The sequence below is a fragment of the Pantoea vagans genome, from assembly GCF_004792415.1.
Classification (GTDB): Bacteria; Pseudomonadota; Gammaproteobacteria; order Enterobacterales; family Enterobacteriaceae; genus Pantoea; species Pantoea vagans.
The window spans coordinates 230687-288207 of record NZ_CP038853.1; the positions used below are offsets into that span (position 1 = coordinate 230687).

At 58.4% G+C, this 57521-nt stretch carries 51 protein-coding genes and 1 riboswitch (2 of these 52 running past the window's edge); of the genes, 31 read left to right on the forward strand and 20 right to left on the reverse strand.

Annotated elements, in window-relative coordinates:
* The 5 genes from ilvG to ilvA all read left to right on the forward strand — a co-directional run.
* Nucleotides 1-1025 carry the 3' portion of an acetolactate synthase 2 catalytic subunit gene (gene ilvG, locus EGO56_RS01110; RefSeq protein ID WP_135907475.1) on the forward strand. The gene continues 622 nt to the left of window position 1, outside the view, so only the last 1025 of its 1647 coding nucleotides appear in the window; its start codon lies beyond the left edge, outside the window; its stop codon occupies nt 1023-1025.
* A complete protein-coding gene (gene ilvM, locus EGO56_RS01115) occupies nt 1022-1279 on the forward strand; it encodes an acetolactate synthase 2 small subunit (RefSeq protein ID WP_135907476.1) in 258 nt (85 codons plus the stop codon). Before ilvG ends, ilvM begins: the two co-directional genes overlap by 4 nt.
* Nucleotides 1280-1297: 18 nt before the next feature.
* Nucleotides 1298-2227: a branched-chain amino acid transaminase gene (locus EGO56_RS01120; protein WP_135907477.1), complete on the forward strand. Its 930-nt coding sequence runs from the start codon at nt 1298-1300 to the stop codon at nt 2225-2227.
* Nucleotides 2228-2289: 62 nt separating this feature from the next.
* On the forward strand, nt 2290-4140 hold the full coding sequence (gene ilvD / locus EGO56_RS01125; protein ID WP_095706524.1) for a dihydroxy-acid dehydratase: 1851 nt from the start codon (nt 2290-2292) through the stop codon (nt 4138-4140).
* Nucleotides 4141-4142: 2 nt separating this feature from the next.
* Entirely contained in the window at nt 4143-5690 is a 1548-nt protein-coding gene (gene ilvA / locus EGO56_RS01130) for a threonine ammonia-lyase, biosynthetic (RefSeq protein ID WP_135907478.1), read from the forward strand.
* Here ilvA and ilvY read toward each other — a convergent pair whose 3' ends face one another.
* Nucleotides 5691-6572 (reverse strand): HTH-type transcriptional activator IlvY, encoded by an 882-nt coding sequence (ilvY, locus tag EGO56_RS01135; RefSeq protein ID WP_033734419.1) that lies wholly within the window; start codon nt 6570-6572, stop codon nt 5691-5693. It abuts the gene before it with no gap.
* Between the two features lie 162 nt (nt 6573-6734).
* On the opposite strand from ilvY, the gene ilvC reads away from it, so the two are divergent.
* A complete protein-coding gene (gene ilvC, locus EGO56_RS01140) occupies nt 6735-8210 on the forward strand; it encodes a ketol-acid reductoisomerase (protein WP_033784686.1) in 1476 nt (491 codons plus the stop codon).
* A gap of 569 nt (nt 8211-8779) precedes the next feature.
* On the opposite strand, the gene EGO56_RS01145 is transcribed toward ilvC, so the two are convergent.
* The 3 genes from EGO56_RS01145 to EGO56_RS01155 all read right to left on the reverse strand — a co-directional run bounded on the left by EGO56_RS01145 (nt 8780) and on the right by EGO56_RS01155 (nt 12348).
* Entirely contained in the window at nt 8780-10111 is a 1332-nt protein-coding gene (locus EGO56_RS01145; RefSeq protein WP_033784267.1) for an MFS transporter, read from the reverse strand.
* Nucleotides 10112-10383: 272 nt separating this feature from the next.
* On the reverse strand, nt 10384-11403 hold the full coding sequence (gene yhjD, locus EGO56_RS01150; protein WP_135907479.1) for an inner membrane protein YhjD: 1020 nt from the start codon (nt 11401-11403) through the stop codon (nt 10384-10386).
* 45 nt (nt 11404-11448) lie between these two features.
* Complete coding sequence (locus EGO56_RS01155) at nt 11449-12348, reverse strand: LysR family transcriptional regulator (RefSeq protein ID WP_013359435.1); 900 nt, start codon at nt 12346-12348, stop codon at nt 11449-11451.
* A gap of 115 nt (nt 12349-12463) precedes the next feature.
* On the opposite strand from EGO56_RS01155, the gene EGO56_RS01160 reads away from it, so the two are divergent.
* Entirely contained in the window at nt 12464-13222 is a 759-nt protein-coding gene (locus tag EGO56_RS01160; RefSeq protein ID WP_135907480.1) for an SDR family NAD(P)-dependent oxidoreductase, read from the forward strand.
* Between the two features lie 39 nt (nt 13223-13261).
* On the opposite strand, the gene EGO56_RS01165 is transcribed toward EGO56_RS01160, so the two are convergent.
* Nucleotides 13262-14107 (reverse strand): PhzF family phenazine biosynthesis protein, encoded by an 846-nt coding sequence (locus EGO56_RS01165; RefSeq protein WP_135907481.1) that lies wholly within the window; start codon nt 14105-14107, stop codon nt 13262-13264.
* A 106-nt stretch (nt 14108-14213) separates the two neighbouring features.
* Here EGO56_RS01165 and EGO56_RS01170 point away from each other — a divergent pair, with 106 nt between their 5' ends.
* Nucleotides 14214-14837 carry a glutathione S-transferase family protein gene (locus EGO56_RS01170; RefSeq protein WP_135907482.1) on the forward strand — a complete coding sequence of 208 codons (624 nt, stop codon included), beginning with the start codon at nt 14214-14216 and terminating at the stop codon, nt 14835-14837.
* On the opposite strand, the gene EGO56_RS01175 is transcribed toward EGO56_RS01170, so the two are convergent.
* Nucleotides 14804-16291, reverse strand: a complete 1488-nt coding sequence (locus tag EGO56_RS01175) for an aminotransferase-like domain-containing protein (RefSeq protein WP_013359431.1) — start codon at nt 16289-16291, stop codon at nt 14804-14806. The two genes, EGO56_RS01170 and EGO56_RS01175, sit on opposite strands and share 34 nt — an antisense overlap.
* Before the next feature lie 134 nt (nt 16292-16425).
* Here EGO56_RS01175 and EGO56_RS01180 point away from each other — a divergent pair, with 134 nt between their 5' ends.
* Nucleotides 16426-17013 (forward strand): LysE family translocator, encoded by a 588-nt coding sequence (locus EGO56_RS01180; protein WP_135907483.1) that lies wholly within the window; start codon nt 16426-16428, stop codon nt 17011-17013.
* On the opposite strand, the gene EGO56_RS01185 is transcribed toward EGO56_RS01180, so the two are convergent.
* The 3 genes from EGO56_RS01185 to EGO56_RS01195 form a co-directional block, all read right to left on the reverse strand.
* Entirely contained in the window at nt 17010-19394 is a 2385-nt protein-coding gene (locus tag EGO56_RS01185; protein WP_135907484.1) for a phosphoketolase family protein, read from the reverse strand. The genes EGO56_RS01180 and EGO56_RS01185 overlap by 4 nt on opposite strands.
* Nucleotides 19395-19520: 126 nt before the next feature.
* Entirely contained in the window at nt 19521-21137 is a 1617-nt protein-coding gene (gene mqo, locus EGO56_RS01190) for a malate dehydrogenase (quinone) (protein WP_135907485.1), read from the reverse strand.
* A gap of 511 nt (nt 21138-21648) precedes the next feature.
* Nucleotides 21649-22104, reverse strand: coding sequence for a carboxymuconolactone decarboxylase family protein (locus tag EGO56_RS01195; protein ID WP_135907486.1), 456 nt, complete (start codon nt 22102-22104; stop codon nt 21649-21651).
* A gap of 57 nt (nt 22105-22161) precedes the next feature.
* On the opposite strand from EGO56_RS01195, the gene pdxR reads away from it, so the two are divergent.
* Nucleotides 22162-23598, forward strand: a complete 1437-nt coding sequence (gene pdxR, locus EGO56_RS01200) for a MocR-like pyridoxine biosynthesis transcription factor PdxR (RefSeq protein ID WP_135907487.1) — start codon at nt 22162-22164, stop codon at nt 23596-23598.
* Here the strand turns inward: pdxR and EGO56_RS01205 are convergent.
* Complete coding sequence (locus tag EGO56_RS01205; RefSeq protein WP_013359425.1) at nt 23588-23830, reverse strand: DUF1158 domain-containing protein; 243 nt, start codon at nt 23828-23830, stop codon at nt 23588-23590. The two genes, pdxR and EGO56_RS01205, sit on opposite strands and share 11 nt — an antisense overlap.
* A 316-nt stretch (nt 23831-24146) precedes the next feature.
* On the opposite strand from EGO56_RS01205, the gene mntP reads away from it, so the two are divergent.
* From mntP to EGO56_RS01220, 3 genes are all read left to right on the forward strand, one after another.
* Complete coding sequence (gene mntP, locus EGO56_RS01210) at nt 24147-24722, forward strand: manganese efflux pump MntP (protein WP_013359423.1); 576 nt, start codon at nt 24147-24149, stop codon at nt 24720-24722.
* Between the two features lie 117 nt (nt 24723-24839).
* A complete protein-coding gene (azuC, locus tag EGO56_RS22675; protein ID WP_123809971.1) occupies nt 24840-24917 on the forward strand; it encodes a stress response protein AzuC in 78 nt (25 codons plus the stop codon).
* Nucleotides 24918-25282: 365 nt separating this feature from the next.
* Nucleotides 25283-25867 carry a helix-turn-helix domain-containing protein gene (locus EGO56_RS01220; protein ID WP_135907488.1) on the forward strand — a complete coding sequence of 195 codons (585 nt, stop codon included), beginning with the start codon at nt 25283-25285 and terminating at the stop codon, nt 25865-25867.
* Between the two features lie 19 nt (nt 25868-25886).
* Here EGO56_RS01220 and EGO56_RS01225 read toward each other — a convergent pair whose 3' ends face one another.
* Nucleotides 25887-26330 carry an acetyltransferase gene (locus tag EGO56_RS01225; RefSeq protein ID WP_135907489.1) on the reverse strand — a complete coding sequence of 148 codons (444 nt, stop codon included), beginning with the start codon at nt 26328-26330 and terminating at the stop codon, nt 25887-25889.
* A 376-nt stretch (nt 26331-26706) separates the two neighbouring features.
* Here EGO56_RS01225 and EGO56_RS01230 point away from each other — a divergent pair, with 376 nt between their 5' ends.
* Both EGO56_RS01230 and EGO56_RS01235 read left to right on the forward strand, forming a co-directional pair.
* Nucleotides 26707-27618, forward strand: a complete 912-nt coding sequence (locus EGO56_RS01230) for an alpha/beta fold hydrolase (protein ID WP_135907490.1) — start codon at nt 26707-26709, stop codon at nt 27616-27618.
* Complete coding sequence (locus EGO56_RS01235; RefSeq protein WP_135907491.1) at nt 27611-29002, forward strand: hypothetical protein; 1392 nt, start codon at nt 27611-27613, stop codon at nt 29000-29002. Before EGO56_RS01230 ends, EGO56_RS01235 begins: the two co-directional genes overlap by 8 nt.
* Before the next feature lie 16 nt (nt 29003-29018).
* Here the strand turns inward: EGO56_RS01235 and EGO56_RS01240 are convergent, their stop codons facing one another.
* Nucleotides 29019-30371, reverse strand: a complete 1353-nt coding sequence (locus tag EGO56_RS01240) for an MFS transporter (protein ID WP_135907492.1) — start codon at nt 30369-30371, stop codon at nt 29019-29021.
* Nucleotides 30372-30541: 170 nt separating this feature from the next.
* Nucleotides 30542-31444 (reverse strand): GntR family transcriptional regulator, encoded by a 903-nt coding sequence (locus EGO56_RS01245; protein WP_013359418.1) that lies wholly within the window; start codon nt 31442-31444, stop codon nt 30542-30544.
* Nucleotides 31445-31581: 137 nt separating this feature from the next.
* On the opposite strand from EGO56_RS01245, the gene EGO56_RS01250 reads away from it, so the two are divergent.
* Nucleotides 31582-32610 carry a zinc-binding alcohol dehydrogenase family protein gene (locus tag EGO56_RS01250; RefSeq protein WP_135907493.1) on the forward strand — a complete coding sequence of 343 codons (1029 nt, stop codon included), beginning with the start codon at nt 31582-31584 and terminating at the stop codon, nt 32608-32610.
* Between the two features lie 6 nt (nt 32611-32616).
* On the opposite strand, the gene EGO56_RS01255 is transcribed toward EGO56_RS01250, so the two are convergent.
* Nucleotides 32617-33537 carry a nucleoside hydrolase gene (locus tag EGO56_RS01255; RefSeq protein WP_135907494.1) on the reverse strand — a complete coding sequence of 307 codons (921 nt, stop codon included), beginning with the start codon at nt 33535-33537 and terminating at the stop codon, nt 32617-32619.
* Nucleotides 33538-33654: 117 nt separating this feature from the next.
* Nucleotides 33655-33730, forward strand: a riboswitch (Fluoride riboswitch).
* An 88-nt stretch (nt 33731-33818) separates the two neighbouring features.
* On the opposite strand from EGO56_RS01255, the gene crcB reads away from it, so the two are divergent.
* Nucleotides 33819-34196, forward strand: a complete 378-nt coding sequence (crcB, locus tag EGO56_RS01260; protein WP_135907495.1) for a fluoride efflux transporter CrcB — start codon at nt 33819-33821, stop codon at nt 34194-34196.
* A 120-nt stretch (nt 34197-34316) separates the two neighbouring features.
* Nucleotides 34317-35132, forward strand: coding sequence for a sugar phosphate isomerase/epimerase family protein (locus tag EGO56_RS01265; protein ID WP_135907496.1), 816 nt, complete (start codon nt 34317-34319; stop codon nt 35130-35132).
* Here EGO56_RS01265 and EGO56_RS01270 read toward each other — a convergent pair.
* The 3 genes from EGO56_RS01270 to EGO56_RS01280 all read right to left on the reverse strand — a co-directional run bounded on the left by EGO56_RS01270 (nt 35129) and on the right by EGO56_RS01280 (nt 37685).
* Nucleotides 35129-35734 (reverse strand): alpha/beta hydrolase, encoded by a 606-nt coding sequence (locus tag EGO56_RS01270; protein ID WP_135910511.1) that lies wholly within the window; start codon nt 35732-35734, stop codon nt 35129-35131. The two genes, EGO56_RS01265 and EGO56_RS01270, sit on opposite strands and share 4 nt — an antisense overlap.
* Nucleotides 35735-35745: 11 nt before the next feature.
* The gene (locus tag EGO56_RS01275; protein ID WP_135907497.1) at nt 35746-36687 is read right to left on the reverse strand and encodes a glutathione S-transferase family protein; all 942 of its coding nucleotides are present in this window, start codon (nt 36685-36687) and stop codon (nt 35746-35748) included.
* A 98-nt stretch (nt 36688-36785) separates the two neighbouring features.
* On the reverse strand, nt 36786-37685 hold the full coding sequence (locus EGO56_RS01280; protein WP_135907498.1) for a LysR family transcriptional regulator: 900 nt from the start codon (nt 37683-37685) through the stop codon (nt 36786-36788).
* A gap of 141 nt (nt 37686-37826) precedes the next feature.
* Here EGO56_RS01280 and EGO56_RS01285 point away from each other — a divergent pair, with 141 nt between their 5' ends.
* The gene (locus tag EGO56_RS01285; protein WP_135907499.1) at nt 37827-38951 is read left to right on the forward strand and encodes a GNAT family N-acetyltransferase; all 1125 of its coding nucleotides are present in this window, start codon (nt 37827-37829) and stop codon (nt 38949-38951) included.
* On the opposite strand, the gene EGO56_RS01290 is transcribed toward EGO56_RS01285, so the two are convergent.
* The gene (locus EGO56_RS01290; protein WP_135907500.1) at nt 38948-40780 is read right to left on the reverse strand and encodes an ABC transporter ATP-binding protein; all 1833 of its coding nucleotides are present in this window, start codon (nt 40778-40780) and stop codon (nt 38948-38950) included. The two genes, EGO56_RS01285 and EGO56_RS01290, sit on opposite strands and share 4 nt — an antisense overlap.
* 72 nt (nt 40781-40852) lie before the next feature.
* Between EGO56_RS01290 and EGO56_RS01295 the strand changes: the two genes are divergently transcribed.
* Entirely contained in the window at nt 40853-41353 is a 501-nt protein-coding gene (locus tag EGO56_RS01295; RefSeq protein WP_135907501.1) for a GNAT family N-acetyltransferase, read from the forward strand.
* A 35-nt stretch (nt 41354-41388) separates the two neighbouring features.
* On the opposite strand, the gene EGO56_RS01300 is transcribed toward EGO56_RS01295, so the two are convergent.
* On the reverse strand, nt 41389-42306 hold the full coding sequence (locus tag EGO56_RS01300) for a sugar ABC transporter substrate-binding protein (RefSeq protein WP_135907502.1): 918 nt from the start codon (nt 42304-42306) through the stop codon (nt 41389-41391).
* A gap of 420 nt (nt 42307-42726) precedes the next feature.
* Between EGO56_RS01300 and EGO56_RS01305 the strand changes: the two genes are divergently transcribed.
* From EGO56_RS01305 to EGO56_RS01345, 9 genes are all read left to right on the forward strand, one after another.
* Entirely contained in the window at nt 42727-44118 is a 1392-nt protein-coding gene (locus tag EGO56_RS01305) for an MFS transporter (RefSeq protein ID WP_135907503.1), read from the forward strand.
* A complete protein-coding gene (locus tag EGO56_RS01310; protein ID WP_135907504.1) occupies nt 44099-45055 on the forward strand; it encodes a 2-hydroxyacid dehydrogenase in 957 nt (318 codons plus the stop codon). Before EGO56_RS01305 ends, EGO56_RS01310 begins: the two co-directional genes overlap by 20 nt.
* A 157-nt stretch (nt 45056-45212) precedes the next feature.
* Complete coding sequence (locus EGO56_RS01315; protein ID WP_135907505.1) at nt 45213-46379, forward strand: HD-GYP domain-containing protein; 1167 nt, start codon at nt 45213-45215, stop codon at nt 46377-46379.
* Nucleotides 46380-46487: 108 nt separating this feature from the next.
* Nucleotides 46488-46577, forward strand: a complete 90-nt coding sequence (gene kdpF / locus EGO56_RS01320) for a K(+)-transporting ATPase subunit F (RefSeq protein WP_010253443.1) — start codon at nt 46488-46490, stop codon at nt 46575-46577.
* Nucleotides 46577-48265, forward strand: a complete 1689-nt coding sequence (kdpA, locus tag EGO56_RS01325) for a potassium-transporting ATPase subunit KdpA (RefSeq protein WP_135907506.1) — start codon at nt 46577-46579, stop codon at nt 48263-48265. Before kdpF ends, kdpA begins: the two co-directional genes overlap by 1 nt.
* Nucleotides 48262-50310, forward strand: coding sequence for a potassium-transporting ATPase subunit KdpB (gene kdpB, locus EGO56_RS01330; RefSeq protein WP_135907507.1), 2049 nt, complete (start codon nt 48262-48264; stop codon nt 50308-50310). The genes kdpA and kdpB overlap by 4 nt, the downstream gene beginning before the upstream one ends.
* A gap of 10 nt (nt 50311-50320) precedes the next feature.
* A complete protein-coding gene (gene kdpC, locus EGO56_RS01335) occupies nt 50321-50887 on the forward strand; it encodes a potassium-transporting ATPase subunit KdpC (protein ID WP_135907508.1) in 567 nt (188 codons plus the stop codon).
* Nucleotides 50888-51050: 163 nt separating this feature from the next.
* Nucleotides 51051-53726 carry a two-component system sensor histidine kinase KdpD gene (gene kdpD / locus EGO56_RS01340; RefSeq protein ID WP_135907509.1) on the forward strand — a complete coding sequence of 892 codons (2676 nt, stop codon included), beginning with the start codon at nt 51051-51053 and terminating at the stop codon, nt 53724-53726.
* A 54-nt stretch (nt 53727-53780) separates the two neighbouring features.
* A complete protein-coding gene (locus EGO56_RS01345; RefSeq protein ID WP_003852093.1) occupies nt 53781-54278 on the forward strand; it encodes a TIGR00645 family protein in 498 nt (165 codons plus the stop codon).
* Between the two features lie 37 nt (nt 54279-54315).
* Here the strand turns inward: EGO56_RS01345 and EGO56_RS01350 are convergent, their stop codons facing one another.
* On the reverse strand, nt 54316-55284 hold the full coding sequence (locus EGO56_RS01350) for a LysR family transcriptional regulator (protein WP_135907510.1): 969 nt from the start codon (nt 55282-55284) through the stop codon (nt 54316-54318).
* Nucleotides 55285-55377: 93 nt separating this feature from the next.
* Here EGO56_RS01350 and EGO56_RS01355 point away from each other — a divergent pair, with 93 nt between their 5' ends.
* Both EGO56_RS01355 and EGO56_RS01360 read left to right on the forward strand, forming a co-directional pair.
* Entirely contained in the window at nt 55378-56580 is a 1203-nt protein-coding gene (locus EGO56_RS01355) for an MFS transporter (protein WP_135907511.1), read from the forward strand.
* A 61-nt stretch (nt 56581-56641) separates the two neighbouring features.
* Nucleotides 56642-57521, forward strand: the 5' portion of a protein-coding gene (locus tag EGO56_RS01360) for a cation:proton antiporter (protein ID WP_135907512.1). The gene runs 467 nt beyond the window's last position; the window shows 880 of its 1347 coding nt (coding positions 1-880); it begins with the start codon at nt 56642-56644; the stop codon falls past the right edge of the window.

Sequence of the window (57521 nt, forward strand, 5' to 3'; positions counted from 1 at the left end):
GTCTGGCGCAGGCGGTTCCGGCACTGCGTGCGCTGGCAGAAGAGACCGGCATTCCGGCGGTTGCTACCCTGAAGGGACTGGGCAGTGTGGACCCACACAGTGACGTCTATCTCGGTATGCTGGGAATGCACGGTACCAAAGCCGCTAACCTGGCCGTACAGGCGTGTGACCTGCTGATCGCAGTCGGTGCCCGTTTCGACGACCGCGTCACCGGCAAGCTGGATACCTTCGCACCGCACGCCAGCGTCATTCATCTCGATATCGACCCCGCTGAATTAAACAAATTACGTCGCGCGCATGTCTCTCTGCAGGGCGACCTTAACGAACTGCTGCCCGCCCTGAGTCAGCCTTTGCACATCAACGCCTGGCGCGATGAGGTGCAGGCACTGAAAGCCAGCCATACATGGCGCTACGACCATCCGGGCGACGCGATCTATGCGCCGCTGCTGCTGAAGCAGCTTTCCGATCGCAAACCGGCCAATGCCGTCGTCACCACTGATGTTGGTCAGCACCAGATGTGGACAGCGCAACATATGGATTTCAGCGCGCCGGAGAACTTCATCACCTCCAGCGGCTTAGGCACCATGGGCTTTGGTTTACCTGCTGCCATCGGTGCGCAGGTTGCACGTCCGGACGATACAGTGATCTGTGTCTCGGGCGATGGCTCCATCATGATGAACATCCAGGAGCTGGGCACCATCAAGCGCGGCAGGCTGCCGGTCAAAATCGTACTGATGGATAACCAGCGTCTGGGCATGGTGCGCCAGTGGCAGCAGCTCTTTTTCGATGGTCGCTACAGTGAAACTAACCTGTCCGACAATCCCGACTTCCTCACGCTGGCCAGCGCGTTCAACATTCCCGGCCAGCGCATTACCCGTAAAGATCAGGTCGACGACGCCCTTGATGCTCTGCTGAACAGCGAAGGTCCTTACTTCCTGCATGTTGCAATAGATGAGCATGAAAACGTCTGGCCACTGGTACCGCCGGGTGCCAGCAATGCAAACATGATGGAGAAAACCGTATGAACCAGCATCAATTGTCTATCGAAGCCCGTTTCCGCCCTGAAATTTTAGAGCGCATTTTACGCGTCGTGCGTCACCGCGGTTTTCAGGTCTGTTCTATGAACATGGCCTCAGTCGGCAACGCAGAAAACATTAATATTGAAATGACCGTTGCCAGCCAGCGCTCCGTCGATTTACTGTCTTCGCAGTTAAGTAAATTAATTGACGTTGCATGCGTTCAGATTCAACAACAGACAACACAACAAATCCGCGCGTAGCCGCGAGAGGGAATAACAATGAGCACGAAGAAAGCAGACTTTATTTGGTTCAATGGCGAGATGGTTAAGTGGGAAGATGCGAAGGTCAGCGTCATGTCCCACGCGTTGCACTACGGTACGTCGGTATTTGAAGGCGTGCGCTGCTACGACTCTCACAAAGGACCGGTTGTGTTCCGTCATCGTGAACACATGCAACGTCTGCACGACTCCGCCAAAATCTACCGCTTCCCGATTAAAAGCAGCGTTGATGAGCTGATGGAAGCGTGCCGCGAAGTCATCCGCGTGAACAAACTGAAAAGTGCTTATATCCGTCCGCTGGCCTTTGTCGGCGACGTGGGCCTGGGCGTGAACCCGCCAGATGGCTTCACTACCGACGTGATCATTGCCGCCTTCCCGTGGGGCGCTTACCTGGGCGCTGAAGCGCTGGAAAACGGCATCGATGCCATGGTCTCTTCATGGAACCGCGTAGCACCAAATACCCTGCCAACCGCCGCTAAAGCGGGTGGTAACTACCTCTCCTCGCTGCTGGTGGGCAGCGAAGCCCGTCGTCATGGCTATCAGGAAGGCATTGCGCTGGATACTAATGGCCTGATCTCAGAAGGCGCTGGCGAAAACCTGTTTGAAGTTAAAGATGGCGTGCTCTATACCCCGCCATTTACCTCTTCGGCACTGCCGGGCATTACCCGCGATGCGATTATCACGCTGGCGCGTGATATGGGCATTGAAGTGCGTGAGCAGACTCTGTCGCGTGAATCTCTCTATCTGGCTGACGAAGTCTTTATGTCTGGCACCGCGGCAGAAATCACACCGGTGCGCAGCGTTGACCGCATTCAGGTGGGCGAAGGCAAATGTGGTCCGGTCACCAAACGTGTCCAGCAGGCCTTCTTTGGTCTGTTCACTGGCGAAACAGAAGACAAATGGGGCTGGTTAGATCCGGTTAACCCATAATCAGATACAGCGCGGGCGTCATCTGACGTCCGCGAGCTAATTCTTACTGGAGTAAATAGAGCATGCCTAAGTACCGTTCCGCCACTACCACCCACGGCCGCAATATGGCGGGTGCCCGTGCCTTATGGCGCGCGACAGGAATGACCGACGACGATTTCGGCAAGCCGATTATCGCTGTGGTTAACTCATTCACCCAATTTGTCCCTGGCCACGTTCACCTCCGCGATCTGGGTAAACTCGTCGCTGAGCAGATCGAAGCAGCGGGCGGTGTGGCTAAAGAGTTCAACACCATCGCGGTGGATGACGGTATTGCCATGGGTCATGGCGGCATGCTGTATTCACTGCCTTCGCGTGAGCTGATTGCTGACTCGGTCGAGTACATGGTCAACGCGCACTGCGCCGACGCCATGGTCTGCATCTCCAACTGCGATAAAATCACCCCAGGCATGCTGATGGCGTCTCTGCGCCTCAATATTCCGGTGATCTTCGTTTCTGGCGGACCGATGGAAGCGGGTAAAACCAAGCTTTCTGACCAGATCATCAAGCTGGACCTGGTGGATGCGATGATTCAGGGTGCCAATCCGAATGTCAGCGATGCCGACAGCGATCAGATCGAACGCTCTGCCTGTCCGACCTGCGGCTCCTGTTCCGGTATGTTCACCGCCAACTCGATGAACTGCCTGACCGAAGCACTCGGCCTGTCGCAGCCTGGTAATGGTTCACTGCTGGCCACGCACGCCGATCGCAAAGAGCTGTTCATCAATGCCGGTAAGCGCATCGTCAGCCTGACCAAGCGCTACTATGAGCAGGATGACGTCAACATGCTGCCGCGTAACATCGCGAACAAGGCCGCTTTCGAGAACGCCATGATGCTGGATATCGCCATGGGCGGCTCCACCAACACTGTGCTGCACCTGCTGGCGGCGGCACAGGAAGGCGACATCGACTTCAACATCTCCGACATCGATCGCCTGTCACGTAAAGTGCCTCAGCTTTGTAAAGTCGCGCCAAGTACCCCGAAATACCACATGGAAGATGTGCATCGCGCAGGTGGCGTTTTCGCGATTCTGGGCGAGCTGGATCGCGCAGGTCTGTTCGACAGCAGCGCGCGCAACATCCTGCAGCAGACGATGCGTGAAACGCTGGATCAGTACGACATCATGCTGACCAAAGATCAGGCGGTAAAAGATATGTTCCGCGCGGGCCCGGCGGGCATCCGTACTACCCAGGCATTCTCGCAGAACTGCCGCTGGGACACGCTGGATGATGACCGTGCCGAAGGCTGTATCCGCACCCGCGAAAACGCTTACTCACAGGATGGCGGTCTGGCCGTGCTGTACGGCAATATTGCCGAAGATGGCTGTATCGTCAAAACCGCGGGCGTCGACAAAGAGATCCTGACCTTCACCGGTCCGGCCAAAGTCTATGAAAGCCAGGATGACGCGGTAGAAGCGATTCTGGGCGGCAAAGTAGTCGCAGGCGACGTGGTCGTCATCCGCTATGAAGGACCAAAAGGCGGGCCGGGCATGCAGGAAATGCTCTATCCGACCACCTATCTGAAATCGATGGGTCTGGGCAAAAGCTGCGCACTGATTACCGACGGTCGTTTCTCCGGCGGTACATCAGGCCTCTCTATCGGCCATGCTTCGCCTGAAGCGGCCAACGGCGGCACTATTGCGCTGGTCAAAGATGGCGACACCATTGAAATCGATATCCCTAACCGCGGCATCAAACTCGCTGTGCCGGATAACGAACTGCACGCCCGCCGTGAAGAGCAGCAGGCACGTGGCGATGCGGCGTATACGCCGGTCAATCGTCAGCGTGAAGTCTCCTTTGCGCTGCGTGCTTACGCATTACTCGCGACCAGTGCTGACAAAGGTGCCGTCCGCGATAAGAGCAAGCTGGGAGGCTAACCATGGCCGAGTCTCAACCGCTACCCGACGCGCCATGCGGCGCGGAGTATCTGCGCGCAGTGCTGCGTTCACCGGTGTATGAAGTGGCACAGGTGACGCCGCTGCAGGTTATGGAAAAAATTTCATCGCGTCTCGGCAACACCATTCTGGTGAAGCGGGAGGATCGCCAGCCGGTACACAGTTTCAAGCTACGCGGTGCCTACGCGATGATTGCCGGTCTGAACGAAGAGCAGAAAGCGCGCGGCGTGGTGACGGCATCAGCCGGTAACCATGCGCAGGGCGTGGCGCTCTCCGCGACGAAGCTCGGCATCAAGTCACTGATTGTGATGCCGCTGGCGACCGCAGACATCAAGGTTGATGCGGTGCGCGCATTTGGCGGTGAGGCTTTTCTGTTTGGGGCCAACTTTGACGAGGCGAAAGCTAAAGCGATAGAGCTCGCTGAACAGCGTGGCTACACCTTCGTGCCGCCGTTTGACCATCCGGCTGTGATTGCCGGACAGGGCACGCTGGCGATGGAGCTGCTGCAGCAGGATGCGCACCTCGACCGGGTCTTTGTCCCGGTAGGTGGCGGCGGTCTGGCCGCGGGCGTTGCGGTGCTGATCAAGCAGCTGATGCCGCAGATCAAAGTCATCGCGGTGGAGTCAGAAGATTCAGCCTGCCTGAAAGCGGCGCTGGACGCCGGTCATCCGGTCGATCTGCCACGCGTCGGGCTGTTTGCCGAAGGCGTCGCGGTCAAACGAATTGGCAGCGAAACCTTCCGGCTCTGTCAGGCCTACATTGATGACATCATCACCGTCGACAGCGATGCGATTTGCGCTGCGATGAAAGACCTGTTCGAAGATGTTCGTGCCGTGGCGGAGCCGTCTGGCGCGCTGGCGCTGGCGGGCATGAAGAAGTATATCCAGCAGCACGACATCAAAGGCGAGCGGCTGGCGCATGTCTTGTCCGGTGCCAACGTCAACTTCCACGGCCTGCGTTACGTCTCCGAGCGTTGCGAGCTGGGCGAACAGCGTGAAGCGCTGCTGGCCGTCACCATCCCGGAACAGCAGGGCAGCTTCCTGCGTTTCTGTCAGACGCTGGGCGGACGTTCAATCACCGAGTTCAACTATCGCTACGCGGACGCGGATAAAGCCTGCATTTTTGTTGGTGTACGTCTGACGCGTGGCGTGGAAGAGCGCAGCGAAATCATCAGCGAGCTCACCCGCGGCGGTTATCAGGTGGTCGATCTGTCAGATGATGAGATGGCAAAACTGCATGTGCGTTACATGGTGGGCGGACGTCCATCCAAGCCGCTGCGTGAACGGCTCTTCAGCTTTGAATTCCCGGAGGCGCCGGGCGCGTTGCTGAAGTTCCTGCAGACGCTGGGCACCCACTGGAATATCTCGCTGTTTCACTATCGCAGCCATGGCACCGATTACGGTCGTGTGCTGGCGGCTTTTGAACTCGGCTGCGATGAGCCACGTTTCGAGGAGCATCTCACCGACCTGGGTTACGACTTTCACGACGAAAGCCAGAACCCGGCGTTCCGCTTCTTCCTGTCAGGCCACTGATTACAGCTGGCTCCAGAAAGCACTAATCAGCGGCTCTCCGAGCCGCTTTTTCTGCACGCAGATGCCGAGTTCGAACGGCGCAACCGAGTCAATATTCTCCAGCAACAGCACGCGGTTCCGCACCGGATCCGGACTGTTCTCAAGCACCACATCCGGCAACAGTGCAATACCGCAACCCAGCGCCACCATCGAGACAATCGCTTCATGGCCCGATACCGTGGCGTAAATCACCGGATTCGGGATGCGCTGGCGGCGAAACCAGAGATCGATACGCCGCCGTGCCGGTCCCTGCACCGGCAGGATAAACGGAATTTTTGACCAGTCGGGCTGCGGCTGGGTGGCCTGGGTGCGAACAGCACAGGGCAGTGCGGGCGCAATCAGCACCAGCGGGATCAGCCCCAGTGGCATAAAATCAATGCTGGCGGGCAGGGTTTCAGGCCGTCCGGCAATCGCCAGATCGGCATCGCCGGAGTGGACTTTTTCCACCGCATCCGCAGCATCACCGGTATCCAGTTTGATTTCGACCTGCGGATGTTCCGCGCGAAAGCGATCGAGAATCGGCGGCAGATGACTGTAGGCCGCCGTCACAGAACAGAACAGTCGCAGTTCGCCGCTGAGTGACGGGCCGTTAAGATCCATCACATGGCGCAGTTGCTGATACTGCAACAGCGTCTGCTGGGCAAACTGGCGCAGGCGTTCTCCCGCTTCCGTCAGCGTCACGGTGCGGTTATCACGCAGAAAGAGCGCATGGCCGACATCGTCTTCAAGCCGCTGGATCTGGCGTGACAGTGTGGAAGGGCTGACGTGCATCGCACGCGCCGTGCGCCCGAAGTGGCAGCTTTCTGCCAGATGAAGAAACAGTTTCAGATCCCGTAAATCCATGCGCGCGTCGCCTCTGTTTAGTGTTGCATTTATTGCAATGTGACGTTGTTAATATATCAATTTAAGCAACAGAATTCCTGTCATATGATGGGGTCATTCGCGGCGTTGCATGACACGCCGTTCCTGAACAAAAAAAGCAAACACAACCTTACCGGAGTACCCATGGCTAACTATTTCAACACATTGAACCTGCGCAACCAGCTGGCGCAATTAGGCAAATGTCGTTTCATGGCGCGTGATGAATTCGCAGATGGTGCCAGTTTCCTGAAAGGCAAAAAAGTCGTTATCGTTGGCTGTGGCGCGCAGGGCCTGAACCAGGGTCTGAACATGCGTGATTCAGGTCTGGATGTCGCCTATGCACTGCGTGCCGAAGCGATTGCTGAGAAACGCCCTTCATGGCGCAAAGCGACCGATAACGGTTTCAAAGTGGGTACTTACGAAGATCTGATCCCGCAGGCGGACCTGGTGGTTAACCTGACGCCAGACAAGCAGCACTCTGCTGTCGTTCAGGCTGTTCAGCCGCTGATGAAAGATGGCGCTGCGCTGGGTTACTCGCACGGTTTCAACATCGTTGAAGTGGGCGAAAGCATCCGTAAAGACATCACCGTAGTCATGGTGGCACCGAAGTGCCCGGGTACTGAAGTCCGTGAAGAGTACAAGCGCGGCTTTGGTGTTCCGACGCTGATCGCGGTTCACCCGGAAAACGATCCAAAAGGCGAAGGCATGGCGATTGCTAAAGCCTGGGCAGCAGCGACCGGCGGCGATCGTGCTGGCGTGCTGGAATCCTCCTTCGTTGCAGAAGTGAAATCTGACCTGATGGGTGAGCAGACCATCCTGTGCGGCATGCTGCAGGCGGGTTCACTGCTCTGCTTCGACAAGCTGGTGGCTGAAGGTACGGACCCGGCTTACGCAGAAAAACTGATTCAGTTCGGCTGGGAAACCATCACCGAGTCACTGAAATTTGGTGGCATCACCCTGATGATGGACCGCCTCTCTAACCCGGCTAAACTGCGTGCTTATGCGCTGTCAGAGCAGCTGAAAACCATCATGGCGCCGCTGTTCCAGAAGCACATGGATGACATCATTTCCGGCGAATTCTCTTCTGGCATGATGGCTGACTGGGCTAACGATGATAAAAACCTGCTGACCTGGCGTGAAGAGACCGGCCAGACCGCATTCGAAACTGCCTCACAGTATGAAGGCAAAATCGAAGAGCAGGAGTACTACGATAAAGGTGTTGTGATGGTTGCGATGGTTAAAGCGGGCGTTGAGCTGGCGTTTGAAACCATGGTCGATGCCGGCATCATTGAAGAGTCCGCTTACTACGAATCCCTGCATGAGCTGCCGCTGATCGCGAACACCATCGCACGTAAGCGTCTGTATGAAATGAACGTAGTTATCTCTGATACCGCCGAATATGGTAACTACCTGTTCTCCTTCGCTGCGGTGCCGCTGCTGAAAGAGTTCATGACCACGCTGCAGCCAGGCGATCTGGGTAAAGCGGTTGAAGGCACGCAGGTCGACAACGCGCAGCTGCGTGACGTCAACGAAGCCGTTCGCCAGCATCCGATTGAAACTGTTGGCCGCAAACTGCGTGGCTATATGACCGATATGAAGCGTATCGCTGTCGCGGGCTAATAACCGGCAACACAGTTTTCAGCAAAACAAACCCCGGCTTGCCGGGGTTTTTTGTTTGTGAACACAGCCTGCATTGCTATAAGACCGTGCCTGCACAGGCAACACGGTCAGATCGGAAAGGCGCTTAAGCCAATCCCTGGCCGCTCGGCCCGCACGATTACGCACCTCATCCCTGAGGTGCGCCCGTAAACGGGCCAACGCTTTGCGTTGTTCAAAAACGCTCCCGGCGTTTTTGTCCCTGGCGCGGGACGCTTTCCTCTTCTGCCCGTGTTGCCTGTGTCCTTAAGCTTCTTCATTGCTGCCAATATCACTACGCCTTTAAACGCGATTCAGCTTTTTCGAACAGACAACTAATCCACTTCAAGCGATGGGAGCATACGCCTGTAGCAAAGCATCGCGGGCCAGGGATGGCGTCTTTTGCGTCTTTGCGAAAGGCATATGCTCCCTGAGCCTGTCACCTGACCATAAGGCGATGCTTTTTTAGCCCTTCAGAGCAGTTGTACTCTGTGAGCCCGCTCCATAAAAAAACCCGGCAGATGCCGGGTTTCACTGACCTTCATCCAACAGGATTAAACGTCATACAACGTCTGGTGACGCGTCTCTTTACAGGCCAGCAGCGCTATCAGCGTCAGCACTGCCATCGACGCCAGATACAGCCCCACTGCCTGCAGACCATAATTGGCATTCAGCCAGGTCGCGATGTACGGCGCAACAGAGGCTCCCAGAATCGAGGAAAGGTTATAGGAGAACGAGGCACCGGTATAACGCACTTCGGTCGGGAACAGCTCCGGCAGCAGCGCGCCCATCGGGCCAAACGTCAGCCCCATAATGCTCAGACCCAGCAGCAGAAACGCCATCACCAGCGCCTGTGAACCGGAACCCAGCATTGCCGGGAACAGGAACGAAAACGCGATAATCATCAGCGTAATGGTAATCATCGTCTTGCGACGACCAAAACGGTCGGCCAGCAAACCGGCAATCGGCACCATCACACCAAAACCAATCACCGCCAGCATCAGCATCCACAACATACTGTTACGCGGAATGCCCAGACCCGCTGGTGCTGGCGTGGTGCCGTAGCTCATCGAATAGACGGTCATGATATAGAACAGCGTATAGGTCGCCAGCATGATAAAGGTGCCGAGAATGGTGGCGGTCAGATGCTTGCCCAGCAGCGCCGCAATCGGCACCCGAACCTGCTTCTTCTCTTTCTGCACTTTGGCAAACACCGGACTCTCATGCAGCGACACGCGCACATACAGGCCAATCAGCACCAGTACAGCGGAGAGAATAAACGGCACACGCCAGCCCCACTGCATAAACTGCTCATCGGTCAGCAGCCAGGAGAGCAGCAGGAAAGTCCCGTTCGCGAAGAAAAAGCCAATCGGTGCACCCAACTGAGGGAATGAACCATAAAGCGCACGCTTCTTCGCCGGGGCGTTTTCCGTCGCCAGCAGCGCCGCGCCGCCCCATTCACCACCCAGTCCCAGCCCCTGACCAAAACGCGCCAGCGCCAGCAGCAGCGGCGCCAGCACACCGATAGTTTCATAGCTCGGCAACAGGCCGATCACCACGGTAGAGATCCCCATGGTTAGCAGCGAGGCAACCAGCGTGGCTTTACGCCCGACGCGATCGCCAAAGTGACCAAACACCGCAGAGCCAATCGGGCGCGCGATAAAGGCGATAGCAAAAGTGGCCAGCGACTGTAGCGTCGCGACCGTGGCATCACCCTGCGGGAAGAAAATGTGCGGGAAAACGATGACAGCAGCAGTGGCATAAATATAGAAGTCGAAGAACTCGATGGCCGTGCCGACCAGCGAGGCAATCACCACCTTACTGCGTGAGTTAACTGGTGTGGGATCCTGCTGTTTGTCGAGTGTGTCTGTGAGGGAGGCTTGCATAACTGTTTCTTATTTGTAAATACAGACAAAGAATCTTACGCATCTGCCAGAGCGCATTCAATGATGAAAACCCGCGCCGCGTCTGGCTTCAGAGGGCAAAAAGAGGATAATTTCTGTGGTGTGACGAATGCCGGGCGATACCGGGGTAAACCGGACGATATCTGGCGGGATACTCTAAGAAAGGGCTAAATAAAAGTGACCCCTCAGCTATTCATCCTGTTATCTGGTGAAAAAATAGCCGAGGGGTGACATTTTCCGCTGTTGTTAACGGATTACGATGCTTTGCGGCGGGATGCGCTGCCCGCTTCCGGCATCTGAGGGTCGTCTTTATATTTGGCCGTGGCGATCCACGCTGCACAGAACAGTGTCAGACGGGCGAAGAAATAGAAGAACGCCATCAGACCGAGTACAGAACCAAAGGCTGCACCGGAAGGTGAGGTCGCCAGCTTCGGCAGCGTCAGCGTCATCACAAACTTAATCACCTCAAAGCCGATTGCCGCCAGCAGGGTGCCGCGGAACAGTGCTTTTTTGCGCGGCTTATGACGCGGCAGGATCCAGAAAATCCAGAGGAACAACAGATAGTTCGCCAGAACGGAAATCGACGTGGCGATAATGGTCAGGGCAGGTCGTAACCACTCAATGCCATCCAGCCCCAGCGCACTCACAATGGTCGCCTGGGCAGAACCGGCCACCGAGGTCAGCGACAGCGTAATCACCAGCGCCAGCATCAGACCCGTCAGCGACAGGAAGTCGCGAATATAACGCTTCCAGATCTTCTCTTTGTCATCCGGTTTACGTTCCCACACGTCGCGCGACTGGGCGCGGATCGCTTCACGCAGATTACCCATCCAGTTAAGACCGGAGTAGAGCGCCAGCAGTAAACCGGTGATACCCACGGTGGCACGCTGCTGAATGGCGGTATTCACCGTATTCTTCAGCGTGGTCGCCAGCGTCGGGTCACTGATGCTGCTGACGATTTTGTTGATGATATCGGTCAGCAGATCCTGATTCGATGCCAGCACAAAACCCACGGCGGCAAACGACACCATCAGAATGGGGATCAGCGATAAAAATGAAAAATAAGTAATAGCTGCGCCAAACTGGCTGCCGAGTCGGTCATTAAAGCGGTCGAGAGCGCGAATAAAATGCGCCACCGCCGGAATAGACTGGAACCAGGTGGCGAAGCGCGACACGCGAACAATCGACTCATCCACGGTGTGATTGCCGGTTTTAATATCGATAAGCGGCTTTGCTGGCTGCATATCCTGCGGGTTTTCCTGCTTGTCTGTCATAGACCTTCACTGTCCTGTTTATCATTAAAATCAAAGTATAGCCGCTCAGGTGACGTACTCCTGTAACACCTGACTCAGCCACTCCATAAATACCCTTACGCGGCGTGCCACATTGCGCCGGTGCGGATAGAGCAGATGGATCGGCATCGGCCTGGCGGGAAAGCGATGGAGCACTTCCACCAGCTCGCCCCTTTCCAGTAATGTCTGAATCCCGGCAGCGGGCACCTGAATAATCCCCAGCCCTGCCAGACAGGCGGCGCGGTAGGTTTCTGTGCTGTTTACCGTCACCACGCCACCGGTATGAACGTAATGGCACTGCCTGCCATCAAAATATTCAAAACCGGGTGAGGCCTGTCCGAGCTGCTGGCTGTAATGCACCATCGCATGCTGCGACAGCTCTTCCAGCCGGATTGGCATGCCGAACCGCGAAAGGTAGCCAGGGCTGGCGCAGTTGATCAAGGTATGAGTACCAATTTTTCGCGCAATCAGCCCCGAATCCTTCAGCTCACCGACCCGGATGACGCAGTCAAATCCTTCCCGGATTACATCTACCTGTCGGTCGCTGCTGCTCAGCTCAATTTCCACGCCCGGGTAGTGCTGCAAAAATTCCGGCAGCCTTGGCAGGATAAAGCCGGTGGCCATCGCCACTGACATGTCGACCCGGAGTTTACCGCTGAGCGAAGCGGGCTCGTGCTGAAACAGGCTGTCCATATCGTCAATCATCGACAACAGATCCAGGCAGCGGTCGTAATAGACCAGGCCATCCTGGGTTAGTTGCACCCGGCGCGTGGTGCGATGCAGCAAACGTGTTGCCATTTGATTCTCCAGCGCCTGAATCTGTCGCGATACGCTGCCTTTGGGTATGCCTAAACTCTCTGCCGCGCGGGTAAAACTGCCCATTTCGGCCACCCGCACAAACACCTGCATTGCGTGAATTTTGTCCATGTTGTTCACCGATTGTTGTTTTTATTGAAACAGTGATGCGCGTTTAACCCTGTTTATAGATCAATAATTCGCGAATATCCTTAAACCGTGTTCAATTTTTCAACAGGTGTGTGAGATGAATCAGAAAGTGGCGTTAATTACCGGTGCAAACCGCGGTTTAGGCCGCAATGGAGCCTTAAAACTGGCTGCCAGAGGCACAGATATTATTCTGACTTACCGCAGCCATGCCGATGAGGCACAGTCGGTTGTAAAGGAAATTGAAGCGCTGGGACAGCGCGCCGTGGCGCTGGCGCTGGATGTCGGCGAAACCGGGCAGTTTGATCGCTTTGTCGGTGAGGTGAAAGAAGTACTGCAACAGCAGTGGCAGCGTGAGCGATTTGACTATTTAGTGAACAACGCCGGTCACGGACACTACAAGCCGTTTACCGACACCACCGAGGCGGAATTTGATGCACTGGTGAATGTGCATTTCAAAGGGCCTTACTTCCTGACCCAGAAGCTGCTGCCGCTGATTAACGACGGGGGTCGCATCCTGAATATCTCCAGCGGTCTGACCCGGCTGGTCTATCCTGGCTCCGCAACCTATGCGTCGATGAAAGGGGCGATGGAGGTCCTGACGCGTTATCAGGCGAAAGAGCTGGGTGAACGCCGCATTCGCGTCAACATTCTGGCTCCTGGCGCGATAGAGACAGACTTTGGCGGAGGACGTGTGCGTGATACCCGCGAGATTAACGACCAGATTGCCGGGCTGACGGCGCTGGGTCGGGTCGGACTGCCGGATGATATCGGCGACGCCAGCAGCGCGATCCTCAGTGACGAAACCGGCTGGATCACCGCGCAGCGCATTGAAGCGTCCGGCGGGCAGGGAATTTAACCCCGGGCGGCGTCGCGGAAAATACGACGCCGCCGCCTTTCACAGCGTAATAGTGCCGTCGATGACGGTCACGGTATTGCCACCAATCCAGATGGTCTCACCGGCAAAGGTCACGTTCACCCGCCCCGCGCGCTGCAGGGCAGTGCCCTGGCGAACACGATAGGGGGTGGTTTGTCCTGCCGCGGCAAAGTAACGCGCCAGACAGGCGTTGGCGCTGCCGGTAACCGGATCTTCGGTCAGGCTGCCATTCTCCACCAGCAGACCGCGCACTTCATACTGTTCAGGCTCGCCAGTGGGCAGGCGACCAAAGGGCATGATGCCCGAGACACCCGCATGCTGAATCAGACGCTGCAATTCACTGACATCGGGCTGCAGCTCCAGTACCGCTTCGGCGCTGATCATCGGTATGAGCAGCCAGCGAATTCCCATGTCCACTACCGTCGGACTTTGCGTCAGATCGAACGCATCGCTGTTTAAGGCGTTACTCATCCGCGCATCCTGCCAGGGCATCAGCGTGGCAGCCGGCGCGGCAAATGCCAGGCCCGCGTCACCTATCTTCACCGTCACGTTACCGACGCCGCACTCCTGCACGATTTCACCCGGCGTGCGGGTTGACCAGCCCGCCTCCAGCAGCGCATGGGCGGTGCCCAGCGTCGGATGACCGGCAAACGGCAGTTCCCCTTCAACGGTAAAAATCCGCACCCGATAGTCCGCCTCTTCATGCTGAGGCGGCAGGACAAAGGTGGTTTCCGACAGGTTTGTCCAGCGGGCAATCGCCGCCAGCTGGCTGTCGCTTAACCCCTGAGCATCCATGATCACCGCCAGCGGATTGCCGTTAAAGGCTGATGAGGTAAACACATCGACTTGCTTAAACGCGACCTTCATTGTGACTCCTTGCTCTGGGTTCAGTGTGGCCTTTTCTCTGCCGGATGATTGCTTATAACAGCTAACAGCGTTATCAATAAGTTAAAGATTTTATCGGAGACTGTGAATGCTGACGATCCTGGGACGCGCCTCCTCAATCAACGTGCGCAAAGTATTATGGCTGTGTGACGAGCTGGACCTTGATTACCAGCGCGAAGAGTGGGGCGACGGCTTCCGTTCAACGCACCTGCCCGAATTCATGGCACTCAACCCGAATGCGATGGTGCCCGTATTAAAAGATGATGACTTTGTGATGTGGGAATCTAACGCCATTCTGCGCTATCTGGCGAACACCTATGGCGGTGAATGGCTTTATCCTCTGCATCCGCAGACGCGTGCGCCTGTCGATCAGTGGATGGACTGGCAATCCACCGAACTCAACACCTCATGGCGCTACGCCTTTATGTCGCTGGTGCGAAACTCACCGGCCCATCAGGACCCGCGACTGCTGGCTGCGGCCAGCAAAGGCTGGGCGCACACCATGAGCATTCTCAATCAGCAGCTGGAAAAAACCGGCCGCTACGTCGCCGGACGCAATTTTACTCTGGCAGACATTCCGATTGGCCTGGCGGTAAACCGCTGGTTTGAAACCCCGCTCGATCATCCCGACTATCCGGCGGTGCGCACCTATTACGAGCGCCTGACTGAACGTCGCGGCTATACCGTCTGGGGCCGCAACGGTACACCCTGAGCTTCGCCGCACGGCACGCCCGCCAGTTCACAGGCGATTTCGCCCGCGCGCTGAATCGCCCGGGTGTAGCGGGCATCAAACGGATAGCAGCAGGAGAGACGCAGCGCATGGTTGTAGCGCTCACTCAGCGAATAGAGCGCGCCAGGCGTGACGCAAATCTGCTCCTGCAGCAGCCGATCAAACATCTCGGTGGTATTCACGCCGCCCGGTAACTCGACCCAGAAAACAAATCCACCGCGCGGCAGCGTCGCGCGGGTTCCCACCGGGAAGTAGCGTGCGATCAGACCGCGCGCCTCATCCAGATTGGCCGCGTAGCGACGACGCAGCGTGCGCAGATGGTGATCGTAACCGCCGGACGCAAGAAACTCCGCCAGCGTTTCGGAGAGCAGGGCGGATTCGGCCATCGACGATACTGCTTTCAGTCGGGCAATCGCGTCATGAAAACGGCCTGCGGCGGTCCAGCCAAGTCGGAAATCGGGTGCCACGGTTTTGGTAAAGCTGGTGCAGTAAATCACCCAGCCATCGCGATCAAAGGCTTTCACGGCGGGCGAGAGCGGCCAGTCGAACTGCAACTCGTCATACAGTCCGTCTTCTATCAGCGGAACGTGGTAAGTATTCACTAACTTCGCCAGCCGCTTCTTATTCTCCAGCGACATGCCGCAGCCCAGCGGATTCTGCACGCTGGGCATTGCAATCAGTGCCTTAATACGCTGCTCCTGCAGCAGCATCTCCAGCGCATCCAGCGACAGGCCATGTTGCGGATCGGTAGGGATTTCCAGCGCCTTCAGGCCCAGCGACGCCAGCAGCGGGAAGAGGAAGAAGTAAGTCGGTGACTCCAGCCCGACGCAGTCGCCGGGCTGCGTCACCGCCCGTAGCGCCAGCTGAAGCGCTTCCATGCAGCCGTGGGTCAGGGTGATCTCGTCGGCGGTGAGCGTTTGCCCGGCGTGCAGCGCCCGTCGCGCAATCTCCTCCCGTAAGCGCTCACTACCAGGCGGAAGTGCATAGCGCCCGATAATGTTGGGATGACGGCGCAGCAGCGAGGCGGTAATCCGGGCGATGCGCGCCGCCGGGAACAGCTCGCTGTCCTGCGGGCAGGCCAGCGAGATATTGGTGTAGTCGGGATGGTTCTGCGCTGCAAACACCTTATCGATCAGGTCGAGCTTGCCGCTGCTGGGGTCGCGTACCCGGGCTTTGTGCTGACCGTGACGGGTGACGGCGGGCAATACGCCGCGCACGTAGTACCCCGACTGCGGACGCGCCTCAATCAGCCCGCGATCTTCCAGCAGCTGCCAGGCATTCAGCACCGTATTGACGCTGACCTGGTGTGACTGAGCGACGCGGCGGATCGCCGGCAGGCGTTTACCGGGTTTCAGCGTGCCCTGATGGATGGCCTCAGCGAAGCTGTCTGCGAGCTGCTGATAGAGTGGCTGATCGGAAGTGGGAGCAAGGGACACAGAAGCCTCCGGCGTAGATGGGTACAATTGCTGTTAACGGGAACTGTAACCATAACAATAGTAATTTTGTGTCACTGTTACCATCTCTTTCTCCGCCGTAGCATAGAACTCTGTCCACTTTCAGGAGAGCCACTATGCTCGATCCCTCTTTCTTCAGTTATGTCACCGTGATGTCCATTACGCCAGGCCCGAACAATCTGTTGCTGGCGACCTCCGGCGTCAATTTTGGCATGCGGCGAACCCTGCCGATGGTGTTTGGCATTTTAGTGGGCTGTGCGCTACAGACGGTGATTGCCGGGATGGCGCTGGAGGTGTTGCTGCACTGGATGGCGGCGATTCGCCTGCCGCTGACGCTGGCAGGCTGTACCTATCTGATGTGGTTATCCTGGAAAATCTTTCGCGCCGAAGCACCGGAAGCGCGAACCCGTCCACAGCCGATGACGCTGGTGGGCGGTGCCTGCTTCCAGGCCATCAACCCCAAAGCCTGGCTGATGGCCACCAACGTCGCGCTGCTCTACACCGGCAGCAGCGGCGTGCTGACGGTGATGATCGGCTTTATGCTGCTCAATCTGCCCTGCATCCTCATCTGGGCTGCGCTGGGCGATCGCCTGCGCAGCCATCTGCAGATTGCCTGGAAGCGTCAGCTTTTTAACAGCCTGATGGCGCTGTCATTGGTGGCGACCACCGTCTGGATGCTGACCGACGCACTGCTGGCCGCTTAATCAGGGGCACCGGGTGCGGTGGCCGACGGCCATTTCCAGTTCTGCACCTCCGGCAAATCTTCGCCATGTTCACGGACATAGCGGTGATGTTCCGCCAGACGCTGCTGTAAATCCTCCAGCAGCTCGGGATGGGCGTCGGCCAGACCCGGCACCCGCAGAATCACCTCCTGCGCCAGATGATAGCGGTCAAGCTCGTTCAGCACCGTCATATCAAATGGTGTGGTGGTGGTTCCCTCTTCATTGAAGCCGCGCACATGGAAGTTGCGATGATTGGTACGCGCATAGGTCAGACGATGTATCAGCGCCGGATAGCCGTGGAAGGCAAAAATCACCGGCTTATCCTGGGTAAACAGCGCGTCGAATTCCGCATCAGACTTGCCATGCGGATGCTTATCCTGCGGCTGCAGTGCCAGTAAATCGACCACGTTCACCACCCGGATGCGCAGTTCGGGCAGCATCTCGCGCAGCAGATCCACCGCCGCCATTGTCTCCATGGTCGGCACATCACCGGCACAGGCCATCACCACATCCGGCTGTTCATTCTCCGGCGTCGTGCCTGCCCAGCGCCACTCGCCCATTCCCGCTTCGCAATGCGTCACGGCGCTGGCCATATCCAGCCACTGCGGCGCTGGCTGTTTGCCCGCGACAATCACATTGATCCGATTCCAGGTGCGCAGGCAGTGATCGCCAACCCACAGCAGCGTATTGGCATCGGGCGGCAGATAGATGCGCACGATATCCGCTTTCTTGTTGGCAACGTGATCCATAAAGCCCGGATCCTGATGGCTGTAGCCGTTGTGGTCCTGTCGCCAGACGTGGGAAGAGAGCAGGTAGTTAAGCGATGAAATCGGCTTACGCCAGCCCAGCTTACGCGATACTTTCAGCCACTTGGCGTGCTGGTTAAACATCGAATCGACGATGTGGATAAAGGCTTCATAGCAGTTGAACAGCCCGTGACGGCCGGTCAGCAGATAACCTTCCAGCCAGCCCTGACACTGATGCTCACTGAGGATTTCCATCACCCGGCCATCCCGCGCCAACTGCTCATCGTACGGCTCGGTTCGTTCCAGCCAGGTGCGGCTGGTCACGTCGAACACTGGCGTCAGGCGGTTAGAGGCGGTTTCATCCGGGCCAAACAGACGGAAATTATCGCGGTTGCGCTGGAACAGCACGCTGAGATAGCGGCCCAGATGCTCCGTGGCCTGCGCCATCTCTGTGCCTGGCTCGCTGACATCGCAGGCAAATTCCGCCAGCGCAGGCGTATCCAGCTCGCGGCGCAGCAGGCCGCCATTGGCATAGGGTGATGCGCCCATGCGTTTATCGCCTTCCGGTGCCAGCGCCTGCAGTTCCGGTTTTAAGCGACCCTGTTCATCAAACAGGTCATCGGGCTGGTAGCTGCGCATCCACGTCTCAAGGATCTGGCGATGACCGTCATCTTCACGACAGGCGGCGACCGGTACCTGATGCGCCCGCCAGAAATCTTCCACCTTCTTACCGTCGACCGTTTTGGGGCCGGTCCAGCCTTTGGGGCTGCGCAGAATGATCATCGGCCAGCGCGGCACATCGGCGCTGACGTTGTCGCTGCGGGCTTCACGCTGATAAGTGGCGATTTTAGTGAAGGCGCTATCCAGCGCCTCCGCCATCAGCGGATGCATTTTTTCCGGCTCATGTCCGCTGACAAATATTGGCTCATAGCCGTAGCCGCTGAACAGCTGGTGGAGATCGTCGTCGCTGCTGCGACCCAGCAGCGTAGGGTTGGCAATCTTGTAACCGTTAAGATGCAGAATCGGCAGCACCGCGCCGTCACGTTCAGGATTGAGGAATTTGATACCGTGCCAGCTGGAGGCCAGCGGGCCGGTCTCGGCTTCACCGTCGCCAATCACGCACGGCACCACCAGATCGGGGTTATCGAAAGCGGCACCAAAGGCATGGGAGAGCGAATAGCCCAGCTCACCGCCTTCATTAATCGAGCCGGGGGTTTCCGGTGCTGCGTGGCTGGGAATGCCGCCCGGAAACGAGAACTGCTTAAACAGGCGCTGCATGCCCGCTGCATCCTGGGAGATGTGCGGATAAATTTCGCTGTAGCTGCCCTCCAGCCAGGTATTTGCCACCATGCCGGGGCCGCCGTGTCCGGGCCCACAGATGTAGATCATATTCAGGTTCTGTTTGCGGATAACACGGTTGAGATGGGCATAGATAAAATTCAGCCCTGGCGTAGTGCCCCAGTGGCCCAGCAGACGCGGTTTGATGTGCTCCGGTTTGAGCGGTTCGCGTAACAGTGGGTTATCCATCAGGTAAATCTGTCCGACGGAGAGGTAATTTGCTGCCCGCCAGTAGCGGTCGATCAGCGTGAATTCCGGTGATGCAGGGGAGTAAGACATGCCGGTTCCTCTTGAGCGTTCAGCTAAAAGATGCCTTAACCCTAATAGAGAATACCCGGTACGACCAGGCAACCGGTCAATAAAAAAGGCCCCGCAGTGCGGAGCCTCTTTATCAATGGCGCTGAATTACTTGCCGACGACGAATGCGGTTTCCCGTCCCTCATCGTTGGCCGCCATCGGGGTGACCGGCGAGTAATCGAGATGCAGAATGCGGCTGGTTTCGGCTAACACTTTCTCTGTCAGCGCCACGTCGCCGTTCAGCTTACGACCCCAGGAAGGGATCACCGCACGGATTTTGTTCTGCCATTCCGGCGAAGCCATCTGCTCAGGACAGACCTTGTGCAGCAGCTCCAGCATGATCGGTGCTGCCGTAGAGGCGCCCGGCGAGGCACCCAGCAGCGCTGAAATCGTACCATCCTGTGAGGCAACCACTTCGGTGCCCAGACGCAATACCGCGCCTTCTTTCTCATCTTTCTTGATGATCTGCACACGCTGACCGGCAGTGACTAAACGCCAGTCCTCCTGCTTCGCCTGCGGCACATAGGCGCGCAGGGCGTCCATCCGGTCGCGATCGCTTTGCAGCACCTGATCCATCAGGTATTTCACCAGGTCAAAACTTTTCAGCCCCACTTTCACCATCGGCAGCATATTGCTGCTGTTCAGCGAGGTGAACATATCCATCAGAGAACCCTGCTTCAGGAACTTGGTTGAGAAGGTGGCGAACGGCCCAAACAGCAATACCTGCTTGCCATCCAGCACGCGGGTGTCGACGTGCGGCACAGACATCGGTGGCGCACCGACGCTGGCTTTACCGTAGACCTTCGCCATGTGCTGCGCGACGACCTGCGGATTTTCGGTGACCAGAAACGAACCGCCCACCGGGAAACCGGCGTAGCCGTTGGCTTCCGGGATACCGGCTTTCTGCAACAGCGGTAACGCTGCGCCGCCCGCACCGATAAAGATTTTACCTGCCGTCAGTGTACGACGCGTGCCGCTGTTCAGACACTGCAGGGTGACCTGCCAGCGACCATCGGCGAGCTGCTTCAGCTCACGCACTTCCTGGCGCAGACGCAGCTGGAAATTCGCTTTCTTCTCTAATGCGGCGATCAGCTGACGGGTGATTTCACCGAAGTTCACATCGGTGCCCATCTCTGTCCAGGTCGCGGCCACTTTCTGGCTGCGGTCACGGCCGTTCATCACCAGCGGGATCCAGCGGGAAATCTGCTGCGGATCTTCAGAGTAGGCCATGCCACGGAACAGGGTGCTCTTCTGCAATGCACTGAAGCGCTTGCGCAGGAATTTGACATTGTCGTCGCCCCAGACGAAGCTCATGTGTGGCGTGCTGTGAATAAAGCTTTCAGGGTTGCGCAGGTTGCCTTTCTGGACCTGATAAGCCCAGAACTGGCGAGAAATCTGGAACGATTCGTTAATCGTTACCGCTTTGGAGATGTCGATGCTGCCATCCGCCTGCTGGGGCGTATAGTTCAGCTCCGCCAGCGCCGCATGACCGGTGCCCGCGTTATTCCAGCCGTTGGACGACTCTTCGGCCACGCTGTCGAGCCGCTCCACCATTTCGATGGACCAGTCCGGCTCTAAGTCCTGTAGCCATGCACCGAGGGTAGCGCTCATCACACCTGCGCCAATCAGCAGCACGTCAACGTCTTTGCGCTCCTGCGCGGTAGTAGTGGTGTCCTTTGCCATGGCACTCATCGCGAGCGCAAGGTTTACAGCTGAATTGCACATGAGGCGACATCTCCTCTTCTGTTGACCTGAAGCCCAACAGTTTCGCAGGCGAAATAGTCACGCTTCTTTCGAGCGCGTTGCGCTATTTCTCAAAGGTTAAGTCTCAGGTATAGGGTTAAAGCGGTGATAACGCGTTAACTGCACGTTATGCTTTGTCATCCGAATATAACATTCTCGCATCTGAATTAAACATTTGTTTATTTTTTAAATGCAGAAATGATTCAGCATAAGAATTAATCATCACGGGCAGTGGCGGATTAGCGGTTTTTTAGAGTGAAGTCAGTAGGTTAACTGAAAAGAGTTGTTGCGTAAAAGCCCTATGCTGGTGCAACGCAGAAATGGGTGCAAACGGTGCGGAATTATTTAATTAGCTGAAATTTAGCGATTTATTATGCAATAAGGAATAACAGGAATCAGGTGAAGAGAGCCTGAATAGCTGCTTGTGTAAAAATAATGTTACATTTTTGTGAGTCTGAAAATGCGTGCACGCCGGTGCACGCATCGGATTCACTTATGACTGATTCGCACTGGCAGGCAGCTTTTTCAGACTTATCGCCATGCGGTTATAGGTGTTCATCAGGCCAATTGCGATGTTCAGATCGACAATCTCTTTCTCGCTAAACTGCGCTTTTAATGTGTCATAGCAGGCCTCCGGCGCGCCCTGCTGAGCAATCAGCGTCAGGCATTCAGCCCAGTGCAGGGCCGCCTTCTCTTTATCGCTGAACAGCGTGCCGGATTCTTGCCAGACCTGGGTCAGTACGATCTTATCCCAGCCCATACCTGATTTATTCAGCGCTTTAGTGTGCAAATCAATGCAGTAAGCGCAGCCGTTAATCTGCGATATGCGCAGGAACAGCAGTTCCAGTAAAGTGAGCGGCAGATCGGTTTGCGCCAGATAACTGTACACGCCGCCCAGCGCTTTCATGCCTGCTGGTGCCGCACTGTGAAAATCGATACGTTCGCTCATCTTATTGCCTCCTGGGGTTGATGAGGCGATTCTCGGCCTTTCAATGGAGCAGATAAAGTGCCAAAAAATGAGAGTCTGACTGGTCCATCGCCGCTTTCGACGCTGACGCTCCAGCGCGGCACGTCACGTGGCCTCAGCGAACAGCTACGCCAGCTGATTGAGCAGGCGATTGGGGAAGGGCGCTTGCCGCCCGGTGCGCGTCTGCCTTCCTGCCGCGATCTGGCGGCGCAGCTCGGCGTAGCGCGCGGCACCGTTCGCGCCAGCTATGACATGCTGGTCGATGGTCAGTTTCTGCAGGCCAGAGGCGCGGCGGGCACCTTCGTCAGCGCACTAGCGCCGTTAAAACCGGCTATCGCCAGTGCTGAACGCCAGCTGCTGGCGGGCACAGAAGATAAGGAAGCGCCACCGCTGACCTTTCAGATGGGGATTCCGGCCAGTGATGCGTTCCCGGTTAAAGTCTGGCTGCGCATTCTGCAGCGTCAGGCGCGTATGCAGGTCAGCAAACCGGCCTGTTATCCCGATCCTCGCGGCAGCTTAGCGTTGCGCCAGGCGCTGGTGGCCTATCTGGCGGTGGCACGCGGCCTGCGCTGTCAGGCGGACCAGATCATTATTACCAGCGGCTATGCGGGTGCGATGGGTCTGATTGGCCTGGCGATGGATTTTCAGGGCAAAACGGCCTGGCTGGAAGATCCCGGATTCTGGGTGGCGCGTCGTGCGGTTGACGCGCTGCGCGTTACGCCGGTTGCCGTGCCGGTGGATGCTGAAGGGTTACAGGTAGAGGCGGGGATGGCCCGCGCGCCGGATGCTGCTTTCGCGCTGGTCACGCCGGGACAGCAGGCGCCGCTTGGCATGACGATGAGCCTCGCGCGCCGCCATGCATTGCTGAGCTGGGCCAGCCGCGAACAGCACTGGATTATCGAAGATGACTATCTCGGCGAGCTTCAGCCCGGCAATCGCGCGGCACCGGCACTGGCTGCGCTCGACAGCGAAGGGCGGGTATTGCACATCGGCACCTTCAGTAAGACGCTGACGCCGCAACTGAGGCTCGGTTTTATCGTGGTTCCGCCGGCGCTGACGACCCGGTTCGGCGAAGTGTGTGCATTGCTTGCGCCAGCCTCTTCGGGATTGCTGCACAATGCGGTAGCGGAATTTCTGCGTGAAGGTCACTTTATGCGGCATCTGCGGCGCATGAAGCGCGTCTATCAGGAGCGGCTGGAGCAGATGATCGCGGCGCTCCATCCTTACTTTCCCGACCTGCAACGCGCCGGGCTGGCGGTGATTGTCCGCTTACCCGCCGGTACGCCGGATGAGGCGATTGCGCAGCAGGCTGCAGAGTGGGGCATGGCTCCGTCGCCGCTGTCGATCTGGTATCAGCAGCCCGATCAGCGTGGTGCGGGCCTGATACTGGGTGCGGCACATCTGCCGCGTGAGGGTTATGCGCGTAGCGCCGAACGGCTAAAAGCGCTGGTCGATGCGCAGGCGGTCAGCTCCTGAACCAGCGACGCCAGACAAAGCGGATAACAAAAAACTCCAGTGCGCCGAGCACTAAAAACCAGACGCAAAACACCACGGTGTAGAGCTGATTCAGATCCTGTAAATGGAACATCTGTAACAGATGCTGCGCCACCGTCACGCTAAAAGCGGGCGCGGGCAGCAGCAGCGCCGAGAGAAAGCCCAGCAGCAAAATGCCACCCGGCACGATCAACGTCTCAAAAGGGTTATTCATAACCGGTTTCCCATATTTATCAGCCTGGCATTTTCCGGTAATCGGCGACAGGGTTCAATGGTGGCGTGCGGCAAAGCGCCATCCTGCAGCCTGAACCGGTCAGGTCAGCCCGAAGAAAATGCTTTGCCACCATCGACTTAGCGCCATTCATAGCGAATGATAAGAGTTATAGCCTTTGCTATACTTAAATCCCTGATTTTACTGTCTTTTTATCTTTGGGTTTGCGTGGTAGACTGCGCCCACTTTTTCATAACTGAACACTTTGTGTGGTGAATTCAGCGTGAATTGCCGCTTTTTCGCCCCAGGTGAATAAATCATGACCTTTATTGCCACTTTAATTCTTGCACTGGGTATGTCGATGGACGCGTTTGCTGCTGCGCTGGGCAAAGGTGCCACGCTGCATCGTCCTGGTTTTAAAGAAGCGCTGCGTACCGGTCTGATCTTTGGCTCTATTGAAGCGCTGACTCCACTGATTGGCTGGGCGCTTGGCCTGGCCGCCAGCCGTTACATTATGGCGTGGGATCACTGGGTTGCCTTCAGCCTGCTGGCGTTTCTGGGTGGCCGTATGATGATGGAAGGTTTCCGTCAGACAGCCGTCGCAGAACCCTGCGAAGCGCCGCAAAGCCACGGCTTTATGGTGCTGGCAACCACCGCCGTCGCGACCAGCCTGGATGCGCTGGCGGTCGGTGTCGGTCTGGCTTTCCTGCAGGTGAATATCATCACCACCGCGCTGACCATTGGTGCCGCCACCACAGTGATGGCGACGACCGGCGTATTAGTCGGGCGCTTTATCGGTCCGGTACTCGGTAAATGGGCAGAAGTGCTGGGCGGCGTCGTGTTAATCGCCGTTGGCTCCACCATTCTGTTGCAGCATCTTGGCTACATGGGCTAGGGCTTTTGCCTGAAAAAGCTCCATTTTTGTGATCTGGTTCAAATTTATTTGCTGTTAAAACGCACAGAGGCTATACTTTTTCAGTATATCTTCAACTAAATTTGAAACAGGTAAACTATGAAACGCATCATTAAACACGTGTTCCGCGCTTACGTTGAGACGTTCAAACACGTACCGCCGGGTGCCATGTACTAAGCACCCCGCAGGAAACCCTCGATAATCGCGGTCAGGGATCGACCTGTGATTATCACCTCCTGCTTTTGCCCTCTGATTTAAAGCCGCGTTTTTGCACTTCCTGTGCGTCCGATCTGCTGTGCCACTCTTGTTTGAATTTCCTGATATAACCGCTTTTTGGTTATGAAAAGACGGCTGTTTTGCATCCGTCGGTTGAACTCACAGCTATAAGGAGACGTGAGCGGTGCAAATGTTGCTCTAAGATGACGTTGGTTCTGAATGCAATAATCCGGTAACAGAAGCCTGATTTTTCAAACTTACATAATCATTTATTCCGGCTTAATTTAGGTAATGGCATAATCACGCTGGCTAAATAGAGGGTAAAAATGGATAAAACATCTAAAAATCAGGTACTGGATAGCGACATCGCACATTTATTACTTAAACACAGAAAGGCCCGAAGCTGGACTGTAACCGAGCTTGCCCTTCGCTCAGGCGTTAGCCAGGCCATGATTAGCAAGGTCGAAAGAGGCGCCTCCAGCCCCAGCGCAACTATTCTGAGTCGTTTAGCCAGCGCCATGAATATTACGCTATCAAAACTTTTTGCAGAGCTTGAGCAACATCAGAACTCACTGGTTCGTTCTGCACAACAGCAGCAGCACTGGACAGATGAACAATCAGGCATTACCCGCTGGTCTCTGTCCCCTGCAGGCGCAAGCCCGGAACTTATTAAAGTGGAAATCCCTGCTATGGGGCAACTGACGATACCCGCCTCAGCTAATGAGCATCTTTCCGGACAAACACTCTGGATGCTGAGTGGCAGCCTTAATTTCAGCGTCAATCATCAGACCCATAATCTACAAGCGGGTGACTGTCTTGCTCTGACCTCTGCAAGCGAGTACCAAATGACAAACCCTGATAGCGAGCAGAGTTGTTCTTATCTCGTTGCTTTTAGCCAAAAAAACGCATGATGTAGCCCTTACCAGACGGTTAAACCCCGTTCCCTCTAATCAGGTGCAATAGTGGATACGGCCTTCCCTGACTATCACGCTCAGAACGCCCGGAAACCCGAAAGCCCATATGTTGATAAAACCCGACAGCCTGCTGGTTTTGCTCATTTACATCGACGCTTAAATCAGGATGGAGAGCCAGTGCATGTGATATCAACTGTTTACCGACGCCACGTCCGCGAGCAGAAGCATCCACAAAAAGTGCCTCCAGATGGCCATCATGCAAAAACATAAATCCGATTGGTTGGTCTTCCTGATTAGTTGCAACCCACACAGGGGTTTCTGAAAAAAAGCCGATAACTTCTTTTTCAATCTCTTGTCGGTCATGCATTGTCAGAAAATCGTGCGTAGCATCGACAGAATTTTTCCAGATTTTTATAATTTCCGGCGCTTCAGAAGGATGTGACATTCTGATGTTTAACATTTTTCCTGCCATACGGTGATAGTTGGTTTTTACATCCCTGTAAATCTACTATAGTGAAATTAAATTCACAATAATACTTTAAGAGTTATGTCATGCCATATACTCAGGAGAAACAGCATTTCTCTTATAAATTAATCCTCTTCATCGTTTACGCTAACGAACCCGGCCTGTTTCAATCCAGATGTCTGCTTCTCGCTCATAGCAAATGCTCGTTATTTAAGGTCCTTGTTACTTAAACCGACCTGCCCCTTACCAACCGTAGCTCCACCTCCAATCTCCCCAACCCACCATTAACCCGCCCCCAACCCACCATTAACCCGCCCCCAACCCGATCCCGTCCTACACTGAATTATTCCTCCCAAATCAGGAGCAGCGGATGATCCAGAAGCATCGACGAAAACAGGCAGCGATTGTGGCAGGCGTGGGATTAGGTGTGGCAGCTACGCTTTGGGGCATGAAACGCTGGCAGGCGCTGAAGCAGACACCGCCGGTGTCGCCGCGCAGTCATCACGCCGGGCTGGCGGGTTACTTTCAGCAGGTGGGCGACTGGCGCATGTTTACCCGCGTCACGCCTAATGAAGATCGGGGACTGCCGGTAGTGCTGGTTCACGGTCTGGTGATGTCGGGCCGGGCGATGGAGCCGCTGGCACTGGCGCTGGGTCGCGACTATCACGTACTGGTACCGGATCTGCCGGGGTTTGGTGCCAGTGCGCTGCCGGCTTCTGCGCCGATTATGTCCGTGGATGAGCACGCTGACGCACTCTGGCTCTGGCTGCAGCACAACGGGTTTCAGCGTGCCATCTGGGTCGGCAACTCGTTTGGCTGTCAGATTCTGGCGGCACTGGCGGTGAAATATCCGCACGCCGTGGCGGGGCTGGTGTTGCAGGGGCCGACGGTCGATCGTCATGCCCGCAGCCTGCCGCGTCAGCTGTGGCGCAGCTGGCGTAATGGCCGCCTGGAAACGCGTCGTCCGCCTGGGCCGCTGGCCCGCATCGATTACGCTAAAGCGGGGCTCTGGCGCGCCTTTGGCACGATGCGCGCCATGCTGCGTGACCGTATCGAACATCGTCTGACTTACATTACGGCACCGACGCTGCTGCTGCGCGGTTCGCGCGATCCGATCTGTCGGGCGCGCTGGCTGGATGAGCTGGCTGCCCTGATGCCGCACAGTGAACGCCTGACGCTGCGCGACGGTACTCACACGCTGCACTACGTCTATCCGTGGAGTTTCTGCAACGCCATTCGCCCGTTCCTGGCGCGCATTCAGCAGGAGAATCAGCATGAGTAAACCGCCCAAAGGCATCGCCCGTTTTGACTCTGCTGCCGCCATGCTGCTGGCGCTGGCCAATGCGCTCCACGATCGCCCCTTTGCCAGTCCGAGCCAGTCACCGACGCTCGACCGGCTGCTACCCTCACTGAACCGTCTGCCGACCGGGCTGCGCGAGTGGGGCTATGCGCTGGGCGGCATGGCAGAGGGTATCAGCCTGCGTCAGGCAGGCGAGCTGGATGTGGAAGGCATCGCAGAATGGATGGTCAGTGAGTACCCGCAGCAGGATTATCCGGCGGCGTTTATTGGCTCGTCGAACGGCGCGCTGGTGCATCTGGCGTCGGCGATGGGCGTGCCCTGGCTGCCGCAGACCTTTCTCTGTCCGGTGCGGGCGACCAATAGCGATCCTGATGATGCGATGGCGAGCTTTGAGCAGGGCAAAGAGATTGCGGCTGCACTGCTGGCCGCCTGGCCGAGGCTGGCGGTGCACCATATGCATGACCCGAATCAGGATCGGCTGATGCTCGACCAGATGCGCTATTTCCGGCTGAAACTGCGCGAACTGCCGCTGGCTTTCAATGAATTCCTGATGGGGAGCCTGCCCGCGGGTTCAACGCTGTTTATCAACCACTGCACCCGCCAGTGGCCGGTGACACGCACCAGCGATCGCTCATTCTTTCAGTTTGGCGCGCTCGGTGGCGCAACCGAAAAAGAGTATTTACAGGGTGGCCCGCGGGTAGCGGAATATCTGGCGCGTTACGGCATTGACCGCGAGCGCTGGACGCCGCCTGACATCACCGATCACGTGCCGGAAGCGGAGTGGGGCCTGGATGGCTATCTGATTTCCCCGTTGAAAAAACTGGCGGCGGCGCAGAACTGGAAGCTGATGGAGATTCGTTACGAAGACCCGGAAGCAATGAGTTATGTGGTGGCGGAGATTTATCGCGACTGGTATCTGGCGGCGGGTATTTTACCGACCCGGCTGACGGTGGACAGTTTCCTGCTGATGGATCCCTGGTGTACCCAGCAGCAGCAGGCGATTCCGTTCTGGCTGGTGTTCTGCACCGAACCGTCCGCAGCGGCGCTGCAACGCTTCCTGGAAAAACAGCCGCCGTTCCGCAACATCGACATGATGCTCTTTTCTCACGGCACCGACAGCATCGGGCTGGCGGAAATTGATCGCTGGCGGGCGTTGCTCTCCCATGCGCGTGACGAGGGGGCATTGATTGGGGTGGATGAAGAACGGTTCCCGCGTGATTTCGCGACGTTTGCCCGCTTCGACTCGGCGCTGCGTGAACGGGCACCGCTGTTGCCACCACCCCCTCCGCTCAGTACAGAGAAGGTGATGGCGGGCATTAAACGCTACGGTGCGAAATATGGCGTCACCCTGACGGCGCTGACGTAGCCGCCGTCAGCCGTGTTTATTCGCCGTCGGTGATCGGCTGGCGCACCAGCAGCAGGTAGGCGAGTGCGCCAACCAGCGTCACACAGGCACAAATCATCAGCGCCAGGCTAAACGATTTGGTGGTGTCGAGCACCCAGCCAGTGATGACGGGCGCGAACGAGGCGAAGATAAAGCTGGCGAAGTTCTGGATGCTGCCGACCGAGGCGGTCATGCGGGCGGTGACGTTGGCGTGGATCAGTCCCCAGCATGAGGTTCCGGCAAAGTGGATGCAGAACAGCGCCATCCCTATCAGCGTCACGGCGCTGGTAGTATCGGTCGCGCGGGTCACCACCGCGGTAAACCCGGCGGACAGCAGCATTCCGCTGACGATGCAGACTTTGCGGGTTTTCACCGCGTTAAAGCCGCGACGCACCAGCGAGTCAACCACATAGCCATTCAGCAGCATGCCCGCCGCACCAAACAGGAACGGAATCGCCGCCAGCAGGCCGGTACTTTTCAGGTCGAGATGATAGGTCGACTGCAGGTAGCCCGGCAGCCAGGCGATGTAGAGCCACGCAGTGTAGTTGATGCCGCTGAAGCCAATCATCATGCCCCACATGGTGCGCTGCTTAAACAGGCCGCGCCACTCTCTGAAGCTGATCGGCTCTTTACGCGATGCCACGCTGCCCGCCTGCAGATAGTGGATCTCTTCGGCGCTCAGGGTGTTGTTATCGCGGTCGCGGTAAATCATATACCAGCCGATCGCGAGGAACATGCCGAGGATACCGATGGTAACAAACATGCCGCGCCAGCCCATCACCATCATCATCGCCGCCAGAATCGGCGGGGCTACGGACAGCCCAATCATCGACGCCGCATTGAACATCCCCATCGGCATGCCACGATCTTTAATGTTGAACCAGTCGTTGATGACTTTCACGCCGCACGGGTTCATCGGCGCTTCGCCAATGCCGAGACCGATGCGCACCAGCACGAACTGGGTAAAGTTATGCACCAGACCAGAGGCCGCCTGGAACAGCGACCAGATGAACATGCCGATCCCGAGCATAATGCGCGGGCCTTTACGATCCAGCAGCGCACCGCACGGCAGCTGCGCCAGGCCATACGCCAGCGAAAAAGCAGAGAGCAGGAGGCCGATTTCGGTGGCGCTCAGCCCCATCTCGTCGCGGATGGTCATATTCGCCACCGACAGCGAGCTGCGATCCAGATAGTTGATGATGGCGGCGAACAGCAGCAGCAACATTGCCGTGATCTGCACTTTGCGGATGCGCGGTGAACGCACCACGTCGCTGCGCATCGGCACGAAATCCTGGCCTGGTGGCGTGTCGCCGGTCACGCTGTCGCGGCCGGTTACTGAAGTCTTTTCCATTGCACTCTCCCGAAACTGGGTACTTATCGTTATGGTGAGAAGGGGTCTGCGCGCAGCGGCAAAAGGCCGCCGTGACGTTGCAGTCGAGACTAAGAGCAAAGGGTAAAGGATGTTGCAAAGATGTTTCTGAATCGTGCGGGAGCTAATGCTTTGTGGTTTTTAATCGGTTTTTAATTGTACTGACCGATTGAGCGCACCATTGAGGTTTTGGCGGTCGCCAGATGGTTATGCAGGGCGCAGAGTGCGTCGATATCCTGACGGCCAATCAGCGCGGTGAGAATCGCCATATGCTCCTCCAGCGCTACAATATTGCGCTGCTTGAGATCGCTTTCATCCCACTGATAATGCGAATGAAAAATCACCGAGATAATCTCCAGCGACTGATTGAAAAACGGGTTGTTAGCGGCGGATAAAATCAGCGAATGCATCTGGCGGTCCAGCGCGGCAAAGTGGCGATAGTTGCTGGCAATGGTGTCGCGCATCGATCGGTGACGATCCAGCAGATCCCGCGCCTGGACCCAGCGTTCATCGCTGGCGGGCAGATTGAGGAAGCGGCTCAGGGCGTGGGTTTCCAGCATCTCGCGCAGCTCAAACAGCTTCTCGGCGTAATCCTGCGTGAACTTCTTCATCCGCCACTGACCACGTTTCACCGGCTCCAGCAGGTCATAGCGCATAAAGCGCAGCAGAAACTCGCGTACCACTACCGGACTGACCTTCACCTGCTGCGCCAGTTGCAGCTCGCTGAAGGTGTCGCCCGGCACCAGCTGCCGCTGATTAATCATATTAAAAAACATCTGCTCAAAGTGGCTGGCCTGCTGCTCAATCGGCGGCGTTAAGGCGCTAAAGCCGTCTTCTTCACGCGGATCGCGCACGATAACGTAAGTCTGATCGACTTTATCCAGCACGCCGCACTGATGCAGATAATGGAGGGTATGGCGCACCGTGGTGCGGCTGATATTGAACATCTCGGCCAGCGCGGCCTGTGGCGGCAACGGTGAACAGATGTGGCGCTGAGCAATGCTTTCCAGCATCTGGTTGATCACGTTCTGACGCAAATTCTGGCTGCGGCTCATCTCACTCTCCGGTTTTTTATGCATTAAAAACCATTCAAAGCCCAAAAAAATCGCCGTGCTTCACACTTCCCGCAAACGAACGCCGCGCGACGAGCAGGATTCGCCATAACTGCCAGCAGGACAACCGGAGAATCACCATGACAACAATGAAAGCACTGGTCATCGCTGAACCACGTAAGATGGTCTGGGCCACCCGCGACATTCCTGTGCCTGCCGCGGGCGAGGCACTGATAAAAATCCTGACTGCCGGGATCTGCGGCACTGATATCCACGCCTGGTCCGGCAATCAGCCGTTCTTCAGCTATCCACGGGTACTGGGCCATGAAATCTGTGCAGAAGTGGTGGCGCTGGGCAGTGGCGCGGAAGGCTTTCAGCCAGGTCAGCGGGTAGCGCTCATGCCCTACATCTCCTGCCTGCGCTGCGACGCTTGCCAGAGCGGAAAAACCAACTGCTGTGAGCGGATCTCGGTGATTGGCGTGCATCAGGATGGCGGTTTCTGCGACTACCTGAGCGTACCGGTCAGCACCCTGCTGACGGTGGATGAGGTCGCACCGGAAGCGGCTGCGCTGATTGAGCCGTTTGCCATCAGCGCCCATGCGGTGCGGCGTGCCGGAATTGGTGCGGATGAGCAGATGCTGGTGGTCGGAGCCGGACCGATTGGGCTGGGTGTCGCTGCCATTGCCGCCGCCAGCGGCGCACAGGTGGTGGTCGCGGATACCAGCGAATTTCGTCGCCAGCATGTCGCTGACCAGCTCGGTCTGGCGGCACTGAATCCGGCTGATGAGGCGTTCGATAGTGCGCTGCGCGAGCAGTTTGGTGGTCGTCTGGCGCTGAAAGTGATCGACGCCACTGGCAATCCGGCGGCGATGAACAATGCGGTCAACCTGATGCGGCACGGCGGCACCATCGTCTATGTCGGTCTGCACAAAGGCGATCTGGTCATCCCGGACAGTGAATTCCATAAAAAAGAGGCCACACTGATGGGCAGCCGCAACGCCACCCGCGAAGACTTTGACCGGGTGCGTGCGTTAATGGCCAGCGGCCAGCTGCGCGCCGACATGATGCTCAATCACCATCTGGCTTTCTCCACGCTGGATGAAACCTTTGAGGCGCAGGTTATTAACAATCGCGAGCTGATCAAAGGCGTCATTCACTTCGACAGGTAACGTGATTCAGGGCGCGGTGAGGGTCTCAAAGAAGTGCGCCCGCACCGCGTCGGCATCCACGCCGAGCGCGATGCGCTGGGCGGGCAGACCGGCAAACGGATCGGATCGTGATGCCAGCGCACTGAGTTTACGCACCGTCTGACCGCAGGCGATGCCCTCGGTAATCACCCGCAGCGGACTTTCGGTGAGCGTAAACGCCTGCGGCAGCGTCAGCCACGCCACCGCCAGAGTGTCGTGCAGCGCCATACCGTCGAATCCCTCTTTCTCCAGACTGTAAGCCAGGTAAGGGCGACAGATAGCGCTCAGCACCGGCTGGTTCAGACGCTGAACTTCTTCGCCGCTGATCAGCACCTTGTGCGTGACATCCAGCGGGATCACCACCACGTTCAGCGCCGAGGCGAGCACCTGATCGGCGGCGTGCGGATCTTTCCAGATATTAAATTCACTGAAAGGCGTCACATTGCCGCTGTGGCCGTCGGTGCCAAACGCGCCGCCCATGATCACCAGCTCTTTCACCAGCGGAATAATATCCGGCGCCTGATTAATGGCCGTGGCGATATTGGTCAGCGGACCAATCGCCACCAGGGTGATCTGATGCGGCTGCGCCCGCACGCTGTCGATAATAAACTGCACCGCGCCCGGCGCCTCATCGCTAAAAGCATTATCAAACGCATCGCCCAGCCCATCCTCGCCGTGCAGCCTAGCGGGCGCAGAGGGAGCCAGCGCCAGCGGCCGTGAACAGCCGCGCCAGACCGCCGCGTTAATCGCCATTTTGTCGCAAAACAGCCGGGCATTTTTCACCGCCTGGCCCACCGCCACGTTGCCAAAAACCGTGGTAATCCCCAGCAGATGCTGCGTCCGCGCCGCATAAGCCAGCGCAAAGGCGTCATCCACGCCGATATCAGTATCAAAAATCAGGGTACGCATAGGCTCTCCGCAACAGGCTGTAAACCTTCAGCATTACCCCGTCAGCGGGCAGGGCGTCAAGCGATTCAGCCGCTCTGCGCGCACTATTGCCAGCCTGGAATGGGCGTCGTATTATCACCGGCTCAAGGTGATGGCGTGCCACCTTTCCCAACCGCCGGTGGGCTTAACACCGGCTGATGACGCCTGACACTCAATCCTTTCGCGGGAGCTGAGGTGTCAGGCGCAGTTTATCTCTGCCTCTCCTCCTCAGCCCGGCATTACTCTGTAATCAGGAGCAAGACATGTTTAAACCCTTACTGGCTGTGGTGATCGGCGGTTCTGCCGGCTGCGTACTGCGCTGGCTGTTCGCAATGCGTTTTAATGCACTCTTTCCCAACCTGCCGCCCGGCACGCTGCTGGTGAATCTGATCGGCGGTCTGGTGATCGGCGGGGCGATGGCCTGGTTTGTCCGCCATCCCGACATCGACCCGATCTGGAAACTGCTAATCGTCACCGGACTCTGCGGCGGGCTGACGACTTTCTCCTCTTTCACGGCAGAATTAATGGGGTTGCTACAATCAGGGAAGTATTTCTGGGCGATGGCCAGCGCGCTGGTGCATGTGATTGGCTCGCTACTGATGGCGTTTGCCGGTTTCGCACTGGTCACGCTGCTGAGCTGATCCGGTACGCGCCATACCGCTCAAGCGATACTGATTTCGGGCGTGTCGCCGTGCATCGGATAATGCGCGGCGCTGACGCTGACCCTCACCGATTATTCCGGACGATTAAGGAGCCGAGCAATGCGAACCCATCCCACCTTCCTTAACCTGGTGTTGTTAAACGGTGAACCCGGCCAGAAGCTCCAGGCGGCGCGTGACGCCGGTTTTGATCAGGTCGAGATCTGGCGCGAGGATGTTGAAGCCTGTGAAGGCGGTGCAGCGGCACTGGCTGAGATCAGCGCACGACAGGGACCTGGCTTTACCAATCTGCAGGTGCTGCGTGATTTCACCGGCGCCCCCAGTGCGTTGCGATCTCAGAAGCGCGAAGAGCTGCGTCAGTTCATACAGATTGCCCAGGCGCTGGGCTGTGACACCATTCAGGCACCGGCCAGCACCCGTGAGGATTGCTGTGCCGACCAGATTGATGATGACCTGCGCTGGATGGCTTCTGAAGCCGCGCGCTACAACATGCGCATTATGTATGAGCCGATGGCCTGGTGCAGCGTGGACAACACGCTGCCGCTGGCGTGGCAGCGATTGCAGCGGCTCGATCAGCCCAATATCGGGCTGGTGGTCGATCTGTTCCACATCTGCGCGCTGGGTGGTGACGCTTCTCATCTGGACGGCATTCCCGCCGATCGCATCTATGAAGTACAGCTGTGTGATATGGCCGCCGTTCCTGCGCAGGATAAGCAGAGCCTGATGGCGATGGCGAAGCACCAGCGTCTGCTGCCCGGCGATGGGATTATCGACGTTGAGCGCTTTGTCGATAAGCTCAAAAGCGCGGGCTATCAGGGACCGGTGGGAATCGAAGTCTTTAATGATGCGCTGAAACGCCTGCCGCCCGAGGTGGCTGCCCGCCATGCCTGGCAGGCGTTAACGCGCTGCTGGGGTTAATCCTGTAAGCACTGCCCGATAAACGCGGCGGCGTGCATGGCACCCTGAGCGGAAATGGTGTGGCCGGTGGCGGGTTCAAAGCGCGCGTCGACCGGCACCGCCGCGGCTCGCAGCCGGGCCGCCGCAGATTCGCTCTCCTGCCACGGGATGACGTCATCGGCCTGACCGTGAATCAGCAGCGCGGGTACATGAGCCTGCGGGGTTAATTCACCGTCAACCGCCAGGCGACCGGAAAAGGCGACCACGCCCGCCAGCGGATAACGGCCAGACGCCAGCGCATCCAGCGCCATGATCGACCCCTGGGAGAAGCCCACCAGCACCACATCCTGCCAGCGGTCGGCAAAGCCATGCTGCGCGACAATTTCATTGAGTGTCGCATCAAAAGCGGCCCGTGCCGCCCGAACCCGACCTGGCCGGTTTTCTGGCGTTACGTCTGTCAGGCTGAACCACTGCCAGCCAAAACCGGCGGGAAAACGTTCAGGTGCATTGGGCGAGGCAAAAACCACATCCGGCAACAGCGTCGCCCAGTGACGGCCAATCGGTGCCAGATCGTCGCCGTTACTGCCCACGCCATGCAGAAAAATCACCAGTGCTTTTGCCATCATTGCTCCTTTTATAAACCGTATTCACTCAGATCAGGACCCGCCGGAACGATGCCGTTCGGGTTCAGCGCCTTGATCGAGTAGTAACCCTGTTTGATATGGTCAATGTTGACCGTTTCACGTACGCCAGAGACCGACAACATGCTCTTAAGATAGCGGTTCAGCAGCGTATAGTCGCGGATCCGGCGCAGGTTGCATTTGAACAGGCCATGATAGGCGACGTCAAAGCGAATCAGGGTCACAAACAGCCGGATGTCGGTTTCCGTCAGCCGTTCACCCAGCAGGAAGGTACGACCATCGCTGAGCAGCGCCTCCAGTTCATCGAGCTGGCTGAAAACGTCGTTAAACGCCTGCTGATAGCTGACGGAGGTAGTGGCAAAGCCCGCGCGATAAACACCGTTATTCAGACGCGGATAGAGGCTCTCATTCAGCGCATCAATCTCCGCACGCAGCGCGGCAGGATAAAGGTCGATGCGGTTATCGGCCAGATCGCCAAAGCCGCTGTTAAACATCCGCACAATGTCCGCAGACTCGTTGCTGACGATGGTGGCAGTTTTCCTGTCCCACAGCACCGGCACAGTGGCCCGCCCGCTGTAGTCGGGCGCGACGCGGGTGTAAATTTCATGCAGGTATTGCGCGTTATTCAGCGGATCCGGCTGCGCGCCGGGAAAGTTGCCGAAGCGCCAGCCCTGAGCGCCAAGCTGCGGCTCGACCACCGTCACGCCGATCAGCGATTCCAGCCCCTTGAGCTTGCGGGCGATCAGCGCACGTGACGCCCACGGACAGATCAGCGCCACATAAAGGTGGTAGCGATCGGGTTCGGCGGCGAATGCCGTGGAGCCATCGCTGCTGATAAAGTCCCTGAAGCCGGACGTCTGACGGACGAAGCCGCCCTGTTTATCGGTAGCCTGCACCGGATGCCAGTCACTACTCCATTTGCCTTCTACTAACATCGCGCGACTCCTCTCTGTTTTGAGAAGCAGCTTAACTGATGACTAAACGGCTGATAATCCGGTTATAAAGACAATCATTTCTTCCATTATGGACGGAATCAAGCGGGCGGAAAGCGGGTAAAGTGAGTGACCAGGAAGTCGATGAGCAGGCGCGCGCGATGCGCCAGATGACGGGCGGGCGGATAAACCGCAAACAGGCCCAGCGGCGGCGTGTCGAAGTTATCCAGCAGGCGGACAATATCACCCTGTTGCAGCGCGGGAGCAGCGATGAAACCGGGCAGACGCGCAATACCTAATCCGGCGACGGCCGCCTGCAGACAGGCTTCGGTGTTGGCAAAGCGCAGACGGCCACGGACCGGCACGGTGACGATCTCACCATCATCACCGGCAAACGGCCAGTGCCAGGGATCGCGGAAATTGGTGTCGATAATGCACTGGTGCTGCGCCATTTCCCGCCAGTGCTGTGGCGTACCAAACTGCTCAAGATAGATCGGTGACGCAGCAATGCGGACATGCACTTCGCCCAGCTTGCGCGCCACCAGACTGCTGTCGCTGAGGTTGCCGATGCGGATCGCCATATCAAATCCCTCGTCGACGATGTTCACGGCCCGGTCGGAAAAGCTGACATCCAGTTCAATCAGCGGATAGCGCCGGGCAAACGCCACCAGCACCTGAGAAAGCACCGCCGTGCCAAAGGAGCCGGGCGCGCTGATTTTCAGCCTGCCGGTGGGGGTGGTGGCGCTTTCACGCACGCTGGCATCCAGCGTCTCAAACGCATCGAGCAGGTTTTTTACCCGCTCATAATAACTACGGCCAACGTCGGTGGGCGAGAGGGCGCGCGTGCTACGCTTAAACAGCTGGACGCCGAGCTGCTGCTCCAGCTTTGAAACCAGTTTAGAAGCCTGACTGCTGCTGGTACCGAGACGCAACGCTGCCGCTGAAAAGCTGCCGGTTTCCAGCACCGTGACAAACATCCGGTCACAATCGAGTCGATCCATGGCGAAGTCCTGAAAGGGTAAAGTCGCAGTATAGAAGCTGCGGCCAGGCGTTGCAGCCTTCACTTTGCGTGCCTTAACCCTTTCGCTGCCGCGGAAAACCTGCTTGACTGACGCTCTGCCCGACGTTCTCTGGAGTAATTCATGTCGCTGATTCACCTGACGTCACTGGCGGCGATCCCGGCCGCCGAGTGGGATGCGCTGTTGCCTGATGACCAGCCGTTTTTGCGCCACGCTTTTCTGCTCACCTTAGAAGAGAGCGGCAGCGTGCGGCCTGAATCGGGCTGGCAGCCAAATCATCTGCTGTGGCGGGAAAAGGGCGTGACGCGCGCCGCGCTGCCGGGCTACCAGAAATATCATTCACAGGGCGAGTATGTCTTTGATCACGCCTGGGCGGATGCCAGCCAGCGCGCCGGGATCCGCTACTACCCGAAATGGCTGGGGGCGATTCCCTTCAGCCCGGTCAGCGGCGCGCGCCTGCTGGGTGACGCGTCTGCTTCTGCACAGCTGCTGTCGGCCCTGCCGGAGAGCCTGTTGCAGCACGGCTTAAGCGGCGCACACATCAACTTTACCGATGCGCAGGCGAACCGGCTGCTGACCGATCAGCCCGACTGGCTCTCCCGGCTCGGCTGTCAGTATCACTGGCACAACCGTGGCTACCGTGATTTTCAGGATTTCCTGGACACGCTGATGTCGCGCAAGCGCAAACAGCTGCGTAAAGAGCGTGAGCAGGTGGCGCAGAGCGGCTTTGAGTTTGACCGCTATCTGGGTTGTCAGCTGCGTGAAGATCAGTGGGATTTTGTCTACACCTGTTACGCCAATACCTACGCGGTGCGCGGCCAGCGGCCCTACCTGACGCGCAACTTCTTCAGCCTGCTGGCAGAGCGGATGCCGCAGAATATTGTGGTGGTGATCGCCCGCTTGCAGCAGCAACCGGCGGCGATGGCCTTTTATCTGCGCGACAGCAATACGCTCTATGGCCGCTACTGGGGCTGTCTGGCGGAGTTTGACCGGCTGCACTTCGAAACCTGTTTTTATCAGGGGATGGATTTAGCGATTGATGAAGGGCTGACGCGATTTGATGCGGGGGCGCAGGGCGAGCACAAGCTGGTGCGCGGCTTTGAGCCGCAGATTACCCACTCCTGGCACTATCTGCTGCATCCTGGCCTGCGCGAGGCCGTGGCAGATTTTCTGGTGCAGGAGCGGGAAGGCGTACGCGGCTGGGTGGAAGAAGCGCGCGACGCCTTACCCTATCGACGCGGCGATTAATCGACGCCGACAAATCCGCCGGTCTGATGCTGCCACAGTCGGGCATAAAGACCGTTCTGCGCCAGCAGCTCCTGATGGCTGCCCATCTCGGCAATGCCGCCTTTATCCAGCACCACCAGCCGATCCATCTTCGCAATGGTCGACAGGCGGTGCGCAATGGCGATAACGGTTTTGCCCTGCATTAAGGACTCCAGGCTCTCCTGAATGGCGGCTTCCACTTCAGAGTCGAGCGCTGAGGTCGCCTCATCCATGATCAGAACCGGCGCATCCTTCAGCAGCACGCGGGCAATCGCCACACGCTGACGCTGACCGCCCGACAGCTTCACGCCGCGCTCGCCCACGTGCGCGTCCAGCCCGGTGCGGCCCAGCGAGTCGGAGAGCAGCGGAATAAACTCATCGGCGCGGGCGCGGTGAATGGCCAGTTGCAGCTCCTCTTCAGTGGCGTCGGGACGGCCATAAAGCAGGTTTTCACGAATCGAGCGGTGCAGCAGCGAGGTATCCTGGGTAATCATGCCAATCTGGCTGCGCAGGCTCTCCTGGGTCACAGTGGCGATATCCTGATCGTCAATCACAATCCGCCCACCGTTCAGGTCATAGAGGCGCAGCAGCAGGTTCACCAGCGTCGATTTACCGGCACCCGAAGGCCCAATCAGACCAATCTTCTCACCAGGTCGGATGTCGAGGTTAAAACCGTTAATCACCTGACGGCCGCCGCCATAATCGAAGCGCACATCCTCAAAGCGGATATTGCCGCGCGTCACCTTCAGCTGCTTCGCCTGCGGCGCATCCTGCACGCTCAGCGGCTGCGCAATGGTGTTCAGGCCATCCTGCACCATGCCGATGTTTTCGAAGATGCCGTTGACCACCCACATGATCCAGCCGGACATATTCACCAGACGAATCACCAGCCCGGTCGCCAGCGCAATCGCCCCGACGCTGATCAGCGACTGGCTCCACAGCCACAATGCCAGGCCGGATGTTGAAACAATCAGCAGGCCGTTCAGTGCCGACAGCGTCAGATCCATGCTGGTGACCATGCGGCTGGCGTGCTGGGTTTTGTCTGTCTGCTCCTGAATCGCCTCACGCGCGTACTGACGTTCCAGGTCGCTGTGGGCGAACAGCTTGATGGTGGCGATGTTGGTGTAGCCGTCAACAATGGTGCCCATCAGCTTTGAGCGCGCTTCCGAGGAGACCACCGAACGGGCTTTGACCCGCGGTACAAAGAAACGCAGCGAGGCGCTGTAGGCCACCATCCAGATAATCAGCGGGATCATCAGCCGCCAGTCGGCACCGGCAAACAGTACCAGCGAGGTCACGGCGTAGATCAGCACGTGCCAGATGGCGTCCACCAGCTGCACCGCCGAGTCACGCAGTGAACTGCCGGTCTGCATAATGCGCTGGGCAATACGCCCGGCGAAATCGCTCTGGAAGAAGTTAAGGCTCTGACGCAGCACGTAGTTGTGATGCTGCCAGCGGATCATGCTGGTCATGCTCGGGCTGATGCTCTGATGCACCAGCATATCGTGCAGGGCGATAAAAACCGGCCGCAGAATCAGCGCCACCGCGCCCATCCACAGCAGTATCGGCCAGTTATCCCGGAACAGGGTGGCGGGCGTAGAGTGATTGACCATATCGATAATGCGGCTCAGATAGCTGAACAGCGACACTTCAATCAGGGCTGATGCCAGCCCGACCACCAGCAGCGCGGCAAAACTGGGCCAGACCTGGCGCAGGTAGTAGAGGTAAAACGACCAGACCGTTGAGGGGGGCGAATCGGTGGGTGCGTCCTGAAATATATTGATAAAACGCTCAAAACGACGATACAACATAGCGATACTCTTTCCGTCCGGTAAAGAGCTACAGCTTAGTGCATGAACCCCATTCGGCTAACAGGAGAAAATATGGAAATCACAATTCGGGCACGGGAACCGCAGGACGCTGCCGCTTATCAGCGGCTTTACAGTCACCCCGACGTCTATCCCTGGACGCTGCAACTGCCGTTTCCCAGCGTCGCCACTTGGGAGAAAAAAATCGCCAGAATGGATGCCGAGGGCTTTATCGCCTTTGTCGCCGAGATCGACGGCGTGCTGGCCGGCGAACTGACGCTGTTTGTGGATAACAAGCCGCGCACCCGCCACTGCATCAGCTTTGGGCTGGGAGTGCATCCCGATTTTGGTGGTCGCGGCGTCGGTGAGCGCCTGATCCGCACCGCGCTCGACTACTCCCGCAACTGGCTGGGCATTACCCGTATGGAGCTGGAGGTGTTTCACGACAACGATCGTGCGCTGCGGCTCTATGAACGACTGGGCTTTGAGTGGGAAGGGGTCAAACGCCAGGCCGCCCTGCGTGACGGTCAGCTGCGCGATGTGGTGATGATGGCGAAGCTGCTGAACGGGGAGTGATAACCGGCGCGGCAATGCTGCCGCGCCGTGTTGCGTTACGGATTTTTAGGGCTGTAGTGCTGCATGTTCTGCTGTGTGACCAGCTCAAACGGGATCCACTGGTGGGCGTCGACCTTCTGGCCTTTGATCATCTGCTGCGCCACCTCAACCGATTTTTTACCCTGACCCACGGCATCCTGAAACACCGTCACCGCCAGTCTGCCGCTCGCCAGCGCTTTCAGGCCATCCGGTGTGGCATCAATGCCGCCGACCAGAATGGTTTTCTTTGGCTTCGCCTGGGCAATCGCCATGGTTGCGCCAATCGCCATCTCATCATTGTTGGCAGCGACAATATCAATCGCTTCTCCGTTCGACAGCCAGTTGAGCATTAAATCCATGCCCTCATTACGCGCATAGTTGGCAGTCTGCTTCAGCACCACTTTCATGCCGGGATACTTTGCCACTACCTGCTCCACATCCCGGGTGCGCTGCAGTGCGCCCGCATCGCTGAGATTACCGATCATGATGGCGACATTGCCACGGTAACCGGCCTGCTTCGCCAGCGCCTCCATCTGCAACGTGCCCGATTCGCGTTCGTCAGAGCCGACAAACACCACGCCCGGTGGCAGGGTTTTATCGCCCGGCGTGCGGTTAACGTAGACCAGCGGAATGTGCGCCTGCTGCGCCAGTTTCGTCAGGGCTGGGGTGCTGGCGGAGTCGACCGGATCGACAATAATCGCATCCACCCCGGCGCTGATAAAGCTCTGCACCTGGTCGGTCTGACGGCCGACGTCGCCGCGTGCATCTTCGAACTGCGCATCCAGCTGACGCGCTTTCGCCTCTTTCTCAATCGACTGGCGAATAATAGTCAGGAAGTTCTGGTCGAAATAAGCCATCGAAACGCCAATCTTCTCTGCCAGCGCCGACGTGGAAAGAGAGAGCAGACAGAGTAAGGCCCATGCGCGTGTTTTCATTGCGGACTCCCGAGGTTAACCGGATGGAATGGATTTTTCATTTATTATAAAAATGGATAAATAGGATCATCTGCAGCTTAGAAATTGCCGTCAGGTTTGACAAGCCGCCCGTTTCACTCTTGCTGGCGTCGCCACACTTTGCTGCAAATTCGTCGCGTCATAGCTGCCCGGGCCGGTTAAAACCCCGATCGGGTGCACACTCTGCGGCAGAGAGCAGCAGCTTTTTGCGCTTTTGTGCAGCGCCGCACGGGCGGTTGTGGCGGTTGCCAGAAAATCGCTGAATCGGACCCGTCGATCTCTACATCCGCACAATGACCGATGGTTAGCCTCCTATCTATATTTCCAGAAGCGGGAAATCTCAGCGTTATTCCTGAAAAAAATCTCGTGGCGCAACCTGCCGCTTTTTAAGGAATTCAGCTCATGCCTAAAGATGCAACGCCTCAACGGACCACCCATGTCCGCATCGGGATCCTCTGCCTGATCCTGTTTTTGTCAGTCGTGGCTTACGCCGACCGTTCGATCCTCTCGATCTCCGGATCGGCGATCAAAGAGGAGTTCGGCCTGTCAGCGATCCAGCTCGGATTGATCCTCTCGGCTTTCAGCTGGGCCTACGTTATCGGACAGATCCCCGGTGGACTGTTTCTTGACCGCTTTGGGGCCAAAAAAGTGTATGGCATCACGCTGGCGCTCTGGTCTGTTTCAACACTGGCGATGGGCTTCGTTGGCGAGTTCTCCAGCGGTATGACCGGTGCGCTGATGCTGATGTTTGGTCTGCGCTTTATGCTGGGACTCATTGAGGCGCCCAGCTTTCCCGCCAATGCGCGCGTGGTGATTATGTGGTTCCCTGGCGCTGAGCGGGGACGGGCATCATCGCTGTTCAGTTCGGCGCAATATTTTGCTGTCGCCATCTTCTCGCCGCTGTCAGGCTGGCTGGTGTCGCGCTTTGGCTGGGAATGGCCATTCTTTGTGCTGGGCGGTATCGGCCTGCTGGCGGTGTTTGTCTGGACGGCCTGGATGCGCGAGCCGCGTAATCACCCCGGCGTGTCGGAAAGTGAACTGCGCCACATCATTGACGGCGGCGCGCTGGTGGATATCGATGCAGCGCAGACCCTTAAGGCCCGGCCACCGGTCAGCAAAGCGATGTTCAGAAAGCTGTTTACCAATCGCATGCTCTGGTGCGCCTATCTTGGTCAGTACTGCATCATCGCACTCAGCTACTTCTTTATTACCTGGTTCCCGATCTATCTGGTGCAGGCGCGCGGTATGAACATCATGGAAGCGGGATTCGCCACCATCGCCCCGGCGGTGTTTGGATTTCTCGGCGGGATCAGCGGCGGTTACCTGTCAGATAAGTTAATCGCCCGGGGCTGGAGCGTCTCCTGGGCGCGTAAAACCCCCTACATCGTCGGCATGCTGATGGCGTCGAGCCTGGTGCTGGCGGCGATCATTCCCGGTAATGGCGGCATCATCGCCATTATGTCCTTCGCCTTTTTCGGCAAAGGCATCGCGGCGGGCGCAGGCACCTGGACGGTAATCAGCGACACCGCGCCCAAAGAGGCGGTGGGTCTGGCGGGGTCCATTTTTAACGGCATCGGCAATATTGCCGGTTTCACCACGCCGCTGCTGTTCGGCATCATCGTCGGGCTGACCGGCAGCTATAGCATCGGGCTGGCGTTTGTGGCGGCACACTGCGTGGTCGCGGCGCTGCTGTTCCTGCTGGTGATGGGACCGATTGAACGCGTCGGCGAAGAGAGCGCTCACCCGGCAGTCTATAACAATCAGGAGAAAGAAGATGGCATTAAAGCAATGTAATGTGCTGATCAAAGGGAAATTTCTGCCACCAGAGCTGATTGAGAATATCGAAAATGCGTTCACCGCCTTCCGGCTGTGGGAGGCGGACGATGAGGCGGCTTTTCTGACTGAACAGGGTGCTGCCATCGACATACTGGTCACCAGCGGCAATGCGGTGATGGGCGCACCCGCCGCACTGATCGCGGCATTGCCCAACCTCAAAGCGATCTGCAGCAACGGCGTCGGGTATGACAGCATTGATACGGAAGCCGCCCGGTCACGCGGCATTGTCGTCACCAACACGCCCGAGGTGCTGAATGATTGCGTCGCCGACCTGGGTATGGCGCTGCTGCTGGATGTGGCGCGCCGCATCAGTGAGGCTGATCGCTTCACACGTGCCGGGCACTGGACGCAGGGTCGCTTTCCACTGAGCAGCAAAATTGGCGGCAAAGTGTGCGGCATCGTCGGGCTGGGCAATATCGGCCAGGCGGTGGCCAGGCGCGCACAGGCGTTTGATATGCAGATTCACTACTACAACCCGCGTTCACGTCCCGACGTGCCCTTTACCCGGCATGAGAGCCTGATAGCGCTGGCGCAGCAGGCCGATTTTCTGGTGCTCACGCTGCCGGGCGGGGCCGCAACGCGGCATATCATTAACGCAGACGTACTGCAGGCGCTGGGCCCGCAGGGCTATCTGATCAACATCGCGCGCGGCAGCGTGGTGGATCAGCAGGCGCTGGTGGCGGCGCTGGAAACCGGGCAGATCGCCGGTGCCGGACTGGATGTGTTTGAACAGGAGCCGCAGGTGCCTGATGAATTGCGTCAGCGCGACAATGTGGTGATTACGCCACATATCGCCAGCAGCACCCGCGAAACCATGGCGGCGATGGCCGACCTGGTGTTTGAGAACATGCTGGCGTTTGCTCGTGGAGAGCCGGTGCTGACCCGCGTAGTCTAACGGCAACAACGACTTAACCATGATGGACAGAGAGTGAGGCAGGAGGCCTCTCCTCTGACCACTCGCCCGCACGCCGCCTCCGCACAAAACAGCCTGAAGAATATTTGTCCAGCTGCCGATATCACCTTACCACCCGCTGATCGTAAGGAGTGATAGCGTGATAAAGCTGATTACCATTGATGAACTGCGCCCAGGGATGTTTATCCACAAGCTGGAGGTCTGGTGGATAAAGGACCAGCGCATTCATAATCAGATGCTGATCACCGATCCACGACAAATCGCCACGTTACGCAGTGAAGGGATCCGCCAGCTCTGGATCGACCTCGATCGATCCGTGCAGGCGCCGATCGCCACCTCGATCGCGAAAAGAACCATTGGCCGCACTCCGTTTTTTCAGGAGCTGGACCAGGCACAGCTGATCTTTCAGCAGGGCAAACCGAAAGTACTGGCGATGTTTAACGAAGCGCGGCTGGGCAATGGTCTGAAGCTCGATTATATGATGGACCTGGTGGATGACATCGCCGGTTCGATCACGCGTGAACCCTCAGCGATGCTCAGCGTGGCACGGCTGAAAAATCATGATGACTACACCTATCTGCACTCCATGGCGGTCTGCGGGCTGATGATTGCGCTGGGTAAAAAACTCGGGCTGGATGAGCAGCAGCTGCGTCGGGTAGGAATGGGCGGTTTACTGCATGATGTCGGCAAAGCCGCTGTGCCGCTGGCGATCCTGAACAAAGCGGGCAAGCTGACGGAAGAGGAGTTCAGGGTGATGCGCGAGCACCCGGTGGTGGGCACGCAGATGCTGATTGAAGCCGACGCCGATGACGATCTGCTCGATATCGCTCTGCATCATCATGAAAAATATGATGGCAGCGGCTACCCGCACCGTCTGAAAGGGGAGGCGATTTCGTTCTATGCCCGGATGGCAGCGGTGTGTGATGTCTATGATGCGGTCACCTCAACCCGCTCCTATCGCAACGGCTGGACACCGGCAGAGGCGATGCACCAGATGCTGAGCTGGCGCGGCCACTTCGATCCGGGCCTGCTGCACACCTTCGTGCGAACTATCGGCATCTATCCGGTAGGCTCGCTGGTGCGTCTGGCCTCCGGCCGGGTGGCGCTGGTGGTGAAAGCGGGGGAAAAATCGCTGATGCGTCCCTGTGTGCATGTCTTCTGGTCGCTGCACGCCCAGCGTGAAGTGAAACCGGAGGAGCTCGACCTCGGCGACAGTTTCTGCACCGACAGCATTGTGGGCGCAGAGGACAGTACGCTATGGGGTAACGTCGATCTCAATCGTATCTGGGCGCTGGAAGTCGCCTGATTTTTCGCCATTTTTACACTATTTTTACGCCCGCCCGCTGCATTTTAACCCCTTCTTTATACGCCTCCGCGCAAGCTAAGCCATAAATCCAATCCTCTGGAGGTTCCTGTGAGCGTGGGCGTAATAACCGGCATTGTGCTGGTGGTGTTGTTACTGGGCTATCTGATCTATGCCCTGTTAAATGCGGAGGCCTTCTGATGGCGGCCAATGCTTTTTTACTCATCGCATTTTATCTGGTGCTGCTGATGGTGCTGGCGCAGCCGCTTGGACGGGGCCTGGCCGCGTTAGTGGCTGATAAGCCGGTGTTTGCCCGTTTTGAAGCGCCGCTGTGGCGACTGCTGGGCGCGCAGCAATCGGAGATGCGCTGGCCGCACTACCTGCTGGCGATTCTGCTGTTTAACGCGCTGGGCTTCGTGGTGCTGCTGGCCATACTGCTATTGCAGGGTTCGCTGCCGCTGAATCCGCAACAGCTGCCTGGCCTGAGCTGGCATCTGGCGCTCAACACCGCCGTGAGCTTCGTCACCAACACCAACTGGCAGTCCTACAGCGGCGAAAGCACCCTGAGCTATTTCAGTCAGATGGTGGGCCTGACGGTGCAGAACTTCCTCTCTGCCGCAACCGGGATCGCGGTGGCCTTTGCGCTGATCCGGGGTTTCGCTAATCGCAGCTCTTCCTCTCTGGGTAACGCCTGGCGCGACCTGACACGCATCACGCTCTACGTCTTACTGCCGATCAGCCTGCTGATGGCGCTGTTCTTTGTCAGTCAGGGCAGCATTCAGAACTTCGCGCCTTACCACAGCTTCACCACACTGGAAGGCGTACAGCAGACGCTGTCGATGGGACCGGTGGCGTCGCAGGAAGCGATCAAAATGCTGGGCACCAACGGTGGCGGCTTCTTTAACGCCAACTCCGCCCATCCGTTTGAAAACCCGACGGTGCTGACTAACCTGGTGCAGATGCTGAGCATCTTCCTGATCCCGGCCGCGCTCTGCTTCGCATTTGGCGAAAGCGTGCGTGACCGTCGTCAGGGCCACATGCTGCTGTGGGCGATGACGCTGATGTTTGTCGCGGCGGTCGCCGTCGTGATGTGGGCCGAACTGCAGGGCAACCCGCATTTCCTCCAGCTGGGGGCCGACAGCGCCGTCAACATGGAAGGCAAAGAGACGCGCTTTGGCATTCTTAACAGCAGCCTGTTCGCGGTCATTACTACCGCGGCCTCCTGCGGGGCGGTCAATGCCATGCACGACTCCTTTACCGCGCTGGGCGGCATGGTGCCGATGTGGCTGATGCAGCTGGGTGAAGTGGTATTTGGCGGCGTCGGTGCCGGTCTCTACGGCATGCTGCTGTTTGTACTGCTGGCGGTGTTTATTGCCGGGCTGATGATTGGCCGTACCCCGGAGTTTCTGGGTAAAAAAGTCGACGTGTGGGAGATGAAAATGACCGCGCTGGCGATTCTGGTTACCCCGGCGCTGGTGCTGATCGGCACCGCGCTGGCGATGATGACGGACGCTGGTCGCAGCGCAATGGCGAACCCCGGCATTCATGGCTTCAGCGAAGTGCTCTACGCCGTCTCCTCGGCAGCTAACAACAACGGCAGCGCCTTTGCCGGACTGAGTGCTAACACGCCGTTCTGGAACCTGTTACTGGCGGTCTGCATGCTGCTGGGCCGTTTCGGCATCATCATTCCGGTGATGGCGATTGCCGGTGCGATGGCGGTGAAAAAAGTGCAGCCGGTGGGTAACGGCACGCTGCCCACCCACGGTCCGCTGTTTATTGCCCTGCTGATCGGCACGGTGCTGCTGGTGGGTGCACTGACCTTTATTCCTGCTCTGGCGCTGGGCCCGGTGGCTGAGCATCTGCAACTTGTTCAGGGACAATCCTCATGAGTCGTCAACAACAGGCGTTATTTGACGCAGCGCTGCTGCGCACCTCGGCCTGGGATGCGGTGAAAAAGCTCGACCCGCGGGTACAGTTCCGCAACCCGGTGATGTTTGTGGTCTGGCTCGGCAGCGTGCTGACCACGCTGCTGGCGCTGACCATGCTGTCTGGCCGCATCAGCGGCAGCGCCAGCTTTACCGGCGCGATTGCGCTCTGGCTCTGGTTCACCGTGCTGTTCGCCAACCTGGCGGAGGCGCTGGCCGAAGGGCGCAGCAAGGCCCAGGCCAGCAGCCTGAAAGGGGTCAAAAAGACCAGCTTCGCCAAAAAACTGTCAGCGGCGCGCTATGGCGCGGAGTGGCAGCAGGTCAGTGCCGATGCGCTGCGTAAAGGCGACGCGGTGCTGGTCGAAGCGGGCGACATCATTCCCTGCGACGGTGAAGTGATGGAGGGCGGTGCCTCAGTGGATGAGAGCGCCATTACCGGTGAATCTGCACCGGTCATCCGTGAGTCAGGCGGTGACTTCGCCTCAGTCACCGGCGGTACGCGTATTCTCTCTGACTGGCTGGTGATCACCTGTAGCGCCAACCCGGGCGAAACCTTCCTTGACCGGATGATCGCCATGGTGGAAGGGGCGAAGCGCCGTAAAACCCCGAATGAGATCGCCCTGACTATCCTGCTGGTGTCACTGACCATCGTGTTCCTGCTGGCGACCGTCACACTCTGGCCGTTCTCGGCATGGGGCGGCACGCCGGTCAGCATCACCGTGCTGGTGGCGCTGCTGGTCTGTCTGATCCCGACCACTATCGGCGGCCTGCTGTCGGCGATTGGTGTGGCGGGAATGAGCCGGATGCTGGGTGCGAATGTCATTGCGACCAGTGGACGTGCGGTGGAAGCCGCAGGCGATGTGGATGTGCTGATGCTCGACAAAACCGGCACCATCACGCTGGGTAACCGTCAGGCGACCCAGTTCCTGCCCGCGCCGGGCGTCAGCGAAGAGCAGCTGGCCGACGCCGCGCAGCTCGCCTCGCTGGCTGATGAAACGCCAGAGGGCCGCAGCATCGTGGTGCTGGCGAAGCAGCGCTTTAATCTGCGTGAGCGCGATCTCAGCAGCATGGGTGCCAGCTTTATTCCGTTCTCGGCGCAGACCCGCATGAGTGGCGTAAACGTGCAGGGCCGGCTGATCCGCAAGGGCGCGGTCGATGCGGTCCGTCGTCATATCGAAGCGAACCATGGCCGTTTCCCAGCCGAGGTCAATGCGCAGGTGGAAGAGGTGGCACGCAGTGGCGGCACGCCGCTGGTGGTGTCCGAGGGCGCGAACGTGCTGGGCGTGGTGGCGCTGAAAGATATCGTAAAAGGCGGCATCAAAGAGCGCTTTGCCGAACTGCGCAAAATGGGCATCAAAACGGTGATGATCACCGGCGATAACCCGCTGACCGCCGCGGCCATTGCGGCGGAAGCGGGCGTGGATGACTTCCTGTCAGAGGCGACACCGGAAGCCAAGCTGGCGCTGATCCGCCAGTATCAGGCAGAAGGACGGTTAGTGGCGATGACCGGCGACGGCACCAACGATGCGCCTGCCCTGGCGCAGGCGGATGTGGCGGTGGCGATGAACTCCGGTACGCAGGCGGCGAAAGAGGCGGGCAACATGGTCGATCTCGACTCGAACCCGACCAAGCTGCTGGAAGTGGTGCACATCGGTAAACAGATGCTGATGACGCGCGGTTCACTGACCACCTTCAGTATCGCCAACGACGTGGCGAAATATTTCGCCATTATTCCGGCGGCGTTTGCGGCGACCTATCCGCAGCTCAACATGCTCAACGTGATGCAGCTGCACTCGCCCGCCAGCGCAATTCTGTCGGCGGTGATCTTTAACGCCCTGGTGATTATCTTTCTGATCCCGCTGGCCCTGAAAGGCGTCAGCTACCGCCCGCTGAGTGCGGCTGCGCTGCTGCGCCGCAACCTGCTGATTTACGGTCTGGGTGGCCTGCTGGTGCCGTTTGTCGGCATCAAAGCGATTGATCTGCTGTTAGTGCTTTCAGGCATGGCCTGAGGAGAAAAAAATGAGTCAGTTACGTCCGGCAATTTTACTGTTGTTGCTGCTTACGCTTGTTACCGGCGTGGTTTATCCTTTCCTCACCACCGGACTGGCGCAGTGGCTGTTTCCGTCCCAGGCCAATGGCTCGCTGCTGGAAGAAGAGGGCGTGGCGCACGGATCCGCGCTGATTGGGCAGAACTTTACTCAGCCCGGCTATTTCTGGGGTCGTCCTTCAGCCACCAGTGATAAAGCCTATAACCCGCTGGCCTCTGGAGGCAGTAATCTGGCCGCCAGCAACCCGGCGCTGGATAAAGCGGTCGCCGACCGCGTCGCTGCACTGCGGGCCGCCAATCCGCAGGCACCTGCAGCCGTGCCGGTTGAGCTGGTGACGGCTTCCGCCAGCGGGCTGGACCCGGATATTTCGCCCCAGGCTGCCCTGTGGCAGGCTCCGCGTATCGCCGCCAGCCGCAACGTGCCGGTCGCGCAGGTCGAGGCGCTGATTGAAAAGATGACGCATCGTCCGCTGATGCCCTTCCTCGGCACGCCGACCCTCAACGTGCTGCAGCTGAATATGGCGCTCAACGAACTGTAATGGTGTTAAGAGCCTATCCCATCAGGCTATTTTATTTGTCAGTCTGAACCTGGGCAGTGCTCAAAATCCTCACGTACTACGTGTACGCTCCGGTTTTTCCGCGCTGTCCGTGTCCAGACTGTCTGCAACAATTACGCCTACTGGCATAGGCTCTAAGGAAGCGATGAACCACGAACCCCAGCGTCCCGATCCCGACGCGCTGCTGCAGGCTAACCGCGAGAGTCATCGCGGGCAGCTGAAGATTTACTTTGGTGCCTGTGCGGGCGTGGGCAAAACCTACGCCATGCTGCAGGAGGCACAGCGGCTGCGTGCGCAGGGTCTGGATGTGCTGATCGGCGTGGTAGAGACCCATGAACGGCCGGAAACCGCGCAGCTGCTGACAGGCTTAACCCTGCTGCCGCGTCGCGCAACCGGCCGTTCGCGTCATGCGGAGTTTGATCTTGATGCTGCGCTGGCCCGCCATCCGGCGGTGATCCTGATGGATGAGCTGGCGCACACCAACGTGCAGGGCTCGCGCCATCCCAAGCGCTGGCAGGATATCGAGGAGCTGCTGGAAGCGGGCATCGACGTGCTGACCACCGTCAACGTGCAGCACCTTGAGAGCCTCAACGATGTGGTCGGCGGCGTCACCGGCATTCAGGTGCGCGAAACCGTGCCCGATCCCTTTTTCGACAGCGCCGACGAAGTGGTGCTGGTCGATCTGCCGCCCGACGATCTGCGGCAGCGGCTGAAAGAGGGCAAAGTCTACATTGGCGACCGCGCGGAACGCGCCATCGAAAACTTTTTCCGCAAAGGTAACCTGTTCGCCCTGCGTGAGCTGGCCCTGCGTCGCACCGCCGATCGGGTGGACGACCAGATGCGCGCCTGGCGCGATCAGCAGGGACGGGATCGCGTCTGGCACACCCGCGACGCCATTCTGCTCTGCATTGGTGACGACAGCGGCAGTGAAAAGCTGGTGCGTACCGCCGCCCGGCTGGCGGCGCGACTTGGCAGTGAATGGCACGCGGTCTATGTCGAAACACCCCGGCTTAACCGGCTGCCCGAAGCGCGGCGACGGGCGATTCTGCGCACCTTACAGCTGGCGCAGGAGCTGGGTGCGGAAACGGCCACGCTGTCGGAACCGGATGAAGCGGAAGCGGTGCTGGGCTACGCCCGCGAGCACAACCTGGGCAAAATCGTCACCGGTCGTCGCCCGCTGCGGCGCTGGCGGCGTGACAGTTTTGCCGAACGTCTGGGCCAGCTTGGCCCCGATCTCGACCTGCTGGTGGTGGCGCTGGATGAGCCGCTGAAAGATGCGCCGCATCCGCTGCCGGATGGCCGCGTCACCAGTGAAAAATGGCGCATTCAGCTGCGCGGCGTGATGATGGCGCTGGTGCTCTGCATCGTCGTCACCGCAGCCGGACAGTCGGTGCTGATCAATTTCGATCCCGCCAACTGCGTGATGATCTACCTGCTGGCGGTGGTGATCGTGGCGCTGCGCTATGGCCGCTGGCCGTCGGTGATCGCCACGGTGATGAATATCGTCGCCTTCGACCTCTTCTTTGTTGCGCCCACCGGCACGGTGGCGGTCTCCGACCTGCAATATCTGGTGACCTTTGGCGTAATGCTGGCGGTGGGCGTCATTGTCGGCAACCTTACGGCAGGCGTGCGTTATCAGGCGCGGGTGGCGCGCTACCGCGAGCAGCGGGCGCGGCAGCTCTATGAGATGGCAAAATCGCTGGGCAGCGCGTTAACGCCGCAGGATATTGCCGCCACCAGCCAGCGGGTGCTCGACGCCACTTTGCAGGCGCGCTGCCTGCTGCTGCTGCCGGATGAGCAGGGTGAGCTGCAACCGGTGGGCGAAGCGTTACCGGCCAGCGAACCGGATCGCGCCATCGCGAAATGGAGTTACAGCAAAGGCCAGCCTGCGGGCGCGGGCACCGATACCTTACCGGCGGTGCCCTATCAGATCCTGCCGCTGAAAAGCGGCGCGCACTGCCGGGGTCTGCTGGTGGTGGAGCCGCAGAACCTGCGTCAGTTGATGATCCCCGAACAGCAGCGGCTGGTGGAAACCTTTACGGTACTGATTGCCAACGCCCTGGAGCGCATGGCGCTGTCGCACAGTGAGGCGGCGTCCCGGCTTTCGGCAGAGCGGGAACAGCTGCGCAATGCGCTGCTGTCGGCGCTGTCGCACGACCTGCGCACGCCGTTAACGGTGCTGTTTGGTCAGGCGGAAATGCTGATGCTCGACCTGGCCAGCGACAACTCAAAATATGTGCCGCAGGCCAGCCAGATCCGCGAGCAGACGCTGAGCACCATCCGGCTGGTGAGCAACATGCTGGATATGGCACGCATTCAGTCGGGCGGCCTCAACCTGCGTGAAGAGTGGCTGGCGCTGGAAGAGGTGATCGGCGGCGCGCTGAGCAGCATGGCACCGTCGCTGAAAGGGCATGAGGTTCAGCTCGATCTGCCGGATGACATCGTGCTGATTAAAGGCGACAGCACGCTGCTGGAACGCGTCTTCACCAACCTGATTGAGAACAGCCTGAAGTATGCCGGTAACAGCGCACCACGTGGCATCCGCGCCTGGTGTGCTGCGACACGGCTGGAGATTGCGGTGTGGGACAGCGGACCGGGCATTGCGGAAGACGATTTAACCCGGATATTCGATAAGTTCTGGCGCGGTGATAAAGAGTCGGCGGTGCCGGGCGTCGGGCTCGGTCTGGCAATCTGTAAAACCATTATTGAGAGCCACGGCGGCCAGATCTGGGCAGAGAACCGACCCGAAGGTGGCGCGGCATTTCGTCTCTCACTACCGCTGCCGCCGGCCCCTGAAATTTCTGACGAAGGGCTGAAATAACTTCACAGTGGATCGGTTATACTTCCGGACCTGTTTGATTATTCGTGGGATTGTATGGAACGTTTTACCGAAAACCTGATGTATGCATCGCGCTGGTTGCTGGCTCCGGTTTACATTGGACTTTCGCTGGGATTGCTGGCGCTGACCATTAAATTTTTCCAGGAAATTTTCCACCTGCTGCCCAACATTTTCAGCATTGCGGAAAACGATCTGATCCTGCTGCTGCTGTCGCTGGTGGATATGACGCTGGTGGGCGGCCTGCTGGTGATGGTGATGCTGTCGGGTTATGAGAACTTCATTTCCAAGCTTGATATCGACGAAGACAAAGAGAAGCTGAGCTGGCTGGGCAAAATGGACTCCGGCTCGCTGAAAAACAAAGTCGCGGCTTCAATCGTGGCCATCTCCTCCATTCACCTGCTGCGGGTGTTTATGGAAGCGCGCAACGTCGAAAACGACAAGCTGATGTGGTACGTGATTATCCACCTGACCTTTGTGCTCTCGGCCTTTGTGATGGGCTGGCTGGACAAGATGTCGCGCTACGATAAAAAGTAATTTATCACCTGGCGACCCGCTGACGCGGGCGCCTGCTTTATCCCTTCCGCTCTGCTCCCCCTGAACGACCTGCCGGCTGCGACGCCGGGCGTGTGCCCGCCAGCTGTGGCATCACCTCTTTGATCATGGCAAAAAAGTGTTGCAGCCTGGCCGGGTAGTAACTCGCCCAGGGATAGGTCAGCCATACCGGCAGCGGCGGGGCCTGCCAGGCGGGCATCAGCTGAACCAGACTGCCGTCCGCTAAATCCTCCTGCACCGCCCACGAGGAGACAATCGCCGCACCCATTCCGGCCAGCGCCGCTTTGCGCACCGCATATAAGCTGTCGCTGCTCAGCCGGGGCGTAATCGCAAGGTTCACCGGCTGGCCGTCGTCAATCTTCTGCAACGCCACTTCATTACGGTAAAAGCTGGTCAGCGCCAGCCACGGCAGATCGCGCAGCTGTGCCACACGTTCTATCGGCGGATGCTCCCCCAGCAGGTGCGGGGCCGCCACCACAATGCGCGGCACTTCGGCCAGCAGAATCGCCACGACCGAAGGATCGGTGGGCGCACCGACCTGAATGGCGCAGTCCACGTTCTCCGCCATGAAGTCGGGCGTGCGGTCATTCAGCATCCACTCGATATTGAGGCGGGGATAGCGGTGCAGATAGTCCACCAGCGGCGCGATCAGCTGATCCTGACCAAAGGCGTGCGGCGCACGAACCCGCAGCGTACCGACCGGGTCATCGCTGGCACCGGTCAGCTCATCTTCCAGCGCATGCCAGGTCGCCAGCAGCTGCCGTGCCTGGGCGTAGCAGCGTTCGCCATCATCGGTGAGTTTCAGCGCATGGGTGGTGCGCAGGATTAGCTTGAGGCCCAGCCGCTGCTCCAGGGTCTGCAATCGGCGGCTGACGGTGGGCTGTGTCGTGCCAAGCTGGGCTGCTGCTGCGGACAGGCTGCCGCTTTCGACGATACGGATAAACGTCTGCATCAGGTCGATGCGATCGCTGCTGTTAGGATTGTTCATACGCGCCACGCATAACGGTTTTGTCTGGTATCAGTCTACCGCGTATAACCACAATGCGCTTTAATGGTTGCACGAAATGATGAGGATTACAGCATGTCAGCCATACAGACTCAGACGCAAAATGAAGCGCTCTCCACGCCGCTGGTGTTTACCCTGGCCGCCGGAGCCGGGCTCAGCGTTGCATCGATTTACTACAGCCAGCCGATGCTGGATATCATCAGTAAGCAGTTTAATGCAGGCATCGGCGCAGTTGGCATGGTGCCGATGCTGACTCAGGCGGGCTATGCGCTGGGTATTCTGCTGCTGGCCCCGCTGGGCGATCGTCACGACCGCCGCACCATTATCTTTATCAAGGGTTTACTGCTGGTCGCGGCGCTGCTGCTGTGTGGCTTTTCCGGCGGACTCAGCGCGCTGCTGGTTGCGAGTTTTATCACCGGGCTAACCGCCACGGTGGCGCAGGATATTGTGCCCGCGTCGGCGGCGCTGGCCCCGGAACGCAGCCGGGGTAAAACGGTCGGTACGGTGATGACCGGGCTGCTGGTGGGGATTCTGCTGTCACGGGTGGTCAGCGGGGTGGTGGCGGAGTATTTCGGCTGGCGCACCATGTACATGATCGCCGCGCTGGCAGTGTTGCTGATTACGCTGACGCTGTGGCGGGTGTTGCCACGCTTCGCGCCGGGCACCTCCGTGAGCTATCCGCGCCTGTTGCTGTCGCTGGTGCATCTGTGGCGTCACCATCAGACGCTGCGCCGCGCTGCGCTGGCTCAGGGTCTGCTCTCTATAGCCTTCAGTGCCTTCTGGTCGACGCTGGCGTTAATGCTCAGCGACCGCTTTCATCTCGACAGTGCGGTGGCGGGGGCGTTTGGTTTAGCCGGTGCTGCGGGTGCCATGGCCGCGCCGCTGGCGGGCAGTTTTGCTGACCGCATCGGTCCGGCACGCGTCACGCAGGCCGGTGCCGCGCTGGTGACGATCTCTTTTGCGCTGATGTTTCTGCTGCCACTGTTGCCCATGCCCGCACAGCTGGCGCTGATTGTGGTCTGTACTATCGGCTTTGATTTAGGGGTGCAGGCCACGCTGGTGGCGCATCAGACGCTGGTCTACGGTCTGGCGCCGGAAGCACGCAGTCGCCTGAATGCACTGCTGTTTACCGTGGTGTTTATCGGTATGGCGACCGGTGCGGCGCTGGGCAGTCTGGCACTGGCTCACTGGGGCTGGAATGGGGTGGTTGCGCTCGCTACCTTAGCCGGCGCCGCGGCTCTCGCGGTCCGCTTCGCCAGTCGTCACCTGAAAAACTGACACCTCGCCCGTCAAAAAATGTGCCAGGCTTATTCATAAACCCGAAATATTGTGGAGTGTTATGAACTTTTTAGCCTGGACAGCAGCGACGGGCGGCCTTCTGCTGCTGATGTCGCTGGCTTCCGGTTGGATTCACCGGGGGCCAGTCACCTCATTTGGTCTGTTCCTGATCGCGGGCATGCTGTGCGGCCCGTGGGGATTTGATGTTATCCACCTCGATATCGTCGCCCATTCCGAAGCCGTGGCCCATATCACCGAAATCACCATGGCGGCCTCGCTGTTTATCACCGGTCTCAAGCTGCGTCAGCCGCTGCAGAACAACTGCTGGCAGACCGGGCTGAAACTGGCGTTTCCCGCCATGCTGCTTACCGTTGCCGCGATGACCCTGCTGGCACACTTCCTGGTGGGATTAGACTGGCCGATTGCGCTGGCGTTTGGCGCGATTGTCGCGCCGACCGATCCGGTGCTGGCGAGCTTAATCTCGGTCAACGATGCGCAGGATGATGACTCGCTGCGTGTGGCGATCTCCAGTGAAGCGGGCATGAACGATGGCTCCGCATTACCCCTGCTGATGCTGGCGCTGCTGCTGTTTAATGGCGAGAGCCTGAGTGGCGCGATGCTGGCGCACTGGGGCGCGGTCGAAGTGCTCTGGGCGATTGGCGGCGGTCTGATCATCGGCTTTGTTCTGGGGCAGCTAATCGGCATGCTGGCGACCCGACTGCGTAATGCCAATGGCGACGTTGCGCCCAATGATTTCCTGGCGCTGGCACTGATTGCGCTGAGTTATTCGCTGGTGGAGTATCTGGGTGCCTCCGGCTTCCTGGCTGCCTTCGCCGCCGGACTGGGGTTACGCCGTGCCGAACTGGGCGTGTTCCATCGTCATCAGCCGGAAGACCTCTCTGACGACGAACGCGTATTGCCCTCTGAGGCGCTGGTGAATC

Coding starts and splice junctions, on each gene's coding strand:
- ilvM (WP_135907476.1), top strand. CDS start 1,022: ATGAACCAGCATCAATTGTCTATCGAAGCCCGTTTCCGCCCTGAAATT.
- EGO56_RS01120 (WP_135907477.1), top strand. CDS start 1,298: ATGAGCACGAAGAAAGCAGACTTTATTTGGTTCAATGGCGAGATGGTT.
- ilvD (WP_095706524.1), top strand. CDS start 2,290: ATGCCTAAGTACCGTTCCGCCACTACCACCCACGGCCGCAATATGGCG.
- ilvA (WP_135907478.1), top strand. CDS start 4,143: ATGGCCGAGTCTCAACCGCTACCCGACGCGCCATGCGGCGCGGAGTAT.
- ilvY (WP_033734419.1), bottom strand. CDS start 6,572: ATGGATTTACGGGATCTGAAACTGTTTCTTCATCTGGCAGAAAGCTGC.
- ilvC (WP_033784686.1), top strand. CDS start 6,735: ATGGCTAACTATTTCAACACATTGAACCTGCGCAACCAGCTGGCGCAA.
- EGO56_RS01145 (WP_033784267.1), bottom strand. CDS start 10,111: ATGCAAGCCTCCCTCACAGACACACTCGACAAACAGCAGGATCCCACA.
- yhjD (WP_135907479.1), bottom strand. CDS start 11,403: ATGACAGACAAGCAGGAAAACCCGCAGGATATGCAGCCAGCAAAGCCG.
- EGO56_RS01155 (WP_013359435.1), bottom strand. CDS start 12,348: ATGGACAAAATTCACGCAATGCAGGTGTTTGTGCGGGTGGCCGAAATG.
- EGO56_RS01160 (WP_135907480.1), top strand. CDS start 12,464: ATGAATCAGAAAGTGGCGTTAATTACCGGTGCAAACCGCGGTTTAGGC.
- EGO56_RS01165 (WP_135907481.1), bottom strand. CDS start 14,107: ATGAAGGTCGCGTTTAAGCAAGTCGATGTGTTTACCTCATCAGCCTTT.
- EGO56_RS01170 (WP_135907482.1), top strand. CDS start 14,214: ATGCTGACGATCCTGGGACGCGCCTCCTCAATCAACGTGCGCAAAGTA.
- EGO56_RS01180 (WP_135907483.1), top strand. CDS start 16,426: ATGCTCGATCCCTCTTTCTTCAGTTATGTCACCGTGATGTCCATTACG.
- EGO56_RS01185 (WP_135907484.1), bottom strand. CDS start 19,394: ATGTCTTACTCCCCTGCATCACCGGAATTCACGCTGATCGACCGCTAC.
- mqo (WP_135907485.1), bottom strand. CDS start 21,137: ATGTGCAATTCAGCTGTAAACCTTGCGCTCGCGATGAGTGCCATGGCA.
- EGO56_RS01195 (WP_135907486.1), bottom strand. CDS start 22,104: ATGAGCGAACGTATCGATTTTCACAGTGCGGCACCAGCAGGCATGAAA.
- EGO56_RS01205 (WP_013359425.1), bottom strand. CDS start 23,830: ATGAATAACCCTTTTGAGACGTTGATCGTGCCGGGTGGCATTTTGCTG.
- mntP (WP_013359423.1), top strand. CDS start 24,147: ATGACCTTTATTGCCACTTTAATTCTTGCACTGGGTATGTCGATGGAC.
- azuC (WP_123809971.1), top strand. CDS start 24,840: ATGAAACGCATCATTAAACACGTGTTCCGCGCTTACGTTGAGACGTTC.
- EGO56_RS01220 (WP_135907488.1), top strand. CDS start 25,283: ATGGATAAAACATCTAAAAATCAGGTACTGGATAGCGACATCGCACAT.
- EGO56_RS01225 (WP_135907489.1), bottom strand. CDS start 26,330: ATGTTAAACATCAGAATGTCACATCCTTCTGAAGCGCCGGAAATTATA.
- EGO56_RS01230 (WP_135907490.1), top strand. CDS start 26,707: ATGATCCAGAAGCATCGACGAAAACAGGCAGCGATTGTGGCAGGCGTG.
- EGO56_RS01235 (WP_135907491.1), top strand. CDS start 27,611: ATGAGTAAACCGCCCAAAGGCATCGCCCGTTTTGACTCTGCTGCCGCC.
- EGO56_RS01240 (WP_135907492.1), bottom strand. CDS start 30,371: ATGGAAAAGACTTCAGTAACCGGCCGCGACAGCGTGACCGGCGACACG.
- EGO56_RS01245 (WP_013359418.1), bottom strand. CDS start 31,444: ATGAGCCGCAGCCAGAATTTGCGTCAGAACGTGATCAACCAGATGCTG.
- EGO56_RS01250 (WP_135907493.1), top strand. CDS start 31,582: ATGACAACAATGAAAGCACTGGTCATCGCTGAACCACGTAAGATGGTC.
- EGO56_RS01255 (WP_135907494.1), bottom strand. CDS start 33,537: ATGCGTACCCTGATTTTTGATACTGATATCGGCGTGGATGACGCCTTT.
- crcB (WP_135907495.1), top strand. CDS start 33,819: ATGTTTAAACCCTTACTGGCTGTGGTGATCGGCGGTTCTGCCGGCTGC.
- EGO56_RS01265 (WP_135907496.1), top strand. CDS start 34,317: ATGCGAACCCATCCCACCTTCCTTAACCTGGTGTTGTTAAACGGTGAA.
- EGO56_RS01270 (WP_135910511.1), bottom strand. CDS start 35,734: ATGGCAAAAGCACTGGTGATTTTTCTGCATGGCGTGGGCAGTAACGGC.
- EGO56_RS01275 (WP_135907497.1), bottom strand. CDS start 36,687: ATGTTAGTAGAAGGCAAATGGAGTAGTGACTGGCATCCGGTGCAGGCT.
- EGO56_RS01280 (WP_135907498.1), bottom strand. CDS start 37,685: ATGGATCGACTCGATTGTGACCGGATGTTTGTCACGGTGCTGGAAACC.
- EGO56_RS01285 (WP_135907499.1), top strand. CDS start 37,827: ATGTCGCTGATTCACCTGACGTCACTGGCGGCGATCCCGGCCGCCGAG.
- EGO56_RS01290 (WP_135907500.1), bottom strand. CDS start 40,780: ATGTTGTATCGTCGTTTTGAGCGTTTTATCAATATATTTCAGGACGCA.
- EGO56_RS01295 (WP_135907501.1), top strand. CDS start 40,853: ATGGAAATCACAATTCGGGCACGGGAACCGCAGGACGCTGCCGCTTAT.
- EGO56_RS01300 (WP_135907502.1), bottom strand. CDS start 42,306: ATGAAAACACGCGCATGGGCCTTACTCTGTCTGCTCTCTCTTTCCACG.
- EGO56_RS01305 (WP_135907503.1), top strand. CDS start 42,727: ATGCCTAAAGATGCAACGCCTCAACGGACCACCCATGTCCGCATCGGG.
- EGO56_RS01310 (WP_135907504.1), top strand. CDS start 44,099: ATGGCATTAAAGCAATGTAATGTGCTGATCAAAGGGAAATTTCTGCCA.
- kdpA (WP_135907506.1), top strand. CDS start 46,577: ATGGCGGCCAATGCTTTTTTACTCATCGCATTTTATCTGGTGCTGCTG.
- kdpB (WP_135907507.1), top strand. CDS start 48,262: ATGAGTCGTCAACAACAGGCGTTATTTGACGCAGCGCTGCTGCGCACC.
- kdpC (WP_135907508.1), top strand. CDS start 50,321: ATGAGTCAGTTACGTCCGGCAATTTTACTGTTGTTGCTGCTTACGCTT.
- kdpD (WP_135907509.1), top strand. CDS start 51,051: ATGAACCACGAACCCCAGCGTCCCGATCCCGACGCGCTGCTGCAGGCT.
- EGO56_RS01345 (WP_003852093.1), top strand. CDS start 53,781: ATGGAACGTTTTACCGAAAACCTGATGTATGCATCGCGCTGGTTGCTG.
- EGO56_RS01350 (WP_135907510.1), bottom strand. CDS start 55,284: ATGAACAATCCTAACAGCAGCGATCGCATCGACCTGATGCAGACGTTT.
- EGO56_RS01355 (WP_135907511.1), top strand. CDS start 55,378: ATGTCAGCCATACAGACTCAGACGCAAAATGAAGCGCTCTCCACGCCG.